General features: G+C 35.8%; 57 protein-coding genes and 1 other RNA gene (2 of these 58 only partly in view). 8 read left to right on the forward strand and 50 right to left on the reverse strand.

Annotated elements, in window-relative coordinates; translation table 11 throughout:
- A protein-coding gene (locus NCCP28_RS01690; RefSeq protein WP_248559679.1) for a chemotaxis protein CheX crosses the window boundary here: on the forward strand, positions 1 to 40 show its 3' portion. It extends 413 nt beyond the left edge of the window; 40 of the gene's 453 nt are visible here — the last part of the coding sequence; its start codon lies beyond the left edge, outside the window; the stop codon is at positions 38 to 40.
- Between the two features lie 145 nt (positions 41 to 185).
- On the opposite strand, the gene NCCP28_RS01695 is transcribed toward NCCP28_RS01690, so the two are convergent.
- On the reverse strand, positions 186 to 338 hold the full coding sequence (locus NCCP28_RS01695; protein ID WP_248559680.1) for a hypothetical protein: 153 nt from the start codon (positions 336 to 338) through the stop codon (positions 186 to 188).
- A gap of 458 nt (positions 339 to 796) precedes the next feature.
- Between NCCP28_RS01695 and NCCP28_RS01700 the strand changes: the two genes are divergently transcribed.
- A complete protein-coding gene (locus NCCP28_RS01700) occupies positions 797 to 1,276 on the forward strand; it encodes a cytochrome c oxidase subunit II (protein ID WP_248559681.1) in 480 nt (159 codons plus the stop codon).
- Positions 1,273 to 2,910, forward strand: a complete 1,638-nt coding sequence (locus NCCP28_RS01705) for a b(o/a)3-type cytochrome-c oxidase subunit 1 (RefSeq protein ID WP_248559682.1) — start codon at positions 1,273 to 1,275, stop codon at positions 2,908 to 2,910. Before NCCP28_RS01700 ends, NCCP28_RS01705 begins: the two co-directional genes overlap by 4 nt.
- A gap of 79 nt (positions 2,911 to 2,989) precedes the next feature.
- Here NCCP28_RS01705 and NCCP28_RS01710 read toward each other — a convergent pair whose 3' ends face one another.
- The 17 genes from NCCP28_RS01710 to NCCP28_RS01790 form a co-directional block, all read right to left on the reverse strand.
- On the reverse strand, positions 2,990 to 4,507 hold the full coding sequence (locus NCCP28_RS01710) for a carboxypeptidase M32 (protein ID WP_248559683.1): 1,518 nt from the start codon (positions 4,505 to 4,507) through the stop codon (positions 2,990 to 2,992).
- Positions 4,508 to 4,708: 201 nt separating this feature from the next.
- Positions 4,709 to 6,628 carry an ATP-dependent DNA helicase gene (locus NCCP28_RS01715; protein WP_248559684.1) on the reverse strand — a complete coding sequence of 640 codons (1,920 nt, stop codon included), beginning with the start codon at positions 6,626 to 6,628 and terminating at the stop codon, positions 4,709 to 4,711.
- A gap of 234 nt (positions 6,629 to 6,862) precedes the next feature.
- Positions 6,863 to 7,030 (reverse strand): hypothetical protein, encoded by a 168-nt coding sequence (locus NCCP28_RS01720; RefSeq protein WP_248559685.1) that lies wholly within the window; start codon positions 7,028 to 7,030, stop codon positions 6,863 to 6,865.
- 162 nt (positions 7,031 to 7,192) lie between these two features.
- The gene (locus NCCP28_RS01725; protein ID WP_248559686.1) at positions 7,193 to 7,648 is read right to left on the reverse strand and encodes a CBS domain-containing protein; all 456 of its coding nucleotides are present in this window, start codon (positions 7,646 to 7,648) and stop codon (positions 7,193 to 7,195) included.
- Between the two features lie 751 nt (positions 7,649 to 8,399).
- Entirely contained in the window at positions 8,400 to 9,353 is a 954-nt protein-coding gene (locus NCCP28_RS01730) for a DUF4367 domain-containing protein (protein WP_248559687.1), read from the reverse strand.
- Complete coding sequence (locus NCCP28_RS01735) at positions 9,328 to 9,864, reverse strand: RNA polymerase sigma factor (protein WP_248559688.1); 537 nt, start codon at positions 9,862 to 9,864, stop codon at positions 9,328 to 9,330. Before NCCP28_RS01735 ends, NCCP28_RS01730 begins: the two co-directional genes overlap by 26 nt.
- A 508-nt stretch (positions 9,865 to 10,372) precedes the next feature.
- Entirely contained in the window at positions 10,373 to 10,885 is a 513-nt protein-coding gene (locus NCCP28_RS01740) for a hypothetical protein (RefSeq protein WP_248559689.1), read from the reverse strand.
- A gap of 280 nt (positions 10,886 to 11,165) precedes the next feature.
- Positions 11,166 to 11,822: a DUF3885 domain-containing protein gene (locus NCCP28_RS01745; RefSeq protein WP_248559690.1), complete on the reverse strand. Its 657-nt coding sequence runs from the start codon at positions 11,820 to 11,822 to the stop codon at positions 11,166 to 11,168.
- Between the two features lie 128 nt (positions 11,823 to 11,950).
- Positions 11,951 to 12,283, reverse strand: coding sequence for a site-specific integrase (locus NCCP28_RS01750; protein WP_248559691.1), 333 nt, complete (start codon positions 12,281 to 12,283; stop codon positions 11,951 to 11,953).
- Between the two features lie 111 nt (positions 12,284 to 12,394).
- Entirely contained in the window at positions 12,395 to 13,534 is a 1,140-nt protein-coding gene (locus NCCP28_RS01755) for a THUMP domain-containing class I SAM-dependent RNA methyltransferase (protein WP_248559692.1), read from the reverse strand.
- 239 nt (positions 13,535 to 13,773) lie between these two features.
- Positions 13,774 to 14,148: RNase P RNA component class B (gene rnpB, locus NCCP28_RS01760), an RNA gene on the reverse strand.
- A gap of 74 nt (positions 14,149 to 14,222) precedes the next feature.
- A complete protein-coding gene (gene gpsB, locus NCCP28_RS01765) occupies positions 14,223 to 14,525 on the reverse strand; it encodes a cell division regulator GpsB (RefSeq protein WP_248559693.1) in 303 nt (100 codons plus the stop codon).
- 73 nt (positions 14,526 to 14,598) lie between these two features.
- Positions 14,599 to 15,156, reverse strand: a complete 558-nt coding sequence (locus NCCP28_RS01770) for an SLOG family protein (protein ID WP_248560264.1) — start codon at positions 15,154 to 15,156, stop codon at positions 14,599 to 14,601.
- Between the two features lie 339 nt (positions 15,157 to 15,495).
- Entirely contained in the window at positions 15,496 to 15,855 is a 360-nt protein-coding gene (locus tag NCCP28_RS01775; RefSeq protein WP_248559694.1) for a CotD family spore coat protein, read from the reverse strand.
- A gap of 324 nt (positions 15,856 to 16,179) precedes the next feature.
- A complete protein-coding gene (locus NCCP28_RS01780; RefSeq protein WP_248559695.1) occupies positions 16,180 to 17,448 on the reverse strand; it encodes a ribonuclease H-like domain-containing protein in 1,269 nt (422 codons plus the stop codon).
- Positions 17,449 to 17,456: 8 nt separating this feature from the next.
- Complete coding sequence (locus tag NCCP28_RS01785; RefSeq protein ID WP_248559696.1) at positions 17,457 to 19,733, reverse strand: DEAD/DEAH box helicase; 2,277 nt, start codon at positions 19,731 to 19,733, stop codon at positions 17,457 to 17,459.
- Positions 19,734 to 19,814: 81 nt separating this feature from the next.
- On the reverse strand, positions 19,815 to 20,612 hold the full coding sequence (locus tag NCCP28_RS01790) for an alpha/beta fold hydrolase (protein WP_248559697.1): 798 nt from the start codon (positions 20,610 to 20,612) through the stop codon (positions 19,815 to 19,817).
- Positions 20,613 to 20,869: 257 nt separating this feature from the next.
- Here NCCP28_RS01790 and NCCP28_RS01795 point away from each other — a divergent pair, with 257 nt between their 5' ends.
- A complete protein-coding gene (locus NCCP28_RS01795; RefSeq protein ID WP_248559698.1) occupies positions 20,870 to 21,349 on the forward strand; it encodes an Hsp20/alpha crystallin family protein in 480 nt (159 codons plus the stop codon).
- 130 nt (positions 21,350 to 21,479) lie between these two features.
- A complete protein-coding gene (locus NCCP28_RS01800) occupies positions 21,480 to 21,632 on the forward strand; it encodes a YpzG family protein (RefSeq protein WP_248559699.1) in 153 nt (50 codons plus the stop codon).
- A 51-nt stretch (positions 21,633 to 21,683) separates the two neighbouring features.
- Here NCCP28_RS01800 and NCCP28_RS01805 read toward each other — a convergent pair whose 3' ends face one another.
- The 4 genes from NCCP28_RS01805 to NCCP28_RS01820 all read right to left on the reverse strand — a co-directional run bounded on the left by NCCP28_RS01805 (position 21,684) and on the right by NCCP28_RS01820 (position 24,332).
- Positions 21,684 to 22,208 (reverse strand): YppG family protein, encoded by a 525-nt coding sequence (locus NCCP28_RS01805; protein WP_248559700.1) that lies wholly within the window; start codon positions 22,206 to 22,208, stop codon positions 21,684 to 21,686.
- Positions 22,209 to 22,502: 294 nt separating this feature from the next.
- Positions 22,503 to 22,877, reverse strand: a complete 375-nt coding sequence (locus tag NCCP28_RS01810; RefSeq protein WP_248559701.1) for a YppE family protein — start codon at positions 22,875 to 22,877, stop codon at positions 22,503 to 22,505.
- A 76-nt stretch (positions 22,878 to 22,953) separates the two neighbouring features.
- Positions 22,954 to 23,214: a hypothetical protein gene (locus NCCP28_RS01815; RefSeq protein WP_248559702.1), complete on the reverse strand. Its 261-nt coding sequence runs from the start codon at positions 23,212 to 23,214 to the stop codon at positions 22,954 to 22,956.
- Between the two features lie 116 nt (positions 23,215 to 23,330).
- On the reverse strand, positions 23,331 to 24,332 hold the full coding sequence (locus NCCP28_RS01820) for a DUF2515 family protein (RefSeq protein WP_248559703.1): 1,002 nt from the start codon (positions 24,330 to 24,332) through the stop codon (positions 23,331 to 23,333).
- 94 nt (positions 24,333 to 24,426) lie between these two features.
- On the opposite strand from NCCP28_RS01820, the gene recU reads away from it, so the two are divergent.
- Positions 24,427 to 25,023, forward strand: coding sequence for a Holliday junction resolvase RecU (gene recU / locus NCCP28_RS01825; RefSeq protein ID WP_248559704.1), 597 nt, complete (start codon positions 24,427 to 24,429; stop codon positions 25,021 to 25,023).
- A 45-nt stretch (positions 25,024 to 25,068) separates the two neighbouring features.
- Entirely contained in the window at positions 25,069 to 27,978 is a 2,910-nt protein-coding gene (locus tag NCCP28_RS01830; RefSeq protein ID WP_248559705.1) for a PBP1A family penicillin-binding protein, read from the forward strand.
- Positions 27,979 to 28,093: 115 nt separating this feature from the next.
- Here NCCP28_RS01830 and NCCP28_RS01835 read toward each other — a convergent pair whose 3' ends face one another.
- The 17 genes from NCCP28_RS01835 to NCCP28_RS01915 all read right to left on the reverse strand — a co-directional run bounded on the left by NCCP28_RS01835 (position 28,094) and on the right by NCCP28_RS01915 (position 45,643).
- Positions 28,094 to 28,615: a YpoC family protein gene (locus NCCP28_RS01835; protein ID WP_248559706.1), complete on the reverse strand. Its 522-nt coding sequence runs from the start codon at positions 28,613 to 28,615 to the stop codon at positions 28,094 to 28,096.
- A complete protein-coding gene (nth, locus tag NCCP28_RS01840) occupies positions 28,615 to 29,271 on the reverse strand; it encodes an endonuclease III (RefSeq protein ID WP_248559707.1) in 657 nt (218 codons plus the stop codon). The genes NCCP28_RS01835 and nth overlap by 1 nt, the downstream gene beginning before the upstream one ends.
- 191 nt (positions 29,272 to 29,462) lie before the next feature.
- A complete protein-coding gene (locus NCCP28_RS01845; RefSeq protein WP_248559708.1) occupies positions 29,463 to 30,176 on the reverse strand; it encodes a DnaD domain-containing protein in 714 nt (237 codons plus the stop codon).
- Between the two features lie 334 nt (positions 30,177 to 30,510).
- Positions 30,511 to 31,803 (reverse strand): asparagine--tRNA ligase, encoded by a 1,293-nt coding sequence (asnS, locus tag NCCP28_RS01850; RefSeq protein ID WP_248560265.1) that lies wholly within the window; start codon positions 31,801 to 31,803, stop codon positions 30,511 to 30,513.
- A 288-nt stretch (positions 31,804 to 32,091) separates the two neighbouring features.
- Positions 32,092 to 33,285 carry a pyridoxal phosphate-dependent aminotransferase gene (locus NCCP28_RS01855; RefSeq protein ID WP_282579513.1) on the reverse strand — a complete coding sequence of 398 codons (1,194 nt, stop codon included), beginning with the start codon at positions 33,283 to 33,285 and terminating at the stop codon, positions 32,092 to 32,094.
- 29 nt (positions 33,286 to 33,314) lie between these two features.
- A complete protein-coding gene (locus tag NCCP28_RS01860) occupies positions 33,315 to 33,788 on the reverse strand; it encodes a cell wall elongation regulator TseB-like domain-containing protein (protein WP_248559709.1) in 474 nt (157 codons plus the stop codon).
- Positions 33,789 to 34,067: 279 nt separating this feature from the next.
- Positions 34,068 to 36,854, reverse strand: a complete 2,787-nt coding sequence (gene dinG / locus NCCP28_RS01865) for an ATP-dependent DNA helicase DinG (protein ID WP_248559710.1) — start codon at positions 36,852 to 36,854, stop codon at positions 34,068 to 34,070.
- 479 nt (positions 36,855 to 37,333) lie between these two features.
- Positions 37,334 to 37,717: an aspartate 1-decarboxylase gene (gene panD, locus NCCP28_RS01870; RefSeq protein WP_248559711.1), complete on the reverse strand. Its 384-nt coding sequence runs from the start codon at positions 37,715 to 37,717 to the stop codon at positions 37,334 to 37,336.
- A gap of 154 nt (positions 37,718 to 37,871) precedes the next feature.
- A complete protein-coding gene (gene panC / locus NCCP28_RS01875; RefSeq protein WP_248559712.1) occupies positions 37,872 to 38,735 on the reverse strand; it encodes a pantoate--beta-alanine ligase in 864 nt (287 codons plus the stop codon).
- Positions 38,732 to 39,568 (reverse strand): 3-methyl-2-oxobutanoate hydroxymethyltransferase, encoded by an 837-nt coding sequence (gene panB / locus NCCP28_RS01880; RefSeq protein WP_248559713.1) that lies wholly within the window; start codon positions 39,566 to 39,568, stop codon positions 38,732 to 38,734. Before panB ends, panC begins: the two co-directional genes overlap by 4 nt.
- Positions 39,569 to 39,985: 417 nt before the next feature.
- Positions 39,986 to 40,969, reverse strand: coding sequence for a biotin--[acetyl-CoA-carboxylase] ligase (locus NCCP28_RS01885; RefSeq protein ID WP_248559714.1), 984 nt, complete (start codon positions 40,967 to 40,969; stop codon positions 39,986 to 39,988).
- Positions 40,954 to 42,156 (reverse strand): CCA tRNA nucleotidyltransferase, encoded by a 1,203-nt coding sequence (locus NCCP28_RS01890; RefSeq protein WP_248559715.1) that lies wholly within the window; start codon positions 42,154 to 42,156, stop codon positions 40,954 to 40,956. The genes NCCP28_RS01885 and NCCP28_RS01890 overlap by 16 nt, the downstream gene beginning before the upstream one ends.
- Position 42,157: 1 nt before the next feature.
- Entirely contained in the window at positions 42,158 to 43,294 is a 1,137-nt protein-coding gene (bshA, locus tag NCCP28_RS01895; protein WP_248559716.1) for an N-acetyl-alpha-D-glucosaminyl L-malate synthase BshA, read from the reverse strand.
- Entirely contained in the window at positions 43,291 to 44,025 is a 735-nt protein-coding gene (gene bshB1 / locus NCCP28_RS01900; RefSeq protein WP_248559717.1) for a bacillithiol biosynthesis deacetylase BshB1, read from the reverse strand. Before bshB1 ends, bshA begins: the two co-directional genes overlap by 4 nt.
- On the reverse strand, positions 43,991 to 44,416 hold the full coding sequence (gene mgsA / locus NCCP28_RS01905; RefSeq protein WP_248559718.1) for a methylglyoxal synthase: 426 nt from the start codon (positions 44,414 to 44,416) through the stop codon (positions 43,991 to 43,993). Before mgsA ends, bshB1 begins: the two co-directional genes overlap by 35 nt.
- A gap of 12 nt (positions 44,417 to 44,428) precedes the next feature.
- Positions 44,429 to 45,229: a 4-hydroxy-tetrahydrodipicolinate reductase gene (gene dapB / locus NCCP28_RS01910; protein WP_248559719.1), complete on the reverse strand. Its 801-nt coding sequence runs from the start codon at positions 45,227 to 45,229 to the stop codon at positions 44,429 to 44,431.
- Between the two features lie 84 nt (positions 45,230 to 45,313).
- Positions 45,314 to 45,643 carry a nucleotide pyrophosphohydrolase gene (locus tag NCCP28_RS01915; RefSeq protein WP_248559720.1) on the reverse strand — a complete coding sequence of 110 codons (330 nt, stop codon included), beginning with the start codon at positions 45,641 to 45,643 and terminating at the stop codon, positions 45,314 to 45,316.
- A 491-nt stretch (positions 45,644 to 46,134) separates the two neighbouring features.
- On the opposite strand from NCCP28_RS01915, the gene NCCP28_RS01920 reads away from it, so the two are divergent.
- Positions 46,135 to 47,013, forward strand: a complete 879-nt coding sequence (locus NCCP28_RS01920) for a YitT family protein (RefSeq protein WP_101176773.1) — start codon at positions 46,135 to 46,137, stop codon at positions 47,011 to 47,013.
- Between the two features lie 55 nt (positions 47,014 to 47,068).
- Here NCCP28_RS01920 and NCCP28_RS01925 read toward each other — a convergent pair whose 3' ends face one another.
- The 11 genes from NCCP28_RS01925 to aroB all read right to left on the reverse strand — a co-directional run.
- On the reverse strand, positions 47,069 to 48,283 hold the full coding sequence (locus NCCP28_RS01925) for an MFS transporter (protein WP_248559721.1): 1,215 nt from the start codon (positions 48,281 to 48,283) through the stop codon (positions 47,069 to 47,071).
- Positions 48,284 to 48,459: 176 nt separating this feature from the next.
- A complete protein-coding gene (locus NCCP28_RS01930) occupies positions 48,460 to 49,134 on the reverse strand; it encodes a zinc metallopeptidase (protein ID WP_248559722.1) in 675 nt (224 codons plus the stop codon).
- 210 nt (positions 49,135 to 49,344) lie between these two features.
- Positions 49,345 to 50,163 carry a sporulation protein YpjB gene (gene ypjB, locus NCCP28_RS01935; RefSeq protein WP_248559723.1) on the reverse strand — a complete coding sequence of 273 codons (819 nt, stop codon included), beginning with the start codon at positions 50,161 to 50,163 and terminating at the stop codon, positions 49,345 to 49,347.
- Positions 50,164 to 50,236: 73 nt separating this feature from the next.
- Positions 50,237 to 50,830, reverse strand: coding sequence for a lipoprotein heptaprenylglyceryl N-acetyltransferase LhaT (lhaT, locus tag NCCP28_RS01940; protein WP_248559724.1), 594 nt, complete (start codon positions 50,828 to 50,830; stop codon positions 50,237 to 50,239).
- A 194-nt stretch (positions 50,831 to 51,024) separates the two neighbouring features.
- Entirely contained in the window at positions 51,025 to 51,573 is a 549-nt protein-coding gene (locus tag NCCP28_RS01945; RefSeq protein ID WP_248559725.1) for a ReoY family proteolytic degradation factor, read from the reverse strand.
- 113 nt (positions 51,574 to 51,686) lie between these two features.
- Positions 51,687 to 52,952, reverse strand: coding sequence for a tetratricopeptide repeat protein (locus NCCP28_RS01950; protein ID WP_248559726.1), 1,266 nt, complete (start codon positions 52,950 to 52,952; stop codon positions 51,687 to 51,689).
- Positions 52,953 to 53,564: 612 nt separating this feature from the next.
- A complete protein-coding gene (gene aroA, locus NCCP28_RS01955) occupies positions 53,565 to 54,848 on the reverse strand; it encodes a 3-phosphoshikimate 1-carboxyvinyltransferase (protein ID WP_248559727.1) in 1,284 nt (427 codons plus the stop codon).
- A 23-nt stretch (positions 54,849 to 54,871) separates the two neighbouring features.
- On the reverse strand, positions 54,872 to 55,978 hold the full coding sequence (locus NCCP28_RS01960) for a prephenate dehydrogenase (RefSeq protein ID WP_248560267.1): 1,107 nt from the start codon (positions 55,976 to 55,978) through the stop codon (positions 54,872 to 54,874).
- A gap of 28 nt (positions 55,979 to 56,006) precedes the next feature.
- The gene (gene hisC, locus NCCP28_RS01965; protein ID WP_248560268.1) at positions 56,007 to 57,110 is read right to left on the reverse strand and encodes a histidinol-phosphate transaminase; all 1,104 of its coding nucleotides are present in this window, start codon (positions 57,108 to 57,110) and stop codon (positions 56,007 to 56,009) included.
- Positions 57,111 to 57,175: 65 nt separating this feature from the next.
- Positions 57,176 to 57,541: a chorismate mutase gene (gene aroH, locus NCCP28_RS01970; RefSeq protein ID WP_248559728.1), complete on the reverse strand. Its 366-nt coding sequence runs from the start codon at positions 57,539 to 57,541 to the stop codon at positions 57,176 to 57,178.
- Positions 57,542 to 57,671, reverse strand: partial view of a 3-dehydroquinate synthase gene (gene aroB / locus NCCP28_RS01975; protein ID WP_248559729.1) — the 3' end only. 950 nt of this gene lie beyond the right edge of the window; 130 of the gene's 1,080 nt are visible here — the last part of the coding sequence; its start codon lies beyond the right edge, outside the window; its stop codon occupies positions 57,542 to 57,544.

Below are 57,671 nucleotides of genomic sequence, written 5' to 3' on the forward strand. Positions count from 1 at the left end.
GCTTGGAACTTTAAACATTATTTTAATGATAGAAGGATAGTTCCTTATTACTATATTATATGTATCCTAATATAGGTTGAACAAAACGCTTGTTTTTTTCAGCTATAAACAATCTACGTTTTAGCATCATATTACCATGATTAAAATGTATAGCAACTAAATACAAGCGTTTCAACCATCTCCATCTATAGAGTATCATCTTGCTCCATTTTATCTTTTTGCATACTTTGATAGTGAACTTCAATTTTCAACTTCTTTTCTACCTTTTTTCCGCAGTTTAAGCAGGTAGTTTCTTCATTATAAAGTATTCGGCAGTATTCACAATAAAATTTCTCCATGCTTTCACATCCACTATTTATTCGGCATATAGTAGTATATTTATTAATCAAATTTTTTGTGATAAATTTAAATATACATTTTATGTTTTTCTCCATTTTTACTTATGAAAAAAAGCAGCGTTCTATGACAAAATTATGAATTTTTTCTATTTAACTAGCAAATTTTCACCTAGTCTGTTAAAAGTAAATCAAACCATTTTGGAAACAATTTCTTTGGCTTACCCGCAAATACTCATTCATTTCAGGAAAGTTTTCTGGCAGAGTCAATTAGCATTATCAATAGTCCTAGATTCGAGGTGTTATCCAGTTGCAGAAAAAGAAAAGATATATACTTCCTTCCTCTTCCCTTTTTGGTACATTTAGTTTACTTATTTTGCTTATTGGCACCATCATATTCTTATGGAGCCTTATTTATGATATTTTTTTACAGCGTCTTTAATCTGTAGGAGGAAAAAGATTTGAAAGTACATAAATTAGAAAAGATTATTTTAATAATTGGAGGAGCAACTTTACTCCTGTTTCTTTTTGTTTTATTTTTGCAGAATTTCAAATTCAGCCACCAGCATGGATCAGCCATGGAAACAGTGGATTCAAAAAAGCTCGATGAAACAGTACCATTTAATAAACCAGGCTTAAAAAAAGTATCTGGGAAGGAGTGGGATTATGAATTAGTAATTGTGGCATCTGTATTTCAATACTCCCCTTCAGAAGTTGAAATCCCCGTTGGAGCAAAAGTCAAAATAATTGCTACATCTAAAGATGTGATTCATGGCTTGGAAGTGGTTGAAACAAATGTTAATTTAATGCTCGAACCAGGCCTTGTGACAGAAAAAATTGCAACATTTCGCAAAAAAGGGGAATACCTTGTTCTTTGCAATGAGTATTGTGGAAATGGCCATCATTATATGAGTGGAATATTAAAGGTGGTTGACGCATGAAAATAATTGAACAGCAAGAAGGAAAATTAATAAAAGTTCATCTATTTATCGCTTTTTTAGCGCTTGCGATTGGCGGTTTTGCCGGACTATTGCAGGTTCTGGTGAAAACGGGGAAAGTAGTGCTTCCCTTTAATATCAGCTATTATCAAGTATTAACCGTACACGGTGTGCTTTTAGCACTGGTTTTTACCACTTTTTTTATTTTTGGGTTTATGTTTGCAGCTGTTTCAAAAACGGCTGGCACTTTCTCTACAAAAATGCTGCTATTGGCTTGGACAGGCTTTTTCTTGATGCTTGCAGGCACTATTATGGCCGCATGGATGATATTAATGAATAAAGCAACTGTTTTATATACCTTTTATGCCCCCTTACAAGCCCATGCTATCTTTTATATTGGGTTGGCGCTTTTTTTTATCGGGACATGGCTGGAAGGACTGGCAATCATTCTTCACTACACAAGATGGAAAAAAACGCATAAAAATATGCTTAGTCCTCTCTTAACCTTTATGGCAGTTGTTAATTCTACTATGTGGATAATTGCTTCTTTTGGTGTTGCAGGAAGCATCATTTTTCAGCTGATTCCTTGGTCACTTGGGTGGCATTCTACTGTAAATGTAGCAATCAGCCGCACGCTATTCTGGTACTTTGGCCATCCCCTTGTTTATTTTTGGCTGCTTTCAGCTTATATGGCTTGGTATGTTGTCATTCCCAAAGTAATCGGCTGGAAGCTTTATTCTGATTCCTTGGCTCGTTTGGCCTTTTTATTATTTTTAATTTTTTCTATTCCAGTAGGATTTCATCACCAACTAATGGAACCTGGAATAAGCCATAATTGGAAATTTTTTCAGGTTATTTTAACTTTTGTTGTGATTATTCCTTCATTAATGACTGCTTTTTCTATGTTTGCCACCTTTGAATCATTCGCCCGAAGCAAAAAAGCTGCTGGATTATTGGGCTGGTTTAAGCAGCTTCCATGGGGAGATGCCAGATTTGTTGTTCCTTTTATAGGAATGCTTGCTTTTATTCCTGGTGGTGCTGGCGGCATTATTAATGCATCCAGCCAAATGAATGCAGTGGTCCATAATACTACTTGGATAACAGGACATTTTCATCTGACCATCTCAACAACTGTTACCTTAACTTTTTTTGGAGTATCCTATTGGCTAATTGGCCATCTGACTGGCCGCACCTTAACAAAAAAAATAAATCGCCTTGCCATTATTCAAGGTATATTATGGGCCATTGGCATGACTATTATGTCGGGAAGCATGCATATTGCAGGACTTTTAGGTGCACCTAGAAGAACTGCATTTACAGACTACGGCGGGGCAGCGCAAGCAAAAAAATGGATAGGATATCAACTGGCACAAGCTGTTGGTGGCAGCATCCTGTTTATTAGTATACTGCTTGTTCTCTTTATCGTTATTTATTTAGCATTTTTCTCCCCAAAAGGTGTACAGGAATTTCCTATTGCAGAAATGGGTAGGAGTTCAGAAAAGCCCCTTCTTCTTTTAGAAAATTGGCTTCTGTGGATCGGCATCACTCTTTTTGTCATTATTATTGCCTATGCCATTCCTTTATACTCAATGATTCAGCATGCACCACCTGGCAGCAGCGGCTATCAACTCTGGTGAAAAAAACATGCTTAAAAACAGAAAAAGATGTGAGCCATTTGCTTTGTTTCATTCAAATGGTTCACATCCTTTTTATAGCTTATAATTTATATACATCATAGTACTTATCATATAAGTATTCAATTAAATAATCAGGATTTAATCCTTCTCCCGTCACATCTTTTAAAATTTCCAGCGGTTTTTTCATTTTTCCATATTGATGAATTTTTTCATTCAGCCAATTTTTAATCGGAAGCAGTTCTCCTTTTTCTAATAATTCATCAAATTGTGGGATATCTTTTAATAACGCTTGTTTTATTTGTGCTGCATACATATAGCCTAAAGCATAGGATGGGAAATAGCCAAAGCTTCCACCTGCCCAGTGTACATCTTGCAGTACTCCTTCCCCATTATTTTTGGGAGTGACTCCTAAATAAGATTGATACTTTTCATTCCAGAGCTTTGGCAAGTCTTTTACTTCGATTTCATCGTTAAATAAAGCCTTTTCCAATTCATAGCGAATAATAATATGAAGAGGATATGTTAATTCATCTGCTTCAATACGAATTAACGATGGTTTTGATTCATTAATGGCCCGGTAAAAATCTTCTGTAGAAATAGAATCAAATTGACCGTTGCTGTATGATTTTAAGCGCTCAAAATTTTGTTTCCAAAAAGCATTATGACGCCCTACAAAATTTTCATAAAATAAAGATTGGGATTCATGGATACCCATGGAAGTTCCGTCTGCCAATGGCGTTCCATTTAAGCTTTCGGAAATATTCTGTTCATATAAGGCATGGCCAACTTCATGAATGGTTCCAAAAACTGCAACTCGAAAATCAGACTCATCATATTTTGTGGTAATTCTTACATCGCCTGTATTGATGCCTGTGGCAAAAGGATGAACGGTTGTGTCTAATCGTCCCGCATCAAAATCATAGCCAATTTGATTTAATATTTCCATGCTAAAAGCATACTGTTTTTCTTTTGGAAAATGCTCATATAAAAAAGCTGTTTCCGGATGAGTATTTGCTTGTGAAATTTTTTGCACTAATGGGACAATTTTTTCTCTTAATTCTGAAAATACAGTATCCAATATCTCGACTGTAATACCTGGTTCATACATATCTAAGAGTGTATTATATTTATTTCCTTCATAGCCCCAATAATCGATAAATTTTTTCGTAAACTCAACTAATTTTTCTAAATATGGCTCGAATAAAGAAAAGTCAGCCTTGTCTTTCGCTTCTTCCCATACACTTTCTGCCTTGGATTGAAGCATCACATATTCTTTGTATTCATCTGCAGGAATTTTTTTATTGCGGTCATACTCTTTTTTTACTTCTTCGATAAGTTTAATTGTTGTTGACGACAAATTCTTTTGGGCTTCTGGTCCGGATAATTCTTTTATGTATTGTTCCATTTCTTTAGATGTGGAGAGATTAAATACTTCAGAAGACAATACACCGATTACTTCCGTTCGTTGATTGATGCCTTTTTTGGGTGCGCCAGTTCGCAAATCCCAATAAATTAATGCCAAGGCTTCCTTATAAGCGCTTATTTTCTTTACATATGCCAAAAACTCATTTTCATTAGCTGCAATTGCATTTTCCACTTATACCAGCCTCCTTTTTATCAGAAAGGCTATAGCATCTGCAAATATTTATAACTATAGCCTTGTCTTTAAAACTATCTTACCATATTTATGTAAATATTTTATTTATGCTATAAGCAAATTTTTTTGCCCAATAAAAAAACTGCCTGAATGAAGAATCTATTCTAGGCAGTTTTTCCTCTTTTTTCCTAATCTAATTAGCTACCGATTAATCGGCTGTACTGGCAAGGCTTCTACAACAGCAGTTTTCACCATTTCTTCTGTACTTTCATCCATTAAAAGATGCACAATCCCACTATCTGTGCTGGTACGAATCAAACGGCCAATTCCTTGTCTAAGGCGTAATATCATATATGGCATATCCACTTCCAAAAATGGATTTTCGCTATTTTCTCTTTTGGATTTATACACTGGATCGTTCGGTGGAAATGGTAAAGAAAAGATAAACACATTTTCTAAAGATCTTCCTGGAACATCTAAGCCTTCCCATAAATTAACTGCACATAAAACTGCTTCTTCTTCATTTTGAAATTTCGATACAAGACCGCTAATTTCTCCTTCTCCCTCGAAATATATAGGGAAAGAAAAGCCAGTCGGCAAGTTTTCTTTAAATTTCTGCAAATCTTCTTTATTGTTAAACAATACAAGGGATCTGCCATTTGCTTTTTTTATATTTTCATAACAATAGCTTTGTTTCTGCAAGTCATCCTCTGTAGCGAAAGAAGATGCATACACTTTCATATTTTCTTCATAATCAAATGGTGACTCGACAGAAAAAGATAGATAGTCACTTGCACCTAAACTATTTGCCATATAATCAAAAGATTTATTTTCAGACAAAGTAGCAGAAGAAAATACAATTGGCTTATTCTGGCTGAAAACATCCTCTTTCATAATATCCTTCACAAGTCTTGGCATAATGACTAATGTACGTTCCCCATTATGCTCTTCAAACCAAGTGATGCCATTCATCTCTTTTAAAAATAATCCTAAAGAATGGGAAATCTGCTCTAAATATTCTTCTACTACTTTTAATTCATATTCATTAATGACATACATTTCACTTTCAAACACAAGTTCTTCTTCTAAATCAGAAATTAAATTGGCAAGTCTTTTTCCTTCTCGCATTACCTTGTCCGTTTTGGTAATCTCTTGTTTATCTGAGCCGCTAGCCTGAGAAGATGCAGCTGTTAATTCAGTAAAAAATTGTTCGTTTTGATAAATGGTATCTTCCATTATATTTAATGTTTTTTCACGCACATCATTCGCCATTAATCTTGTTAATAGCTTTTCTAAGTTTTGTTCTGTTAAACGATATGTCAGTGCCTTTTGCGCAGCATATTCAAGCAGATGTCCTTCATCAAAAATAATGCAGGAGCTTTCAGGCAATAAAGGCAGCTGTCCTTCTCTTTTGCGTGACTCTTTTGTCCAGATATGCTCCATATAAAAGTCATGAGAACAGATAATTAAATCTTTTGCGCTTCTGTAATAGTCGCGATGCAATGTTTGTCCACATCGATGCCTTTTATCGCATGTAAAGCAGTCTTGCAAGGAATCCCAAGCCACTTCATTCCAATCATCGTCAGCAAGTTCTGGATAGTCTTTACGGTCACCATATGGAGCAAAGGATTGCAAAGAGCCTGAACCATGAACAAAATCTGGAAGGTTATCATAAATGGTATTAAATGTATCTTCTAAAGTAACCTGCTTATCCAATTTATTTAAGCAAAGATATTGATTGCGGGATTTTGCTAAACGAACATCTACATTTAAATTCAGCACTTCCTCTAGTTTTGCGATATCTCCCTCTTTTTTAACCAACTGCTCAATCAACGTTTCATCGCTGCATGCAATGATTGCCGGCTTATTCATATAGCGGGCATAACAAATGGCATATAATAAGTACACAAATGTTTTTCCTGTCCCTACACCAGCTTCAGCAAAAATCGTCTTTTTTTCTTTAAATGCTTTTTCTAATTGAAAAGCCATAAAGATTTGTTCATCTCTCTCCTCATACCCTGCCTCTGGGAGAATGTCATAAAATACATCACCGATCCATTCTCCAAGCTTTTCATAAAAAGATTCTGTTTTTGAAACATCAAATGGCATGCTGTTTTGCATGTTACCCCTCCAAAAATAAAATAGCCTCTCATATGTTAATAAGAGAGAACTTGTTTACTAATCGTATCTATTTTTTTATTGCTATCTACTAAAAAAGCATATCTTATATATAATAGTAAAGTTTCTTCAAACAATCAAGAAAAAAGAAGGCGCCCAAATAATCCATTATGTTGGCCACCCTCTTTATTGGTATTTTGCCGTCATGAGCATCTCCTATTTCTAGTGCTTTCTTTTTTAGTAGCCATTGTCTTTGGATAGTGAATAAGACATTGCTTGATGTACCGATTGCTGAGCTTCTAAGAGTTCAGCAAGAACTTCTGATTCTACTTGTTCATTTTTCACAATATCCATTGATTGGTTTATTGCATCTATAATTTTATGGTAGTTTATTGTATTATCCATCTTTATTCCTCCCTAAAAACATCACATATAGATACAATATATACAAAAAACAAAAAATTATACGCTAAGAAAATGATTTTAGCCCATCCTAATTTTATGCTAATATTTTTACCCACTATAAATGATCGATATCTCTTTAGGAAAATGACACTTTTTTGAAATTTATAGCAATTCTTTAAAAATGGTTCGAATAACATCTCCTCGGCTAATAATGCCTGCTAATACCCCATTTTTTTCAACAGGCAGCTTTTTTATTTGTTTTTTTCCTAAAATGGCTGCTATATTTTCTATTTCTTCATTCCAGCCAACCTTTTGAACCGTTTTTTTGGCAATGTCCATGACATTTAAATTTAAAATATTATTTACTCTTTCTTCAAACTTATAGTCATCCCCTTGAATAACAGTGACAAAATGGAACCAGTCTACAACAACATCCTTATGTTTGCCGATAAATCGCATGATATCTCCATCGCTTATATAGCCTACCACTTCATTTCGATCATTTACCACAGGAAGGCCACTAATATTATAGTCGATAAATTTATTAATAACTGCGCGTACACTGTCCTGCTTTTTTACTTTAATGACATTTATTTTCATCAGTTCATGTGCTTGCATATTCATCCCCCTATCATTCAGCTAACGAAATCCCACTTTAAAATTAAATGATGGCTATAATTATTTTTAATTGAACAGCGCAATTATTTCAGTTTATGTTGCAAATCCTTTTTATGTCAATTATACTACTTGGACTAACAAACCTTTCTTATAAATGTGGCAATATTATAAAAAAACTGTCTGGCAAGACTTCAGCATATGATGGACAATCAAACAGGAAGAATATATTTTATTTAGCAAATGCCTTTCATATGACCATACAGCATCTTTTTATGCAACAACAAATAGAGCTGATCAAAGCGGACTTGCTTTCAATCATCCCTATTTAAAAGAAGTGTTATTTCACCAATAATTTATATTATCTGATGCTTTTTTGCTGAAGTCTCCTTCCAAATTATTTTTCTTAGTTCCCCCCTCAAAATCAATTTAGATAATTGCTAATTGTTTACAAGAAACAGCTGAGTTTTGATTACATGAAGTTGAATAACTCAATAGACCGTAGATAAATATAATAAGATACAGCCACAATATAGGAGAGGCTTACATAATGCTTTTAAACTCAATCCAGAATATAGAGAAGCGGAAGAAGTGACCTCTTATACTCCCCCTTAAACTCCTTGGTATATGCTTTGATTGACTCGTTTTATAAGTTGAAATTAACATTGACACCAAAAAGACTTGGAGAATTTCCAAGCCTTTTAAGTTTAGTATTCAATTAAACCATTTTGTTAAGAAGATATTACTTCCCTTACTATTCAACCATCGATAACAGTATTTTTTCCATTTCTTCTTTTGATAAGATGTCTGCAATGATTGTAATTTCATATCCTTCTTCTGGAATAGCTATTCTCATTCCTTGGACATTGCTGCCATCATCATATGCGAACTCAAATTTAAATCCCTTTAACGTATACGAGTTGATATGTTCAAACTTCCATGGCTCTAATTCCCCCTCTTTATTTTGTCCTATTTTCTGAGTAGTAGTTCTAAAACCCTCACCATTTGTACCTCCTCGATATTGAAATTCAACAATGGGATCTTTGCCTATATTCATTTCCTTTGTACGTGCTTCTTCTGACTCCAATTCATATCCTTCTGGTAGATATGAAGGTCGATTAATTGGATAACTTACCATCTTTTGAGCCTCTTCCAAGGTATGTGTTGTCAATGCTGTTATTCTCTTTTCATACTTTTGTCCTTCCTTTTGAATCTCTTCGATTCTTTTTTCCTCTTCAACAGTAGGGTTTAACCTATTTTCTGCAGCCATTTCATCTAGAATTTCAGTTTGTTCTTTGATTAACCGTTTGTAATCAGCAAATTCTTGTTTTGTAAGCTGCTCTTTGGCTAATTCAAAATGTCGCTCAATTTCTGATAAATTCTCTCCCTCATCAGGAAATGTTTCAAGAAGTTTTTCCTTTGAACCAAAAATTTGACTAATGAACGTATTGGTAGCCTCTGTTATATAAGTACCGCCTAATGTCCAAATAACCCCAACTATTAATAATGAAGCTACTGAACCAATTATCCATTGAGGATACCTTTTCTTTTCTTTCAACTTAACTTGCATCTTATTAAATTCCAAATTTTCAATATCAGAAAAAATACGACCTTTCAACTCTTGCTTTTGTTTTTTCTTCCATATAAAATGAGTATCCAAATCCCTTAAGGAACTGTCAAAATCAGCATCTGCGTTCCGCCTTTTCATTCCAATTACCCTCCTTTATTAATTGTTTTTTCAAAGCGGGAATTGCTCTAAAGAGCGTCGACTTGACTTTACTCTCAGACCAATCTAATATCTTTGCTGTATCCTCTATAGAAAAGCCTTTGATTTTTCTTAAAACTATTACCTTTCTGTATGTATCTTTGATTTCTTCTAATGCCTTATAAAGTTCATAAGATTCCTCTTTTATTTGAAAAACTTCTTCAGGCAGGGGAACATGGTCTTTTTGCAAAAGAAAAACTTCTTTAAAAAACTTTGCAGGTTTACGCTTCCTTAAAAAATCTACTGTCAGATTGTGAGCGATGCTAAAGAGCCATGTTTTTTCACTGGAATGATGTTTAAATAAATCATAGTATAAATACGCCTTTACAAAAGTATCATGTGTTAAATCTTCCGCTTGCTGATAATCCTTTACCATGATTAAAATAAAACTTAATACAGACTTACTATGTTGGTCATACCAATCTGCAATTTCTTCCTTCCTATGTTCTAACAAATATCATCCCTCCTTTCTTGAATATCCAATACTTAGACGTATGAGTCAGATAAAAGTTGTGATTATTGTATCAAAATTTATTAAAACATCTATTCCGTTTCTTAAAGCGGATACTATTGCCTTTTTCATATGCAGTTAGATAATCGATAAACTGCATATAAACAAAAGAAGGTAAGCTTTGAATTAAGGCTTACCTTGATTAACTAACATCTTTTTTTATTTAGATTTGTTTCGCTTAATCAGCGGGGAAGAGAAAAGGGGGCTTCGTCTCGAACAATTATCAAATGCTTGTGTGCTGATGAGTGTGATCTTTGTATCACAAAAACTACTGAAATGACTCTATACATTAAGCTTACATAATGCCCTCAAATTTAAGCCTATGTTGAGAAGAAGAGGAAGGGGTTTAGAGACTATCATAAAACGTCAATATAAGCCTTTATGAACATTATTATAGGTGCAGGCTTATTGATAACTTGAGGAATTGAGCAAAACATATAATCTTGTAAATTCATCTGCGGAACAAGGTTTGAAAAATTCTCTGTAACAAACTGTAATTCTTCTGAAAATCGCTATCTGGATTTTCATGAAGAACCCAAGGAATATGAGCATCAAAATTCATCTGCAAAACAGGGATTGGAAAATCCTCTGTAACAAACTCTAATTCTTCTGAAAAGCATACATCAAAATCCTTAATAATCTGAAAGTTGTTCGTTTCATCCCAGTCACACATTGTGCATAACTTTCCTTCTAATACTCTGCCCACCAAATGATATTGTCCTATATATTGCCACTTCCCGTCTTCCGTTGCAGGAAAATCAGAAGAGTGTGCAGGCATAGACGGATTAATTCCTAGTTCTCTAAAAAACGTTGCAACAGATATATCCAAATGCTTGATAGCCTCAACAAAATTATTGCAGTATAGGCAATCACATACATCAATAACGTCTTTATCGTAAAACTCTTTTGTCTTCTCCCTATCAACCTCTAACAACCAATTTCCTATCTTAACTTGTTTCAGCATTAAAATACCTCCTTCTTTTGAAATCTCCTTAAACTAATCTATTCTTAACTAGTTTAGCAATTCCCTCTTTAACTTATCTCCCCCATTAATTTAAGTGAATACTTTTACACTCAATTTGGCTTTACACTCAATCTGCAAGAAATGAAATGGACTGTTTCCTCTTCATAAAGTGAAACTTCAATCAGTGGGGGTTTTACTGCCCGTTATTGCCGAACAATATCAGAGTCTTATTAATAAGGTTCTAATGGATTAAGCATACTCCATTAGAACCTGCATCCTCCTAACCCTTGCTCATCCCTTTTTTATCAACTTCTTCTACCCAATCTTTGTATTTCTCATAAAATGGACGTATTCGTTTGGCTTCACGTGCTATGTCTTCGCACCCTCGATCGTCATAGATAAAGAAAATAATGTCTTTTGTGATGTTTACAAAGAAAACATCGGGATAATCGATAGAGTATCCTCCGAACTTTGGTTTCAATGGAAAATCTTCATTACTAGCTGCTTTTAGTAATTCATTCACTCTTACATCTTTCCTTTTACATAATAAGGAAAATTGTTGCATCTCGTATTCGTCTGCATCATCCAATTCGAACGGATAAGGATAAGTTTTCACCTGAATTCTATTTAAATGACTTTTGTCCTTTAGGAAGGACTTATATACCTTAATTTTTCTTGTTAACTTCTCTTTTGTTTTGTGCTTATACACATTTGTTACAAGGAACAAGTCGTCATTTTGTTCAAACATTTCATTAAAAAGTACAGAGGTTTGCTTATAGACAAGTCGGAAACGTTCAAGGTTGAGGTCATCATTTTCTTTAAGTTGATAGATTTCTCCACCAAGAGAAAAGTGGATACCTATGTCCCATTGATAATAAATGCTTGGAACTAATTCAAGAGTTGAAAATCTTTCCTTAAGATAATCCTCTATGTTCATTTACTCATCCTCGCTTTCATTTTCCACTAACCTGCCCATGTTAGTTAAATGCATTCCCTTACAACAAAAATAGCTTATATGAAAAAAGGAGAGCTTCAATTAAGAGCCCTCCTTACCAATATGACCGTTTAATCCTTTATATCTTCCTTAACTGTATACACACGCAAAGCATTATGGTAATTTCCACCAATTATCTCCTCTTCCACCAAATAATTAAAAAAGACCTTAATGGAGCTTAATTTATTATTTAATGTGGAAGGCTTATTCCCTTCGTCTTTACAAGCAAACGTATATCCCTTTACAACACTTGGTCTAACATCTGCTATGTTAGAGATATTCTGCAAGGTGCAGTAGACCAAAAACAAACCTAAATTTTGGCGGTACATTTTACTGATATAACTGGATAAATTTTTGTATTGTCTTTCTTCAATAAATTCTTGAATGGCAAATTTTAATTGCATGGATAATCATCCTTTCCAATTTTTCAACTGGAAAGGCTAATCTGGTTAACTAAAAAATACTCCAGGTAAAAAGTTCCCGCACTATTTTACACCCTTCAATCCCTTAGTACATCAGCTTTCTCTCGGCTTCCTTTTGCCCCAATACTGATAATAGTCGGTTTTGATGAAGCCGTTGAACAGTTTGCGTTTTTTGGTTGCTTTTTTGCCGAAATGCGTTTCAAATTCTTCATCGCTTGTCAGCATGTAGATGGACCATGTATCAAGGGATGCAAATGCTTCCCCCATCTCCCGGTACATTTTTTGGACAGATGGCTTGTCCCCAAGGCGTTCTCCGTATGGCGGGTTGCCGACAATTACCCCATAGTCTTTTGTTGTGGTAAAGTCGCGGACTTGCATCTGCTTAAAGGAAATAAGATCCGATAATCCTGCTTCAAAGGCATTTTCTTCAGCAATTTTGACCATTCTATGATCAATATCGGATGCAACAATATCTAAAGGTTGATCATAATTTGCTTTATCTTCTGCTTCATTGCGCACTTCGTCCCAGACACTTTCCGGCATCCAGTCCCATTTTTCTGAAATAAATTCTCTGTTAAATCCTGGTGCAATATTTTGGCCAATTAAGGATGCTTCTATTGCAATTGTTCCAGATCCGCAAAAAGGATCAACAAATGTGCGATCAGGCGTCCAGTTTGTTAACAGCACAAGGGATGCTGCCAATGTTTCTTTAATTGGCGCTTCTCCTTGGCCAACACGATAGCCGCGGCGGTGCAACCCATGCCCCGATGTATCAATCGTTAATGTTACAATATCTTTTAAAATGGAAACTTCTATCTTAAATAAAGCGCCATTCTCTTCTAGCCAGCCCGTTTTTTTATAATAAGTGCTTAATCTGTTTACAATGGCTTTTTTGACGATCGCTTGGCAATCGGAGACACTAAAAAGCTTAGACTTCACCGATTTTCCCGATACAGGAAATTCTGCATTTACCGGCAGATAATCCTCCCACTGTAATGCTTTTGTTTTTTCAAACAATTCATCAAATGTTGTTGCTTTAAATTCAGCAACTTTAATTTTTATCCGGTCCGCTGTACGCAGCCACATATTGCTTCGTGCTATTGCAAGCTCATCGCCCGAAAAAAGCACTTTCCCATTATCCACTGTACATTCATAACCTAAATCTTTTACTTCTTTTGCAACAATTGCTTCAAGACCCATAGCTGCCGTTGCGATTAAATTAAATTTTTTCATATTTTCACCTTTTTTTCCTTTAGTCCATTTTTCTATTATGTATCATTATTGCCTATTAATTATTGCCTAAACTTGATTTATTTCCATTAAATAAAAAGGATGACCCTTATGAAAACCATGTCTGACATTCCTAACAATAGAAAATAAATAAGCGCTTCTCTATTTGTATATGAAGTCAGACCCTTTTCAAAAGGTGTCACCCTATACTGTAAACTTTAATCATCAATATAAACGCTTTTGTAAGCCATGTTCTGTTCCTTTGTACTCAAGCGACGTTCGTCTCGTACCAAAGGCGGCAATCATCTATCTACAGAATAGTATTCTGTCCTTCTCTTCCGTTCATTTCCTCAGAGAAAGTTCCCCTACCATAATTTGGGTTTCTCGCTCGTGGGGTTTACCTCGTTCCACCCTTTTTATTTCTAAAAAGGCTCCGTCACTGTGGCACTTTCAAGGTATTCATGCCATATCCTAAAGACTTAGGCATTTTCCCTGCCGTCAGCAAATAACTTTGCTGCCCTAGCTTATTTTTTGGCTAGGCACGAACACTACAAGCATCTCAGCTTGTGCGAGCATGGACTTTCCTCTACAAAACAAGTTTTGCAGCGATTACCTCTGGCGTTTGTATTGACTACATTTGCTATTATATTATTTTCCTTCTATAATAGCAATGGAAAATTAAAGAAAGTCATCAATCATATAATTTGCTGCCAAAAACATGTTTCTCCAAATTCGATAAACGCTTTAATATATCAAAATTTGTTGTTCCCGCTGTACTTGGTGCAGGCTGCCTTTTAGAAGTATCCTCCACTTGTTTTTTCAAGCGCAAGTTTTCTTGCTGCAATTCTTCAATTTCCTGATGCAATGTTTCATAGTCTTTAATAATTAAATCTAAAAATTGATCCACTTCTTCGGGTTTATATCCTCTCATGGCTGTTTTAAATTCTTTTTCCAAAATATCTTTAGCCGTTAATTTCATTTTATCTGCTAGCATCGTCCGCTCACCTCAAGAAATACCATTATAAAATTTATTTTTTCAAAATTTAGTGCATTTGTCAATTTTTCACTTAAAAGGAGTCATTAAATTGTTCTTCTTCCACAATAGATTGCAAATCGGAAAAATTAATCTGTCTCATTTCATATTCATTTTTTTCTTTATACAGTTTTGCAAGATTGTATAAATATTTGGGGCTTCCTTCTTTCTCGTCATCATAAAACAATAATAGCATATCGCTTTTTTGCAGGAGAAAAATATTTTTTGCCTTTAGCTGTTCTGGACTTTCATAAGGTTTTTTTGATACAGAATCAATAAAGTCTGCCTGCATTAAAACTTCTTCATACCATTCTTTGTTTGCTTCTTTCCAGCCTTGTTCCTGATCTATAAAAGGAGTAAAAATCCCTACTTTTAAAAACGGAAACTTTTCTAGCTGCAACTCATACACTACTTCTGCAGCCCATAGCTCTGTACCAAGCTGACCGCTTATCAATATCCATTCTACGCCTTCTTCTGCCATTGTTTCTATTTGCTTGCGAATTGCTTCTTTTATATAAGAAACAGCTTTTTCATCTTTTTTAAAAATGCCTATTTCATATGGTTTGTAACCTGAAACAACAGCAATTTTCATCTTTACCATAAACTCCTTTACAAACCTGCTATGTAATCTTTATTTTCTCGTTGGGGATATTAATAAAGCTTACTCTCCCCTTAATAGAAATTGTATTACATTCCTTTTTCAACATGCCTTTTTTCTTTTATTCCTAAAAAACACAGTTTATAAAAAACCGTCCTTTTTATTATCTTTTACCTTATCTTGTATTATAAGCATTTATAAAAAAAAGAGAAACTAGTTTGGCTTTTTTTATATGATATTTCTCCTATTTATATATTTTTTATGGGATCTACATGCATATAAACAGAAAAAGACCTATTTAATAGGCCCTTTTCCATCATATAATTTCATTCATTAACGTTTTCTGAATGGAAATGCTCCTGGCATAGTTCCCATGTTTCCAGCTGTTCCTGGGAACATTTGGCCTGTTGCAGTAAACGGCATACCACCTGTTTGAGGCAGCGTTGGCGCTGGCCCTTGAACAGGGTATGGCGTTGGCGCTGGCCCCATATTCGCTTGTGTGTTTGTTACTACATTTTCAACAGATTGAGTTTGCGGGAAATAATGTTGATGCTCATAATTAACATGATTTACCGTTGTTGTATGAGTTGGATGAATATGGGGAACAATGTTATTAGAAAAAGTATGATTCACACAACATTTTGTTGGATGTACTACCGGTGGACAAACATTTGGTTTATGACAATGATGCATATAGAAAATCTCCTCTCAAATAATTAATTTATCTTACATTAATAACCTATGAAAAAAGAGATAATCTTGTACTAATACAAATACCTATTTATGTTATTTCTCTTTAATTATTGAAGTCAACTTCCTTACATGGCATAAAAACTGCTCTTAAATGTGGTAAAAAGTACAACAGTTAGACAAACTACTACAAAAAACAAAAACATGACAAACTTATACAAAAAAAACGCACCTCTTCTTCTTATTTTTAGACAACTTTCTCGTTTTCTATCTATTTATTATTTTACTCACAATAAAAAAAACAAACAACTAAGAATTAGCAGGAAATTAATGCCTTCCTTCCTGCATTTCTAGTTGTTTTGTTTTTCTTTGGAGACGTTCTGATCTTTTTAGCAGTTCTGCTGATTGCTTTCCGGCAAAACCATGGCTTTTGTATAGCGCCATCGCTTTATTTGTCATCTGCATTGCCCTTAAATAGTTTTTGTGTTTATGTTCGGCAACTTTCGCTAACTCTATATACGTTTCGGCCACCATTTTTATATTGGTTTTGTCTGTATAATGATCGATAATATATTGCCATAGAAAAATTGCTGACTGAAGTTTTTTCGCCTTTTTCTCCTGTGCGGCAAGAATAAATTTAGCCTGCAATACTTCTTCCTCATTGGTTTCATCCATATATTCCAATGTTTTTTTTGCAGCATTGCTTTCTCCTAATGAAGAATACCATCTGCCGACTTCTAATATTTCTTTTGCTGACATGCCTTTATCTTTTTTTAATAATTGATAGCTTAAATGAGTATATAGCGTAATAAGCGACAAAATATCGATTTCATTATGTTTTAATATCCCAAGCATGCCTTCTGGATTTTTTCTTTCGACAAAATCAAAATAAATCATCGGCGCTAAAAAACCTGGGATATCATCTTTTCTGACTACCCCTAGCACTTCTTTTTCCACAATGGATAATTTTGTTCGTTCTAGGCGATGTTTCCACATTCTTCTCGCTGCGTGATATAAATCAAAATGACCAAATTCCGGCAGCTTTGGAACATGTTCTTTCACAAACATATGCCTTGTTTTCACTTGGGGCCAATCAAATGCTTTGCCGTTATAAGTGACAAGTGTTGTATAGTCGACATTTTCTAAAAAGCTTTTAAATAAAGGAACTTCCCCAGCTGGATATGGTAAAATATGCTGTTTCAGCACTACTTCCTCCCCAACAATCTGTGCATAGCCCAATATAAAAATAGTATTTCCAGCTCCGCCGCCAAGACCAGTGGTTTCTGTATCAAAGAAAAAAAGATCGGTCCCTTTATGCCCTTTTGCTGATAACGGATGGATAAAAGGAGATTGGTTCCATTCATGGACTGCCTGACAAAATTCATAAAAATAGTAGTTTCCATGTTTAAACGATAAAGGATACTTTACTTCTCTAATCAAACAATACTCATTATCTGCCCAATATGGATAAACATTTTCCTTCTCCCACACATCTAAAAAAGGAATTTCTTTTGTTTGTGTTTTTATTTCCACTGGTTTTGCTGCTTCTTTTTTGATATGCCCTTTTAGCCGATTTAATTTGTTTTTTATACTCATTGCATCCCCTATTTTTGCTTTAGATTTACAAATGAAAGAATATTTAATACATCTTTTTTATAATGGTCGTTTGTGCTTTCCATGCCAATGCACGACGGGCAGCCATGGGCGCACGTGCAATTTAAAATCATTTTTTTCGCTTCAGTCATGACTGTATCCATTTGCTGATACAGTTTTTCCGCTAAACCAATTCCGCCAGGATAGCGGTCATAAAAGAAAATCGTCGCCTTTTCATTATGAACAGCCTTCACTTGTGGCACAACATGAATATCACTTGGGTCTGCCATGACAAGCAATGGTGCGATGTGTTTTAAGGCGTGTGCCGCGCCAATTAGTCCCAGTTCCATTTTTTCGCTTTTTGCATCAAACCCATTAGCAGTAAAGGATATCCAGCAAGCATTTGTATGAAGTTCTTCTTCTGGAAGAGTAATTGGTCCAGAGCCAATGTTTTCATGTGTTTCAAACTTAATTTTCTTAAAGATGGTGCTCATTGCTGTGATGCTGACATCGCCATATCCTATTTCCAGCTGCTCTTCTTCTTTTTTCTTATCTACTTCTAAGACTTTTAAAGAAACGGCAAGATTAGCATCGGTATAATAATCGACATCCACTTCTCTTACAAATGCTTTTTTTTCTTCCCAGTCTAGCTTCTCTACTTGATACTGTACTCCTTGATGAAGATAAATAGCTTCTTCATGAAGCAAAGTCATAGCAGAAAAGCGGTCACTTTCTCCAATCACTCGCGTATTCCCTGTATTCGTAATGTCAATAATGACTACATTTTCCTGAGAAGCTGAACGCAAACTAATATTATGGGCTGGGAAAGAATCATTCATCCAATACCATTTATCCCCGTTTTCAAACAGCACTCTTTCTTCTGCTAAATATTCCAGCACCTCTTCTATTTCACAACTTCCAAACTTTTCGCCTCGTTTAAAAGGAAGTTCGTAGACAGCACATTTCATATGGTCAATTAAAATAATTAAGTTATCTGGATTAATGCGTGCCGTTTCTGGATTCCGATTAAAAAAATAATCCGGGTTCTGAATCAAATATTGATCCAATGGACTGGAGCTTGCGACCATTATCACAAGAGATTCATCATGCCTTCTGCCAGCCCGTCCAGCCTGCTGCCAAGAGCTTGCGATTGTACCTGGATATCCTGTCATTACGCATACTTGCAGCTGTCCAATATCCACTCCAAGCTCTAATGCATTGGTGCTGACAACTCCATAGATGCTGCCTTCCCTTAAGCCTTTTTCAATTTCCCTTCTTTCTGTTGGAAGATAGCCGCCTCTATATCCTCTAATGGCTTTAGTGCCCAATTGATACTTTACTAATTCTTGCAGATAAGTCAGCAAAATTTCTACTCTTACCCGGCTTTTTGCAAAAATAATGGTTTGAATCTTATTTTTTAAAAGTTCTCCTGCAATTTTTTTTGCCTCAAGTGTTGCACTTTTGCGTATATTTAACGGAACATTGACAATTGGCGGATTATAAAAAACAAAATGTTTTCTGCCGCTCGGAGCACCGTTGTTATCAATTAATTCCATCTTTTCTTCAGTTAAATTTCCCGCAAGTTCTAAAGGATTAGCTATCGTTGCCGACGTACAAATAAAGATGGGATTGCTGCCGTAAAAAGCACAAATTCTTTTTAAGCGGCGGATAACATTGGCAACATGACTGCCAAACACTCCTCTATAGATATGAAGTTCATCAATCACCACATATTTTAAATTTTCAAATAAGCTAACCCATTTCGTATGATGAGGCAAAATAGCAGAATGAAGCATATCTGGATTTGTTATCACAATATGTCCGGCTTTTCTCACCTTTTGGCGAATAGAAGCAGGTGTATCTCCATCATATGTATAGCTGTTAATCGAAAGTTCTGCACTTTCAATCAGTTCATTCAGTTCACTTTTTTGATCTTGGGCAAGGGCTTTAGTCGGAAACATATAAAGAGCTCTCGCTTGACTATTTTCTGCAATGGATTGAATAACGGGCAAATTATAACAAAGTGTTTTTCCTGAAGCAGTTGGAGTTACTGCCACAATGCTGCGATTTTTCCGCACTTGTTCGTATGCTGATTTCTGGTGTGTGTATAATTGTGAGACGCCGCGCTTTTCTAATGCTGCCTTTATTTTTGGAGATAAATCGCTAGGAAGTGGCGTCACCTTCGCTTCTTTTGCCTCCAGTGTATGCCAATAAGCAATCTGATCTTTATACTCTTCGCTATATTTAAAGTCATGAATAATCTGTTGGAGATTTTTGCGTACTTTCATTTTTTCACCTCTATTTTATTCTATTCTAGCGAATAAACGTTCTTGTATAAAGAGGTTTTAGTATTTCTATCAATGGAAAAATCATCTATTTTCATCCGCACCATCTTGCTTTACAAAATTCACAAGAAGCTTTGAAAGTGCTGTAGGATCCTCTATCATACTCATATGTCCTGTTTCCAATAATTCTGCCGTGATATGTTTTCCGCTTGCAGATGCGACACGATCAAGGGGCACTACTTTATCTTTTGTTCCTTTGACAAGCAGAACTGGAACTGGTGAATTTGCGATAATATGATTGCGATCTATTCTTTTTCGCATGGCAGATAATGTTTCCATTGCCGCAATTGCGTCCGTTTTGTATCCAATCTCTTTTGCTTTTTCCACTTCTTCCTTTTTTGTACGAATCGAATCGTCTGAGAATAGATTTGGTATTAGCCCATCAACAAATTCAGCCATTCCTACATCTTGGATTTTTTTAATGGCTGTTAGTCTTCCTTCTTTTCCTTGTTCTGTATCAGGATATGCAGTGGAATGGATAAGCCCAAAGCCAGCTAATGCTTCAGGAAATAATTCCGCAAATGCCAATGTTACATATCCTCCTAATGAATGGCCAAACATATACACATCGGCTAGTTCCTTTTTATCTAGAAAACATTGGATGTCTTTCGCTAAATCTTCTATCAAAAATGATTCGCCATTGTAACTTGTTTTTCCGTGCCCTCTTAGTTCTATTGCGACCACATGGAAATTTGTTAATAACGGCATAACGTTTTCCCAATATTCAGCATTTCCGCAAAATCCATGAATAAGGATAATTGTTTTTCCTTTTCCTGCTTCTTGATAGGCAACTTCTTTTCCACTTATTATCATTGTCTTCATATGAATACCCCCTTATAAATTTTACGATAACATAACTCCATCTTTCTATAGTAAGTCATTTTGGTTAAAACAAAAACCTTTTTACACTTGTAGCAATCAGAAGATACAAAACAAACCGAAAAATCAATAGAGTATGCAAATAAAATATAGTATCTCTTACTAAAAAAACAATTGCTTTAAAAAGAAGATAGGCACAAAATATTTCTTTTTGGCATAAATATGATGTTAGAAAGTATTTGCAAAAAGGAGTGTCAACATTGTCAGGAAATTTCCCTATTGATCCAAACAAAAAAGAAAAAAACGAACCATTTGGTGGATTTATCAAGAGCATGAATGGTTTTCTTCAAGAAAAGCCAATCAAAAATTTTCTGCAAAGCATGGACGAATTCTTCAGTAATCCTTTTCCAAACAGCGCCTTTCCTTTGACCGTTAAAGAAACGGCGACAGCCAACCTTATCATAGCAGAGCTTCCTGGAATCAATAGAGAACAAATACAAATTAATGTATACGATCACCATCTAACAATCAGCGTCAATTATCAAGAAATCATTACAGAAGAAAACACGCAGCAAAATTTCTTTCGTTCCAGTCAAACCTATAAAAGAAACAGCAGAACCGTTGCTCTTCCATATCCAATCGATGAAAAAAAGGTAAAAGCATCTTATCAAAATGGATTGCTTACTGTAACTGTCCCGAAGCAAAAAGGCAAAAAAATAATGATAGAAGAATCTAAATAGTTTTTTTGAACTCCTTACTTTAGAAAAGCAGAGCATGTATAAAAAAAAAAATTCTGCAAATGCTATTAGTGGTGCTTCAATTGAGGAGCATCGCTAGTTTTTTTATAAAACCTATTCCCGAGGTGATTAGATGAGCTACAAAGATCAATTGGATTCTCATTCTTCGCTTTTTCACCATAATTGGACAAGACCAAAACGGGCAAAGTCTCAAGTCAATGGCCATACCGAAATGTCTAAAACCAATCTTATTCTAAGAAGAGATGCAAAAGCGCACCGCTGGTAAGGGAAAAAGAAACTAGAAAAGGCACCCTTAATCTTTAGGGTGCCTTTTAGTTTACACTTTAAATATTCCCCCTACTCCTTTTACAAGCCCTGTCATCTGATTCATTGCATTCATCATCATCCCCGCCGTATCCATCATTTTATTAAAATCAAGTGATCCATCCTGTGATTTGAAGGAATTCATAAAGTTTTTCATTCCTCCTTGTTTCTGAGGAATAAACGACTGTTTCGGATATGGATTCATATAGTTTTGCGGTTGTTGTTGGGTGGCAGCACTTGAATAAGAATCATCGTAATACTGCAGCGGGTTTTGAAATACTTCATGAGATTTCGGATAATTATTTTGCGGATGAAAATATGGCTGTTCGTAATTATTAAAATTTGCATGTGAGTAAGGGGCATTGCCGTAATGGCTTTGATGCATACTTTGTTCAAATCCGCCATTCCATTGTGGTTGATTTATATATGGATTGTACATTCTCGTTTCCTTCTGAATATACTGTTGTGGCATTCTACTTATGTGTGATGGAGCAGCAGCAGGATTTCGCGCATAAAAAATGGGGCGTGTTGGGTTCATTTTACTGTTTCCTCCTCCAATAGTAATTCCCGTCATATCCTATGAAGCAAATGCCCAGCACGTGCATGGTCTGATAAAAAAGAACCTACATAAAGTTCTATTAAGTTTGACTGTTGATTGCGTTCTTTCTCCAAAAAATAAGCGCCGATCCCCCAGAGCCAAATTCTATCTTGCTTTTCAACATAGGGACCTTATGCCTTCCAGCAGAGTATAAAATACATCCAGCATAAAAAGAAAAAACTATCGATTTGGATGGATAGTTTTGTTAGTTTTATTTTATTTGATAAAAGAACATCATTTTTTTTCTATACTTGACAATTGGCTTAATAGCACTTCTAAAATATACTGCACAGATTTTATAGCATCCATAAATCTTTTTTTACTTGTATCCGGATAAAAGGCACTGACTGAAATGATTTCTAAGTGATCAGAAGCCGACTGAATTTGGGCCGCATGAAGATATTCTGGTTTATTTGCCACTACCCAATTTATAGCAGTCACTTTCCAGTCTTCATTTATTTTTTTTACCTTATTTGCAAAAGGAACTACTACTTCATAAAAGTCTTCCCCTTTTCCGGAAGCTTTTACTTTTATAAAAGTGTCCATCAAATATCCGGTTGACTCTAGCAGCATTTTTGTATTTTCTTTTAATTGATTAATCAAAGTCACTTTCCCATCCACTACTTCCTATTCACTTTTGATGCAATTTATTCTAATTGTCATGGACATAATATTAGGGGATTATTTAACTTAATTCAAGTTTAAATGTTGCCATTCTTCTTATTTTCTCTGGACTTTTGGCTATAGTATGTGTGGTTTCTTTTTTTAACTTTTGTTCAAAAACAGAAAATGCAGCTTCTAACAGTTCTAAATGGTCAAGATGATCTTCTAACTCTTTTTTTTGATTGGAATGAACACCTAAAAGCAAACTATCCAATTCTTCTAAATCATCATAAATAGTTTCAAGCATCTTCAACAATTCTGCTTTATTGTATTCTTCTTTCATCTCTACCCCTCCTGTTTCTTTTGCTAGTTACTAATTCGAGGTTTCCTTTATAGCTCCTGCCAACCTGACAAAACTAGAAGGGATTCGTCAAAGAAAGAACTGATTCTTAAATTCTCTCAGCTATTTTCGACATATTTATTTTTCACCACTTTATTTTCTAGTCTAATCAATGTATGCAACTGCTCTTGTTTATCCCGATACCACGTTGTCAGAGTTTGCGGCTTTTGCTTTCTAGCCAATGTTTTTTGCCAGGCTTTCTTTTTCTTCCTCATCTCTGTCCAGTCCACCATTTCTTTTTTTTCATGCTTTACTACCGGATAAGCTAAACGCAAAATGGGCGTATCTCTTTTATGCTGGGGATAAATAATGCATTCATAATCTCTCCTTGAACCAGTATGCGTTCTTGAGATACTAAATTGATAAAAACTTTCATATAAATCTGGATGAAACAATATATTCGCCAGTTCCTTCCCAAACTCGATCCGCTTATCAAGGGAAGTAAAGTCAGTTACACAGCCACCATAAAGATTCCCTTTTAAAGTAGGAAATAGCACCGAACTAAAATGAAAAAAATCTTGCAATAAATATGCTGGACTATGGAATACTTCTCTTTTATAATAAGGATTTTTAATAATAGGCTGCTCGATTAAGTTTTGTTCATTAATAATAAGACTTGTCATTAATCTTGTTTGGTTTCGTTTTCTCCAAAAAAGATTCCATTCTTTTTCCATAAAAGAAGAAACAGAAAAGTATTTTAATAAGTGAAACAAAGGCCTGTTGTATTTCGTCGAATAATCATAGAGCAATAATTGGGGGAATGCATCTTGAAAAATTAGCCAATTTGCTTCTTCATAGGTGAAAAATAATTTCTCTCTTTTTTCTGCAGCTAGTATTTTAGAAAACCAGCTTCCTTGTAAATCGCACATATTCCACCCAGCATTTCGCGACACTTGGCTGGCAAGATATGCCCACTGAATTTCTTTATTTGCGGTATAATACTGGAGATAACCTTCAGTTCTTGATATATTATCTAAGTTATATTTTTTTGTTAGGGAATAAATCTTTTGAACCAGCCTCTCTTCGTTTGGCGGCAGAAAATAATTAAATAGACCTACCATATAAGCCCCCTCTTTTATCAAGCAATATGATATTATTGTTTGTTGTTAGAGTTAACTTATACTCTTTCCTATGGTAGTTTAATGAGGTGAAAAAATGAATTACCCAAACGGAAAAAAGTACAATCCGACAGCCAGCATAAAAACGCCAGTTAAAAAAATCAGCTATTCCAATAGAGGCATGACTTTGGAAGAAGACATCAATGCAACAAATCAGTATTACTTGGAATGTGGAAAAGCGGTTATACATAAAAAGCCAACACCTGTTCAAATTGTTCAAGTGGATTATCCCAAAAGAAGTGCTGCTGTTATTAAAGAAGCGTATTTTAAACAAGCTTCTACAACAGATTATAATGGTGTATACCGGGGAAAATATGTTGATTTTGAAGCAAAAGAAACAAAATCACTACAATCTTTTCCATTAAGTAATTTTCATGAGCACCAAATTAAACATATGCATCTAGTAGCAAAACAAAAGGGCATCTGTTTTGTACTCATTCGATTTTCTTCGACAGATGAGATTTTTTTATTGCAAGCTGAGCAATTGTTTATATTTTGGGACAGAATGAAAAATGGTGGCAGAAAATCAATTACAAAAAAGGAGCTTTTAGCTTGTAGTCACATAATAAAACTTGGTTTTCAGCCGAGAATTGACTATATTAAAGTAATAGATTGGCTTTATCATTTTGATTAAATGCCCCTTTGATTGTTTTTATTGAAGAAAGGTAGGAAAAAAACAATGGCAGATATGTATGAAACGCGAGAGGAGCGCCGCAAAAGACTCCAAGAAGCGAAAAATAAAAATAAAGGACCTAAAGATAAAAAAGAACAGCAAAACAAAACGAAAAAAAGCGGTAAACAAATTGCAAAACGCATTTTCTTAGCCGTGATTGCCTTGGCAATTGTTGGAATGATCGGTGGTGCCATTACCTTTGCTGTAATGATCCAAGATGCTCCAAAACTGGATGCTGCAACGTTAAAAGATTCAATCTCTTCTACTTTTTATGATTCAGAAGGAGAAGAAATTGCAAAAGTTGGCGCTGTAAACCGAGATTATGTCAATTATGAAGATATTCCTGAATTAGTAAAAGACGCCTTTATTGCAACAGAAGATGCCAGATTCTTTAAGCATCATGGGATTGATCCAATCCGTTTAGGCGGAGCAGTTGTTGCGAACGTTAAACATGGTTTTGGTGCTGAGGGGGCAAGTACGATTACACAGCAGGTTGTGAAAAACTTTTTCTTTAATCAACCGCAAAAAACCCTTTCCCGTAAGGCACAAGAAGCATGGCTTGCCATTCAATTAGAACGCAAGTATTCAAAAGAAGAAATTTTTGAAATGTATGTAAATAAAATTTTCATGTCAGAAAATATGAGTGGTGTAAAAACAGCTGCAAATACTTATTTCGGCAAAAACCTTGATGAATTAACATTGCCGGAAGCAGCACTGCTTGCAGGAATGCCACAAGCTCCAAATGCCTATAATCCTTTTAATAATCCTGATCGTGCCGATAAACGAAAAAATGTCGTTTTATCTTTAATGCACCAGCATGGATATATAACAAAAGCAAAGATGGAAGAAGCACAAAAAGTATCTGTTGAAAGCTTAGTTTTGAGCAAAGATAAACGAAAAAGCACTAATCTTCCATATGATTCCTATATTAAAGAAGCAATTGCAGAAATTGAAGAAAAATATCCAGACATTAATGTCTATACAGATGGACTTTCTATCCAAACAACATTAAATAAAAAAGCACAAAATTATGTAGATAAAATTATGTATGAAAATGAAATTGTTCCATTCCCTGATGAAAAATTCCAAGCAGGAATTACCTTGCTTGATACAAAAACGGGAGGAATTTTAGCAATCGGTGGCGACCGCGATCCCGATGTCAAATTTGGATTCAACTATGCAACAGAGCAAAAAAGACAGCCAGGATCCACCATTAAGCCAATCCTTGACTATGGACCTGCCATTGAATACTTAAAATGGGGCACATACCATACATTAGTGGATAAAGCTACAACTTACTCAGATGGTACGCCAATTGGCAACTGGGATAATCAGTATATGGGGTCATTATCGATGCGTGAGGCATTGGCGCGATCTCGTAATATTCCAGCCTTAGAAGCCTTTAAAGAGGTTGGTGCGGACAAGGCACAAGAATTTGCAGCAAATATAGGTGTCGAACTAAAAGAAGTCTATGAATCAGCTTCTATTGGGGGAATAAGCCCAGGTATTTCTTCTCTTGAATTAGCAGGGGCATATAGTGCATTTGGGAATGATGGAATATATAATACGCCACATGCAGTCAAATCGTTTACCTTAAAAGACGGCACAAAGATAAACATGGAACCAGAACCTAAAGCTGCCATGCAAGACTATACTGCATTTTTAATTACAGATATGTTAAAAGATGTAGTAAGCTCCTCGTATGGAACAGGATCTTATGCAAATGTTTACGGACTGCCAATTGCTGGTAAAACAGGAACAACCAACTATACTGATCAAGAATTGAGCGATTATAATATACCTACAAGCAAAGCTGTTCCAGATGCTTGGTTTGCTGGATATACGACCAACTTTACAATGGCCGTATGGACAGGGTACGAAAGCAGAAAGAATTATATTGAGCCAGGCATGGATCAGAAAATTGCTCAAAAAATATTTGCCACTGTTATGGGATATATTTCTGAAGATGTGGAAACCGAAGACTTTAAGCAGCCAGATAGTGTAGAGACAGTCAAAATTGAAAAAGGAACTTACCCTGCCCGATTAGCCAGCTCCTATACACCTAGCAGTCAAATTCTTACCGAATATGCGGTCAAAGGCAATATCCTTAATCAAGTATCTCAGAAATATGATAAACCTGATGCACCCTCTGGCGTAAATGCATCCTATGATAAAGATAACGATGCAATTACATTATCTTGGAAATACGGCAGCAAAAAAGGAGTTAAATTCCAAGTAAATGTTAGCGTCGATGGCGGGGGTTCAAAGCAGTTAACCCAAACATCTGATAAAAGTCTAAAAATTGCCAAACCAACACCAGGAAGCAGTTATACGTTTACTGTCATCGCTGTTAAAGACAGTCAATCAAGTGCTGCTGCTTCAGCAAGTGTGACAATTCCAAAACAAGAAGTGGAAGAAGAAGAACAGCCAGATGAAGATGAAACTATCGATGATAATGAAGATAAGCAGGATAATGAGGATACAGAAACAGATGATTCCCAAGATCAAGGTACAGATCAAGGAAATACAGACAATAACAATAATGGGAATAACTCTGGCAATAGCGGCAATAATTCCGACAACAGCGGCAATAATTCCGACAACAGCGGCAATAATTCCGGCAATAGCGGCAATAATTCCGGCAACAGCGGCAATAATTCCGGCAACAGCGGCAATAATTCCGGCAACAGCGGCAATAATTCCGGCAACAGCGGCAATAATTCCGGCAACAGCGGCAATAATTCCGGCAACAGCGGCAATAACTCTAATAATACCAATAGTAATAATAGCAATAATGCAAACGAAGAAGATGGAAATGAGAACCCAACAAGTGACTCAGATTCTTCAAATAGTACGACAAACCAAAATAATGGCAATACTACCAATCAGTCAAACAGCAATACAGATAACAACTAACAAAAGAGGACAAAGTCGTTTTGCGACTTTGTCCTCTTTTTCATTTTAATTTACGCTGTCATCAGAACCCTACTTTTATTTGTTATGCTAATGGATTTCTTTATTTTACTATAAGCTATCCTTTATTTTTTATTAAATAAATGGCAAATTGCTTTTCTAATTCTTTAAACAACTCTTCTAATTGTTTAAAAGAATGATAGCCTGTTACTCTTGAAAGAATAAAATATAATCTTTCCTCAACATTTATTGGCATTATTTTAATATTGCGGCTGATTAATCCCTCTTTAAACGTGACAGGCAAGTCATTCAGCCAATATAAACATTCCAAAAAACAACAAATACCATGTGCCATTCCTTTATATATTTGCTCTTTTTTTTGGGCAGCTATATATTGTGCAATTTCTACTTTCAATAATTTCCACTGATCAATAAGTATTGATACAGATGATTTAATATGCTCTTTTTTCCATGGTATAAAACCATTCAGCCCCTTTGTATATGCTCCTTCGTGAATAAAAGGCAAGTTAGCTTGGAAAGATTCTATTAAACGCATATCATCTAAATTGAATTCAGTCAAATGAGTTAATTGGGGAATTTGCAAATCGGCAGGAAGATGTATACAATAGCTTTTTTCCATTAGCCGACACCTAATTTTTTTATTCGCTTTTTGCCTTCCCGGCACAGGGATAATAAAGGACAAATCTCACATTGTGGATTTTGTGCTTTACAATGATAGCGTCCAAAAAAAATCATGCGATGATGCGTTTGCGACCATTCTTCCTTCGGTATTTTTTTCATTAGTGTTTTTTCGACTTCTAATACAGAATCTTTCCAGCGGCAAAAGCCCAATCTTTTGCTTACCCGCTCTACATGCGTATCAACGGCAATCGCCGGAATATCATAAGCAACAGATACAACCACGTTAGCCGTTTTTCGCCCAACCCCTGGAAGATTAATTAATTCATCTCGGTCAGCAGGTATTTCCCCATTATACTCATCTAACACCATTCGGCATAATTTTTGAATATTTTTTGCTTTATTTCGGTATAATCCAATGGAACGGATATCCTGCTGCAATTCTTCAAGAGGCACACGTAAATAATCTTCGGGAGTTTTATACTTTTGGAATAAATTTTTTGTTACTTTATTTACAAGCGCATCTGTACATTGTGCAGACAACGCTACTGCAATCACTAGTTCAAATGGATTTGCATGGACTAGTTCACAATGGGCATCAGGAAACATTTCTGCCATTGTATCCAAACAATACCTTATTTCATCTTTTTTCAACATATTTACCTCACCACGTTTTTCCCCTATTCACAGGTTCTTTTTATTTATCGCGCATTATCCGGCTTTTTCTCCAACTTAAACACAGACTGTTAAGTGTCCGGTGGCAACATCTCTGTGAGCTATATCCTATCTTGTATCAACTAGCAATCCGTAGAAGATAAAAAAATTACCCACTAATTGAAACTTTCGCTTTATTGGTCCAGCCAATTATAAAAAGGAACAGATTTCACCGTACTTTCTACAGAAGATTCCGCTCCTTTTCCTATTGTATATTGTTGATTTTGCCTAAACTTTTTCCCATGATTTTTTGCTTGTTGGATAGTTTGGATGCCGTTTTTTTTCCATTCAAAAAGAATTCGATCAATATAGCGAAAATTTATTTTCCCAGAAATCACAGCTTCTCTAAGAGCTGCTTTTATAATAGTTGGATTATGCTGATCATCATCCACCCACATTCCTAATGTTTCAATTTCAAAAGGAGACAGCGGTCTGCCAAACTCTGTTTCAAAACAAGAATATAGGTCTGTTTCTGTTTTTTCCGCTTCTTTTGCTTTTTCCTGCTTATTGATTAATAAATATAAATCTATTAATTTATTCCATAGTGGTTCTAAAGAATATTGTTCAAAACGTATGCCATTTTCATTATTTCCATCTATTATGGAAATAAACCCTCTTTTTATAAGTTGGCTTAACATTTCATGGCATTGTCTAGCATCCATGGTCATATAGCCAGCTAATTCTGCTGGAGTCGGAAATTCATTTCCCTTTTCTAAAAAAGAGTTAATATGCAAAAGCAATACTAATTCTTGTTCCGTCAGTTTAAGTGTTTTATAGTGTGTTAGAAGTGTTGTAGGAATGCTGATACTTCCCTCTTGCAACCATTTTAACATTATTGTTTTATTCATTTAGGACACCTCTAATTCAGTATATCATGACAAATCTCTCTTGTAATAATAAAAAAATGGAATTGCTGGCATGAACTTTTTCTGCGTGCAAAATAAATCTTATTCTCTTTTGTAAATCAGCTGCATTCCGGAAAAATAAACAAGGGAGAATGCCTTTGCTGCTTAAAAATAGAAGCAAAGGCATTCTTCCCTTTATTAGAAAGGCTTTATAAACTTGGCTGTTGATTTCCTCTTCAGACATTCGTTTTCCCCGCAAGAGTCATACGCCTTTCACTCTAATCAACACGCAGGTAGCTTTACTGCAACATTAGAAACAAAAAATAATCAAAAGTAATTAAGGATATAAACGGTTTAATAATCGTGGGAATGGAATACTTTCTCTAACATGCTCCACACCGCTGATCCATGCAACTGTTCGTTCTAATCCAAGTCCAAATCCGGAATGTGGCACAGAACCATATTTTCTTAATTCTAAATACCATTTATATGTTTCCGTATCCAATTGATGTTCTTCTACCCGTTTCTCTAAAAGATCCATATCGTGAATGCGTTCAGATCCACCGATAATCTCTCCATATCCTTCTGGAGCAATTAAGTCTGCACATAGCACAACATCTTCTCTATTTGGATCTGGCTGCATATAGAATGGTTTTAAAGTGGTTGGATAATGAGTAATGAATACAGGCTTATCATAGCTTTCTGCAATTGCTGTTTCATGAGGAGCTCCAAAATCATCTCCCCACGTAATATCATCAAATCCCTTTTCTTGCAAGAATTTTACTGCATCATCATAGCTGATTCTTGGGAATGGTGCTGTAATTTTTTCCAATTTAGAGGTATCTCTACCAAGTGTTTTCAACTCAAGAGCACAATTTTTTAATACAGACTGAACGATAAAGCTTACATATTCTTCTTGCACTACTAAATTATCTTCAAACTCCACAAATGCCATTTCTGGTTCTATCATCCAGAATTCAATTAAATGGCGGCGGGTTTTTGATTTTTCTGCACGAAAAGTTGGGCCAAATGAAAATACTTTTCCAAGCGCCATTGCAGCTGCTTCCATATATAGCTGGCCACTTTGGGAAAGATAGGCATCTTCATCAAAATATTTTGTCGCAAATAATTCCGTTGTGCCTTCTGGTGCACTTCCAGTTAAAATTGGGGGATCTACTTTTGTAAAACCATTTTCATTAAAGAATTCATATGTGGCGCGGATAATTTCATTGCGCACTTTCATTACAGCATGCTGGCGTTTGGAACGAAGCCACAAATGACGATTATCCATCAAAAATTCCGTTCCATGCTCTTTCGGTGTAATCGGATAGTCAACAGAACTATGGATTAATTGAACATCTTTCACCAATAGTTCATACCCAAAAGGAGAACGCTCATCTTTTTGTACAAGCCCTGTAACATATACGGATGATTCTTGGGTTAAAGATTTTGCTGTTTGAAACAATTCTTCGCCCACTTCACTTTTTACAACTACGCCTTGTACAAATCCAGTTCCATCACGAAGCTGCAAAAAGGCAATTTTACCGCTTGAGCGTTTATTGGCAATCCATGCACCTATTTTTACTTCTTTATCAACATTTTTCGGTAATTCAGCTATCGTTGATTTAATCACAATAAATTCCTCCAAAAACAAAGATCTAAATATGTAAAGAAAAGCAGCAACTGCTAATTTTTTTAAATGCTGAAAACATTCGATGCTAGCATAAAATTACTTTCCTATCAAAACATTATACCGAACTTACACGCCACAAGCAACATAGGAGGGTGTTCCAATAAATAGTTGAAACGCCCTCCTCGTCAAATGTCAGCACTTTGCAAACAATATATAAACACTCTAAACCTTCTTTAATTTCATTACTCAGTATATTCTTTTTAAAAAAGATACTTTACTGCAATATTATTTTGCCATTTTGTTTAGGACAAATTCGTGAATGCGCGCCACTGCTTTCTCCAGGTTTTCTAAAGAAGTCGCATATGATAAGCGTATATAGTCTTCTGTTCCAAATCCTGAACCAGGAACAACTGCAACCAGCGCTTCTTCCAACAGTGCAGAAACAAATTCATCTACACTAGCAAAACCTGTTAAAGCAGCAGCCTTTTTCACATTAGGGAATAAATAAAAAGCCCCTTTTGGTTTTAAGCAAACGACTCCAGGAATTTCATTTAGCTTTTGGTGAATAATATTAAGACGTTCTTCAAATGCTTTATTCATTTCTGCCACAGTATCTTGTGGACCTTTATATGCTTCAATCGCACCGTATTGCGCCGTTGTTGTTGGATTGGACGTACTGTGGCTTGCCAGATTCGTCATCGCCGTTATAATTTGTTTATTGCCGGCTGCATATCCAATTCTCCAGCCTGTCATTGAATGAGATTTACTGACACCATTAATAATAATAGTCGCTTCCTTAAGCTCAGGAGACAATGTCGCAATGGATACATGCACTGCATCTCCATATACCAGCTTTTCATAAATTTCATCTGAAATAATCAGAATATTATTCGCCAAACAAATCTCGCCAATTGCTTTTAATTCTTCTTCTGTATAAAGCATTCCAGTAGGATTGCTTGGGGAATTAATAATAACGGCTTTTGTTTTTTCTGTTATTGCATTTTTTAATTGTTCTGGCGTTATTTTAAACTCATTTTCTTCTAATCCATCTACAAACACCGGCACACCGTCTGCAAGTTTTACTTGTTCTGGATAGCTGACCCAATAAGGTGTTGGTATAATGACTTCATCGCCTTCATCCAATATTACTTGAAACAATGTAAAAAGCCCATGTTTTGCTCCATTTGTCACAATGATTTCAGAAGCTTCATAATGCAAACCTTGATCTTTTTCTAATTTTTCGCTAATCGTTTGTTTTAGCAACGGCAGTCCTGCAGCAGGCGTATATTTTGTATGTCCTTCATTCATGCTTTTCACAGCAGCATCAATAATGTTTTGCGGTGTATTAAAATCAGGCTCCCCTGCTCCTAAACCAATAACATCATAGCCGCTGTCTTTTAACGATTTTGCTTTTGCAGTGATCGCTAAAGTAGTAGACGGTGTTAATGCATTCACTCTTTGTGCTAACGTAATATTCATGATCTTCTCCTCCAACTAAAGACACTAATTTAGATATTTTCTATATTTAAAAGGATTTCACCTGTTTCAAAATCCAAATAATAATAATTTATTAAATCATCTTCTGAATGAGTATATATTTCCCACGCTGGAATTCCCTGAACCATGCCTAATCGAACAGTATTAATGGAGCTTGGGGATCTGTTGTCCAATAAAGCATTTATTGCATCTTTTTTAGATATTCCATCTTGTTTCTTTTTAACTGTTATACTGTTGTTTTTTTCATTTATCCAGACAATTACATTTTCCTTTTTGCTGTTTTTTCCCTCTACTATATAATAAGCGTCTGTCCCATGGAATAATGTAAAGTTATCGATACTTTTTACATCTGCTTTTTCTTCAGCAATTTCTATTGCTTTTTCTTTGGCAGTTTTTACTGGCTTTACAGCATCCAAATATAGATTTGCTGCAAATCCTAAAATAATCAAACATGCTAAACTTATAATCCATATCCATTTTTTCATTTGTCATCACTTCTTCATATTCATTCTATTAGCATTTTTGTTAAATAGTGGATTATCATCTATTTCCTTTTTTATTTCATCTAACTCTGTTTTTAGGAATACGCTGTGGTTCCACTTTCAACCTTTCATTCTCTTCCTCCTTGAAATTAAATTAACTATCAGGAAATACATTCAATTATTCTCATCAGTTATTATAACAGCAAGTATCAAGAGAAAGGAACACTTTTCCCTATTAAAAAATTCTAAACTATTTAATTTTTCTAAATTAACTTTTTGGCTCTAAAGCCATTTTTTTATAATCGCAATCATTTCATTCAATTTTTTGGTCTCCACTGAAACAGCAGGAATAGAGCGCAAAAATGTCTCTCCATAAGTGGTTGTTAATATTCTGCGATCAAACACAACAATAAACCCTTTATCTTCTTCTGTACGAATTAACCGTCCAAACCCCTGTTTAAAACGCAATACTGCTTCCGGCAGGCTATTTTCTGTAAAAGGATTGCCCCCATTTTTTTTGATTTCTTCATTTTTTGCTTCTGTTAAAGGTTCATCTGGAGAAGAAAATGGCAACCGAACAATTACTAGGCAGGATAAATCTTCCCCTGGTATATCAATGCCTTCCCAAAAGCTGTTTGTTCCAAGCAAAATTGCCTTTTCATAGCGTTGAAAATTTCGTGTCAGCCTCATTCTGCTTCCATTTGTGATGCCTTGTGCCAAAATAGCAAAGTCCTCTAAACAGCCGCTTTCTTTAATTAAATCATGGGTTCTTCGCAGCATATCATACGCTGTAAATAAAATAAGCATTCGGCCTGTTGTAGCTTCTGCTATTTGAATAATTTGTTCTGTTATGGCAGCAATATATTCTTCTAAAGGAACAGTATTGATTTCAGGTATATCATTGGGCACTAATAATTTTACTTGTTTTTCATATGGAAAAGGAGAATTAATTTGTTCTGCCTTATAGTTTTTTTTAGTCAATCCGAGTGAACGTATATAATAATCAAAAGAATCATTTACCGTAAGAGTTGCAGAGGTAAATACAATGCTGTTTTTTTGAGCAAAAAACTCCTTTTGCAAGATTTCTCCTACAGAATAAGGCTGTGCAAATAATACGGCATTATTAGGAAAAGTTCTTATATCTGCTTCAAGCCAGGATATATGCTTCTCCTCTCGTAAAAAAACGACTCTGAGCGCCATCAAATAGTCGTGCCATTCCTTTTGAATCTCAGCAAGTCTTTCTGTCACCAAAACTTGTTTGGTTGTCAGTATTTCTTTTGATTGTTTTAGCCTATTTATTTTTGCTGTGATTGCGTCAATGGCATCTTTAAATAAAAACACTAGCCGCTCTGCAGAATTGCGGGCATTGTTCCATTCTTTTGTATCCTCTCTTTTAATGCGGAAAGAGTTGTTAGTGTAAGCCGTTTTTTTGGACGTTTTTTTTGTATAGCGCATCAATATTCGAAAAAAGCTGTCTAGCTCTATTTGGAGATCGCCGACAAGCTGATTGAATAGGGGGTCTTTTTGTCCTTTTCCCTCTTTATCCATAAATAATTCCATCTTATAATATAACTGTTTTTGCTCAAATGTACCTACTTGCTGTATGCTTAATTTCACCCCAACATAGCTGAATTTATGGCCAAAATGTTTCGTTGCCACTTTTTCGAAATGATGTCCTTCATCAATAACAGCATATTGATAAGCTGGAAGTGATTTTTGCAAAGCTGTGCTGTCTTTTAGCAATAAAGCATGATTGGTAATAATTAAATGTGCTTTTTGTGCAAGCAATCTTGTTCTGCGATAAAAATCCTTGGGAGCCCACGCCTTCGAAATAGCTAAAGAAAAATTGCCGTCATTTTTAATTTTATTCCAATAGGCAACTCCCCCACTGGATAAATTCAACTCATCCTTATCTCCTGTAGAAGTTTCCGTCAACCAGATTAGAATTTGCATTTTTGTTAAAATAGTATCATAGTTATCTTCTTTTTCTTGAAGCGAGATTTCAAACTTGTCTAGACTAATATAATGGCTGCGTCCCTTTAAGATCGTATAAGAAACAGAAAAAGGAAGAGTACCTTTAAGCAAAGGCAGTTCCTTATTGATTAGCTGCTCCTGCAATTGAGTTGTATAGGTGCTAATGACAATTTGTTTTTTATTTTGAACGGCAAAATAGGCTGCTGGAAGTAAATAAGCTAAACTTTTTCCTATCCCGGTGCCAGCTTCGATCAAACAATGGTCATTATCGCAAAATGCTTCATAGATGGTTTCCATCATCTTAAATTGGCCTTGTCTTTTGCGAAAAAAAGGAAGAGTTCCCTCCATTCGCTTTTCTATTTCTTTTATAGAAAAGGTTTGTGAATCTATTCGTTTTTCTTTATTGTCCTTCTCCTCATTTTTGCTTACTTTTAGGGCCAATCCACGGTAAATCTCTAAATGATCCGGTATGTATTCCACTTTTTTTTGCTTTTTATCCATTATATCTTCCAAAAGCAAATCGACATCGCTTTTTAAAGAGCTGCTTAATTTATGCAGCTGTTTATTTGTTTGCAGCGGCAAACTCTCTAATTTGTGCAAGAGAATAAGCAGAAGTTCTGCTGTGACATATGCATCACTGTCTGCCTGATGAGGCCTTGAATGCACTATTCCCTCTTGGAGGGCTAAGTCTGTTAATTTGTAGCTATCTGCAGTCGGAAACAGCACTCTGGCCAATTCAACCGTATCAAGCACTGGTCCATAAAATGGTTTATAAAAAGCTTGCTCTAGCTCCTCCGATAAAAATGATAAATCAAATAATACATTATGTGCCACAAAATAAGCATCTTTTAATAGCTCTTGCACTTTTTCCGCAATTTCTTCAAATAATGGTGCATCTTTCACCATCTCGTCGTTAATTCCTGTTAATTCTTCTATAAATGGAGATATTGGTTGCATAGGATTTATTAAAGAAGAATATTCTTCCACTATTTTTCCATTCCTTACTACAACTGCAGCAAATTGAATAATCCTATCCCCTTTTTTCGGAGAATTACCGTTTGTTTCCAAATCAATCACGACATATTTATTCTCCATTTTACCCACCTCTAACTTTCAGTCAATCAAACGGTATCATAAAATTGAAAAAAGGAAAAGAGTTTTACCTATTATACGAACAGAGCCGTTATATAGGAATACATTCATATTATTTTATGTTGGTTTGCCTTAGGTTTCATTCATTATTGAAAAAAATGATACCTGCCTGTTTCCTTTATACTATTTTTATATTATTTCCATTTTCTCCTACTATTATCGAAAAATGCATCTTGCTCATTAAAAAGGCCCAGCCTTTTAAAGGCTAGGCTCACACTGTCGACAAACACTTGTGCTTTTTGTTGTTCTCCTTACTCGGACAACTCTGCTCCTCCTAAGGCTTCAGACTGTGACAAGGCTGCCGTTTTCGACAGCCTGAAAAGTTAGCAAATTGAACTTTGTCTGCACTCTTAATCTTAACCTTCTAATGGCTGTACTTAAGAGGTGTTCTCCAAAAGATTAAACAGACCGACCTTTACCGATTACATAATCGTTGCTGCAGGTTCATAATTTAAAAGTGTCCGTATTTGATTATTTTCATCCATGATTGCTACTTTTGGCTGATGGTTTGCCGCTTCTTCATTCAAAACAAGTGCATAAGAAATAATAATGACAATATCCCCTTTTTGAACCAGTCTTGCAGCTGCCCCATTTAAACAAATAGTGCCTGATCCTCTTTCGCCAGGAATAATATATGTTTCCAATCTCGCTCCATTATTATTATTGACAATCTGCACTTTTTCATTTGCAGCCATGCCAACTGCATCAAGAAGATCCCCATCTATGGTAATGCTTCCTACATAATTTAAGTTTGCTTCCGTTACTGTTGCCCGATGGATTTTTCCATTCATCATCGTTCGAAACATAAATGATCCCTCCAACTTATTGCTGTTTATAGAATAAAACTTCAATCAGTGGATCTACACTGATTGTCAGGGGCTTTTACAGACTAATTCGCCACCTAGATTTCTCCTTGTCTCTTATAAAGAATCTTACTGCCCATTAATGCTCGATACATTTTTATAAATCAAAAATGATATTATCGATTAATCTTGCTTGGCTAAATTGAACAGCAAGGGCCACAATAAGCCTTCCAGATAAATGCGTCGGCTGCTCTAAGTGAGGATAAGTTAATACCTCTAAATAATCCACTTTGCCTGATGATTCTTGTTCTATATCGGCTACTAGCTTGTTGCGAAGTTGATTTATATCTGTTTTCCCCTTAATCAACTCTTCTCTTGCTTTAGCAAGGGAACGATAAAGAATGCCGGCTTCCATTCTTTCTTGTTCGCTTAAGCGAACATTTCGTGAGCTTTTAGCTAAACCATCTTCCTCTCGAACTGTTGGAACAGAAACAAGTTGGAGCGGAAAATGAAAATCATTTATTAATCCATCTACAACAGCTACTTGCTGTGCATCTTTTTGCCCAAAATATACTTGGTTCGGCTGCACTAAATGGAAAAGTTTTGTCAGAACGGTTGCAACGCCGTCAAAGTGGCCTGGTCGAGATTTTCCGCATAGGATATCTGTTCTTTTTTGCACATTCACTGTAACCGATAATTCTTTTGGATACATTTCTTCTGCCGACGGATGAAAAATATAATCTACATTCTCTTCTACAGCTACTTGTTTATCATGTTTAAAGTCCCTTGGATAAGAATCTAAATCTTCACTAGGGCCAAATTGCAGGGGGTTTACGAAAATACTTAACACAACAATATCGTTATTTTCTCGCGCTTCCTTTAACAATGCCCGATGCCCTTCATGGAGGTATCCCATTGTAGGCACAAAACCAATTGTTTTCTGGTTATTTTTTAGCTTTGTCGTAAGTTGCTGCAATTCTATTGTTGTAGTAATAACTTTTGTCTCTGTCAGTACGTTCATTGTTTTCCTCCATACAAGCTTTTTAGTTCTTCTTCTTTCATCGTAAAGCTATGTGATATTTCAGGAAACTCACTCTTTTTTACTTCTTGTACATATTGTTCAATTGCTTGTTTAATAGATTCATTTGTATTGGTATACTGTTTAACAAATTTTGCTACTCTATCTACCCCATATGTGATTAAATCGTGGTATACAAGCACTTGTCCATCTGTATGAATGCCTGCACCTATTCCAATTGTCGGAATTTGCAAACTTTTGCTTACTTCTTCTGCCAGCTGCATCGGCACACATTCCAAAACGATTGCAAAAGCGCCTGCTTGTTCACATTTTTTTGCATTTTCTATTAGTTCTAATGCTTCCTTATGGTTTTTGCCTTGCACTTTATAGCCCCCTAAAACACCTACAGATTGGGGGGTTAATCCTAAATGAGCCATAACTGGAATGCCTGCATTCGTAAGAAGCTTAATTTTTTCTATCACATCATTAGCCCCTTCGATTTTTACAGCATGAGCGCCTGTTTCTTGGATCAATTTGCATGCATTCAATAAAGTATCCCGATCAGATAAATGATAGCTTATAAAAGGCATATCGATAACAATAAATGTATCCTGTGCTCCCCGTTTTACAGCTTTTCCATGATGGATCATATCATCCATTGTAACAGGAACAGTAGAATCATATCCCAGCACTACCATTCCCAATGAATCTCCAACAAGAATCATATCCACACCTGATGCCTCCCCATGTTTGGCGGAAGGATAATCATATGCTGTTATCATTGTTATTTTTTCTGCTTTTTCCTTCATTTTAAGAAAATCAGTAATTGACTTCATATTTTCCTCCTTGTTTTGGAAGAGGGGAATTCTAAACATAATAAAAAATCCTTCTATCAACAAAATAGAAGGATGCAGGCTGTCGACAAACGTTCCCTTTCTTCATTGCTCCCTTGTTCAGATGCTCCTTACCAAACTACGGCAGTTCCGCTCCTCCCAATGCTTCACCTATCAAAAGCAAAAAGCTTTCGATAACTTCAAAAGTCAGCAAAATGAACTTTGTCCTCACTCTGAAACCTTCTATTAACAAATAGAAGGATAATACGCTGATTTCATTTGTTTCATCCCTCTGTCCTTGTCCTATTATCTGGATCTAGGCAGATATAAATAAATAAGTGTATAAAGGTGCAGTTCACTCTGATACCGCCCGACAAAAGAATTATAACAAATCCAAATCATTTCTACTATAAGTATTTATCATGATGTAACAGAAATATCTGCCGAATAAATCATATGTGTGGTTCCTTGTTCATCTTCTACTAATAAAACCCCATCATCTGTGATGCCCAATGCTTTCCCCACTATCTTTCCCGTTAATGTGCTCGCAGTGATCTTGGTGCCTATCGTCAATGCATAACTTTCCCATAATAATTTAATAGGATAAAATCCGTTTTCTAAATAAATCGTATATAACTTTTCCATTTTGAGAAGAATCGCCTGAATAATAACTGCTCGATTCCAAGTTTCCTTGTTTTCTATAAAAAGAGAGGTAGCAGTATTTTGAAGTTCTTCTGGATAGTCTTCTATTTGCTGATTCACATTGATGCCAATGCCGACAATAAGAGAATGGATGCGATCGCTGTCAGCTTGAAGTTCTGTTAAAATGCCGGTTACTTTTTTGCCGTTTATCAGCACATCGTTAGGCCACTTGATTTGCGCCTGTATACCTGTAACTTCCTCTATTCCTTGCACAACTGCAACAGCTGTGAGCAGCGTTAATTGAGGCGCCTGCATAATAGGAATATTAGGCCTTAATAAAACGCTCATCCAAATTCCTTTATATTTAGGAGAATGCCAAGAACGATCCATTCTCCCTCTTCCGCCAATTTGCTCTTCTGCAAGAACAATTGTCCCTTCTTCGGCCCCTTCATAGGCTAATTTTTGGGCAATTTTTTGGGTGGAATCTACTGTTTCTTCATAATGAATATTTCTTCCTAAAAACTTTGTTTTTAATCCAAACCGAATTTCATCTGGAATAATGCTCTTTGGACTATTCGTAATTCGATAGCCCTTTTTGCGAACAGCTTCCAAAGTAAATCCGTCTTTGCGCATTTCCTCTATATGTTTCCAAATAGCTGTTCTAGAGCACCCTAACCTATCGGCAAGCTCTTGGCCTGATATATATTCATCTGGCTTATCAGTAAACACTTCCAGCAGTTTCTTTCTTAAATCAGATGACATGACTCTAGCCACTCCTTTATTGCTTGCTTATCGTTTTTCACCTTTTGTTCTAATACCGCGTATTCTACTGCCTCTATGGCTTCTTTTATCCATGCTCCAGGAGGTTTGCTGCTCCAGTTCAATAAATCTTTTCCATGAATGGCAAGCTCTGCTTTTTCTTGTATCGGCAGCTGCTCAAATGCTTTTTTTATGTAATCTGCTTCTTTTATCAATTTCCCTTCCCAAATTAGCATGGAAAGTTTTTCTGCACTACAAGCAATCTCCAAGGTTATTTTGTATAAATCTACGCATGTCCAATTATTTTTTTGTTTTCCAAGCATAGCTGCAATTATTTTTTGAACTTTTTTGATTTTTTTTACCGGCAGTTTCCATTGGCGCAAAAATACGTCGATTTCCTTATTTGCTGTAATATCCATCTTCCAAAGCAATAACGTCCACATTTCATCAATAGTTAGATAATCTATCTCCATTTTGGAAACTTGCAAAATCACTTGTTTTTTTTCTTTCAGCATTGGCAAATATTCATGCAAATTTGTTTCCCCGATTAGCTGCAAGGATTTTCTGCTGTATTTGCCACTTAACAGCTTTTCAAATTCTTGTGTGATTCTTTCTATTGCTATTTTTGCTAATAATGGCCGATTTTGCCTAATAGAAGCATATGTTTTTTCTTCTAATGAAAAACCTAATGTGCTGACAAACCGAATGGCGCGCATCATGCGAAGTGCGTCTTCTTTAAAACGTTCATCTGCATTTCCAACAGTTTCTATTTGTTGTTGCTTTAATGCCTCCCTGCCAGAAAAATAATCAATAATATTTCCTTGTTTATCCATTGCCATTGCATTCATGGTAAAATCTCGCCTTTGCAAATCTTCCCGAAGCTCTCTAATAAACGCCACTTCACTTGGACGCCTAAAATCCACGTAAGATGACTCCGTCCGAAATGTTGTTATTTCGTATGATTTGCCACCTGCTATTACCATAACGGTTCCATGCTGTATGCCAATATCAATTGTCTGGCCAAATATTCCTTTAATTTCTTCTGGTGTCGCAGATGTTGCAATATCGATATCATTGATTTTTTTGCCAAGCAAATAATCCCGAACAGAACCGCCGACAAAATATGCTTCAAATCCAGCCTGTTCTATTCTTTTTAAAATAGGTGCAGCTTCTTGAAAAACTGCTGGCATATTATTCACCTTCTTTTAGAAGACGCTCATATATTTGTTCATATTGATTAACGATTAATTCCGCACGAAAATTCTCCGTAACCCGCCGCATGGACCGCAAAGCAAATTCAGCTTGAAGCTTGGGATCGGATAACAGCAAAGCACCTTTTTCGCCAACTTCTTGTATATTACCCAATTCACAGATAAAACCCGTTTTTCCATCGACGATCACTTCGGGAATTCCCCCAATATTGGTGCCGATACACGGCACACCGCAAGCCATGGCTTCTAATGCAACTAAACCAAAACTTTCCTTCTCTGATAAAAGAAGCATTAAATCGCTGATAGAATATAGTTCTTCCAAGTTTTCTTGTTTTCCTAAAAATAATACTTTATTTTTCATTTGCAATTCGTCAACCAGCTTGGTGACATTTCTCATTTCTGGACCATCGCCTACAAGCAAAAGTTTTGCCGGAACCTTTTTGGCCAAATGGTGAAATGCCTTTACTACGTCTGGCACTCTTTTCACACTGCGGAAATTAGACACATGGATCACTACTTTTTCGTCCTGTTTAATCCCATATTCTTTTCTAAGATGAGTAGAATCTACTTTATGATATATTCTCTCATCAATAAAGTTATACAGCACCTCAATTTGCTTGTCTGCCTGAATGACGTCATATGTCTGCATGCGCAATGATTCAGAAACAGCAGTAACGGCATCCGATTTTTCAATGCCAAAACGAATGCTGTCTGTTAAAGATGAATCATATCCTAAAACAGTAATATCTGTTCCATGCAAGGTAGTGACAATCTTCACATCACGGCCACTCATTTGTTTTGCCAAAATGGCACATACTGCATGAGGAATTGCATAATGAACATGAAGAAGATCCAACTCTTCTCGTTTTATTACTTCTGCCATTTTGCTGCTTAACGCAATATCATAAGGAGGATATTGGAAAACAGAATATTGGCTGACTTCTACTTGATGATAATAAATATTATGGTACATTTTATTTAGGCGAAATGGCAGACTAGAGGAAATAAAATGTATTTCATGCCCTTTTTCTGCAAGCATTTTCCCTAATTCAGTTGCAACAACGCCTGATCCTCCTACTGTCGGATAGCAGGTAATTCCTATTTTTAATTTTTTCATTCTATTTCACCTAATAAATCATGATGTATTAATAATGGCTTTTTCTTCATAAATCCTTCAGCATAGCTTGTTCCAACTTCTTGCCCAAACATTTTTTCTCTTGCTTCAATTGTTTCAATATAACCATTAACAAGTGGGGTCTCCACCGTTTCTTTTGTTTTGACAAATTGGCTCCGATAACAATTTAATGCCTGTTTTTTTATTTCCATCCATTTAGATGTATCAATAACAAAATCTGGTTTATGAAAGCCATTTATCATATAATAATAGCTGTTTTGCACTTTATGTGCTGCTGAATCTCCAGCTTTAAAGTTTTTGATGCCTGCTGAAAAGATGGCTTCATCGACTAGTTTTCCACAATTCCCATGATCTGGATGACGATCTATATAAAATGGGGAAAAAATGATTTTCGGTTTATAGTATCGAATAACTTCTACAATTTTTTTTATAAATGATTCTTGTAGATACAGTCCTCTATCTGGGAGGCCAATTGTCATTCTTTCTGTTATTCCTAACACATCCCCAGCTTTTTCCGCCTCTGATTTACGATTTTCCACCGTACCGTTTGAAGATAGTTCACTATTTGTCAAATCACATATTACGATGCGTTTGCCTTCATAGGCATATTTGGCAATGCTAGCGCCCATGCCGATTTCAACATCATCTGCATGGGCTCCAAATGCCAATATATCAATATTATTTTTTTTCGGCAAAATCTTCTGTTTTTCCATGTACAACATTTCTCCAGTCTATATCTCCTTGCTCTAACCCTCGAATTAACACTTCTCCTGTTCCCATATTGGTTGCAAGAGGCACAGAATATACATCACATAAACGAATAAGTGCCGTTACATCTGGCTCATGAGGCTGTGCAGTCAGCGGATCGCGAAAGAAAAAAATCATATCCATCTCATTGTTGGCAATTTTTGCGCCGATTTCCTGATCGCCGCCAAGGGGTCCAGAACAAAACCTATGGACTGCTAATCCTGTTGCTTCTTGAATTTTCTGTCCAGTTGTTCCTGTTGCAAATAGTGCATGTTTTGCAAAAATCATTTTATAGGCTGTTACAAATCGGATCATATCATCTTTTTTCTTATCGTGAGCAATTAAAGCAATATTCATTTCTTCACACCCCTACTCCATGATATTTTCTAAACCGTAAACTAATACATTCACCTTTAGGACTTCTTCTACTGCAAGCCTTACGCCAGACATAAAAGACACTCGATTATAAGAATCGTGTCTAATCGTTAAAGATTCTCCTTCTGCTCCAAATAGCACTTGCTGATGGGCAATCAAACCTGGCAAACGAGTAGAATGTATGCGCATTCCATCAAAATCTGCTCCTCTTGCACCTGAAATCGTTTCTTTTTCATCTGGGTGTCCTTGTTTTTTTGCTTGTCTTACTTCTGCCATTAATTCGGCTGTTTTGATGGCTGTTCCACTTGGCGCATCCAATTTTTGATCATGATGCATTTCCATTATTTCAACATCCTGATAGTATTTTGCAGCAATTTGGGAGAACTTCATCATCAATACAGCACCTAAAGCAAAATTAGGAGCAATAATGCATCCACGATCCATTTCTTCACATAATCTTTCTAGTTCTTGCAAATTCTCTTTTGTAAATCCAGTTGTTCCTACAACAGGTCTCACGCCATAGCTAAGGGCTGTTTTAGCATGATAATAGCCAAATTCAGGCGTTGTCAAATCAATAAGAACATCTGGTTTTTCTGTTTGAAAGCATTTTTCAATATCTGTATAGATTGGCACATCATACCCTGCAAAGCCGTCTAAATCACTTAATTTTTTTCCCTCATGCTTATGATCTAAAACCCCGACTAAGTCAAAATGCTCCGTTCGGCCTGTTAAATAAACTGCCTCTTTTCCCATTCTTCCTCTAGCCCCTGCAATAACAATCTTTACTTTATTCAATTTCATGCGCTCCTTTATGCTATATATATGTATGTTTTTATCTGAAAAGTTTTAGCTCTGCTTTCCTCTGGTGCTGCTAAATGTTTACTCTTCTTTTTTTGTCCAGCGATCTTTGTCTCTTGTATTGAATTTATGCATCACTCGATCATGCGCTTCTTCTAAATCAATATTTAAAGAATTGGCAAGGCACGTTAAAACAAACAGCATATCACCAAGCTCATCCTTAATCTCTTTTTCTCCCTCTGATGCTTTTTTTGGCTTTTCTCCATAATGATGATTAATTTCTCTTGCCAGTTCCCCTAATTCTTCTGTTAAACGTGCCAGCATAGCCAAAGGACTAAAATAGCCTTCTTTAAATTGGCCAATATATTGATCTACTTCTGTTTGAATTTCTTTCAGCGTTTTATCCGTCAATCCTTCCACCCCAAACCAAATCATATTCTTCTACATGTTAGCTAATCTAAAAGGTTTTTACAAACATTTTAGCCAGTTTTATTCTGATATTTTCATAATTTTTTTCGAGTTCATATTCTAATAAAGTGAAACTTCAATCAGTAAGGGTTTTCCACGTCCCCCACTGATTGTTAGTGGAACCAGTCAAGCTTTTATCGACAAGTTTCTATCCACCTAGATTTCTCGTTTTTCTTACCACCCCTTAGGTAGGGAGCAAAAGCCCGTTAATGCATGATAAAATACTGGTTTTTTATTACTTGTCATTTCTTCCATATTCCCAGGATATTTACCTTGACATTGCTATCGACTTGTTATTTGGATATAATGAATGAACATTCACTGCATAAAGTGAACCTTCTATTCAGAAGAGATCATCTTCCCTATTTCTTAGGAAATAAATAGTTTGCAATAACTTTTAATTGGCCAATACATAGAAAGAAGGCGATTGTTACATGTTTAAAGGAATAAAACTTAAAAATATTTTATTTATCCTTCTTGGTTCCGCAATTTTCTCTTTTGGAATTATCCATTTTAATATGCAGAATAATTTATCAGAAGGTGGTTTTACCGGATTAACCTTATTGCTGTATTTTAAATTTAATTGGGATCCATCCTATACCAATCTGCTTTTAAATATACCGTTATTTTTTATCGGCTGGAAACTGCTTGGAAAAAATGTTTTCATTTATACCATTATTGGAACAGTCAGCGTCTCCTTCTTTTTCTGGCTATTCCAGCTTCCCCAAATCCAGCTGCACATTCCATTAAAAGAAGATTTAACTCTTGCTGCTTTGTTTGCTGGAACTTTTATTGGAATTGGCCTTGGCATTATTTTCCGCTTTGGAGGCACAACTGGCGGAGTCGATATTATTGCAAGGCTTGTTTTTAAATTCTATGGCTGGAGTATGGGAAAAACGATGTTTTTATTTGATGCATGTGTTATTACCCTATCCTTGATTTTTTACCTTTCCTATCGGGAAGCAATGTATACCCTTGTTGCTGTGTTTGTTGGAACAAGAGTTATTGATTTTATGCAAGAAGGAGCATATGCTGCCAGAGGCGCTATGATTATTTCTGATTTTAATGAACAAATTGCAGATAAAATTATGAGCGAAATGGATCGAGGGGTCACTGTTCTAAAAGGCCATGGCTCTTTTACTAAAAAGGAAAGAGAAGTATTGTATTGTGTAGTGGCTAAAACCGAAATTGTCCGATTAAAAAGCGTAATAACTTCGGTTGATCCCCATGCTTTCGTTTCTGTTAGTGTGGTTCATGATGTGATTGGCGAAGGCTTTACATTAGATGAGTACAAGCGGCCAATTGAGCATTGATTCTTCCATTAAAAAGCAAGAGAATAAACCTTTCCTGTTTATTCTCTTGCTTTTTTTACTGTATATGCATATTTTTCACTTCTTTATCTGTTGGCAGCAAATAAGTTAATATTCCTAAAACAGGAAGAACACTACATAATAACATCACAGTCTGAAGACTATATAAATCGCCAATCACCCCAAAAATAACAGCACCTAATGCTCCCATTCCAAATGCTAAACCAACAATTAGCCCTGACACTAGTCCAATCATCCCTGGAAGCAGCTCTTGTGCATATACGACCGTAACACTAAAGCTGGATTGCAGAATAAAGCCTATAACAGCGAGCAATGGCGCAATCAATGCAGGAGGGATATGGGGCAACAGCAAAGTAAAAGGCACAGATCCAAGCATAGAAAAAACAAGAATCATCCTTTTTCCAAAACGATCTGCAAGAGGCCCCCCAAAAAATGTTCCAAAAACGCCAGCAAGCATAAAGATAAATACATAAAGCTGGGCCGATTTAATGGACAGTTGGAATTTCTCCATCATGTAAAAGTGAAAAAAATTCGTGATTCCCGCTCCATACCAAGAACGGGCAAAAACCAAAAAGATTAGTAAGCATATGGAAAAAACAATTCTTTTCGAAATGCGAAGCTCCCGTTTTATTTGTTGTTTTTGTTTAGAAATCGTGTGTTTCAGCTCTTCTTTATACCAGAAAGATACGGTGAAAAGCACCATTACACCTAAAGCAGCAAGAACAGTAAACCAAATCGTGCCAAATTGGCCTGTATAAAGAAAAATAAAAGCAGTAAACAGCGGCGCCATTGATTGGCCTGCATTGCCGCCAACTTGATAAATAGATTGTGCCAATCCCCGCTTCTGTCCTGCAGCCATGTAAGCAACACGTGATCCCTCTGGATGAAAAATGGCTGAACCAAATCCAATAAATAGGACAGATAATAGCACAAAATAAAAATTAGAAGCAAAAGCAAGCCCCATCATGCCAAGCAAACTGGAAACAAGTGCAATCGGCAATAAAAAAGGCGCCGGTTTTTTATCTGCCATCATACCAAAAAAAGGCTGCATAAGAGACGATGTAATATTCAGCGTAAAAGCAATCCAGCCGACTTGGGTGTAATTTAATTGCATCGTCTTTTCCAAAACAGGAAATAATGCCGGAACGACAGATTGCATACAGTCATTAATAAAATGACCTAAACTAATAGCAAATAAAATCCGATAAACGGTTAATGATTGTTTTTGCGTCAAATGCTCTGCTGTTTGCAAAAAACCCCTTCTTTCCCCCATAAAAATAATGTATGTAAAAATTTCGATTAGTGAAATATCAATATTTATTATACAGCCAAGTTTCAGATAATAGTAGAAAAAAACAAAAAAATCCATCATACTGCAAATGGATTTTTTGTTTAAAGATATGTTGTTATTTATATGTTTCTTTAGATTTAATCGTCTCTTTGCATGCCTGTATAAATTAAAATAAGACGAATCAATTCCAAAACGGCTACAGCTGCTGCAGCAACATATGTCAATGCTGCTGCATTTAATACTTTTTTTGTTTCTCTTTCTTCGTCATTGCGGATAATGCCGAGTGAAACAACTTGATCCATCGCTCGATTAGATGCATTGAATTCAACCGGCAATGTGACAAACTGGAATAATACAGCAGCTGCCATAAAAAGAATCCCTAAAAGCAATAAATTCGATAGTCCAGCCAACATGCCGATTAGGATAAGTATCCAAGAAAAGTTGCTGCCAATATTGGCAACTGGAACTAATGCATGGCGAAAACGCAAAAAAGAATAATCTTGCTGATCTTGAATCGCATGGCCAACTTCATGTGCAGCAATAGCAGCTGCTGCAACAGAATGCCCATGATAGTTGTCGCTAGAAAGGCGCACAACTTTTGTTCGGGGATCGTAATGATCAGACAAAACGCCTCTTGTTTCTTCAACCGTAACATTGTATAGTCCATTTTCATCTAAAATTTTTCTTGCTACTTCTCGGCCTGAAAGATGAGAAGTGGAAGCTACCTTAGAATATTTTTTATATGCACTTTTAACCCTCATCTGCGCCCAAAGAGGTACTAAAAGGATGATAATAAAGTATAGTATATACATGCTTTTCCCCCTAATTATTCTAGTAGTATTATTTTTATTGTAAGCAAGAGGTAAGCATAATGTCAAATTTAAATATTTAAATTTGTTTTCTAAGACGAAGGCGATATAATATTTTGCACCGATCCTTATACAGATAATTTCGCCTAATAAAATTAAAGCTTCAATTAGGCTTTTGCAGGCTCTTCCATACCATTCGTTAAATACCGATGCTTATAGTTTATGGCTGGATTTTCTTTTTCTCTTTTGTTCTCCTTTTTCTCCTATATATTTTCTCACCGCAACATAAGATAATGTCAAAATAATAATGCTGCCTGTGGAAATAATTACCCACCAAAGAGAAGGATCTGCTTCATCTTCGTACACTTGATTAAATACATCTTCCAGTTCGGACTGAAGAGTTGCAATCTCTTCTTGCTGCCCTCCATTAGAAAACACTTGCAGACGGTATGTCCCAATAAATTCTACTAATGCATTTAATTTTTGAAACTGTTCTGTTCCTACATCTAATTTTAAACTAGGATAAATAATTTGATATAAAGACAGAAATGAATCCATTTTTTCTTCATAAACTCGCTTATTTCCTGCAGCCAATGCTTGTTCCATTTCTCCATATGTAGCCATGACCGGCTCTTCCATTTGTGTCCATAAAGGCTGTTTCCCTGAAGAAATTGCATCAACTGCAAGACGGAATTTTGTAACCGTATTAACACGTTCATTGCTGTTAAGGGACGCGTTAGAAATGGCTTCAACAGCTTCATCATGCGCTCCAGTCACAATTCTTAATTCATCCATAGTAAAAGTTTTTTGTTTAATAGAAACCACACTAAATTGATTGGAGAAATAATCAAGAATTTTTTTAGCATCCTCATATCTTTCTGACTTTACAAGCTGCAGTGCTTCATCACTCAGCGTATCAAGTTCATCTATAGGAGCATTTCGTTTTACATCTGCATTTGCTGCTGAAATAGTAAGAGAAATTGGTGCAAGCAAGCATAATAGTAACGTTAATACAACCAATTTAGCCTTCATTTTTTGTCCCTCCCCACTCTACTATTAAAAATGTATGTGGGATTGGACAAGGTTAGAATAAAAAATTATCTGCTTAAGACAAGTTCCATTTCAGGAATGGCTGTTTTTGCGTTAAATAATAGACAACGGCAACACTTATTACACTTAGCCAAAAAGTAAAATAGCCAATCTCCGGTATATATTGATCTAGCACTTGATATCTTGGCATCATCAAAAAAACATAATCAATGACATCATTATGAAATGTCCATATACCCGCAAGCAAAAGATGCCTCACTTTTATGCGGTAAAAAGGGGTATATAATAAGCCTTGAATTGCCATGGCACCGTGTGAAACAATAAGCATTACAGCAGCCATTTCCATAATTCCCGTTTTAGCATAAACGAGAATATTCATCACCACAGCCCAAATTCCATATTTAAACAGTGTAATAACCGCTAACGCCTCAAATAATGGCCAATTTCTTTTCAGCAAAAATGCAAATAGGACCATAACAAAAAACAGACTTGCCGTTGGACTATCTGGCACAAAAGCTAAAAAAACAGCAGGAGTTTCAGCCAACTGAAACCTATACCAATAGTAGCCATAAATGGTTCCTACTACATTTACAACGAGCAATAATAATAAAAAGGAGCGGTTTGCCAATAGATAATAAAGCCATTTCATCCCTATGTACTTCCTTTCCAAATCCATATTGCTCCATTTTATCATAAGAACTTCTAGCAGTACATAAGCGCTTAAAACAAGCACATTCTCTCATTTGTTTTTCTTTTTATTCATTTTCTCCATAACAAAAAAAGCAGCAAAAAGGACTTGGCAAACCAACCCTCTTGTTGGCCGCACCTTTTTGCCGCTGCTATTTATTCTGCATTTTGCAAATACTTCAACCTATTGGTCAACTCCTGAAAAGATTGCTGATCGCCCTTATCAAGAGCCTCATCAATTAATTCAAGCAATTTTTCCTTTTGGAATTTTTCAATGCTTGCTACAAGAAATTGCTCTGCAATCATTTTATCTTTTTCGCTTATTTCTAATTTTTTCGGCATAAATGGATTTTCCACCAGCACGGCTGCATATTGATGAGCCTGATTAGAAGCATAAAAATTTAATTGAATATAAATATCTTCATCCCTGTTTAAGCGAATATCATGAAAAGATTTTTCTGCATCGGTTGTCATTACATTTTCTTTATAAAAACGAAATGGAACTTCATCAACACAATGTGTCGACATGATTAACCCTCTTGGACATCTTTCTGCATTATCTACAAAATGAACCTTTTCCATTAATTGATCGTGGCTCATTAAGTAATTTAAAATCCAAACACATTCCCTTCTCTTCAATTGATAATGATTCAAAAACCAACGAATGAAGTCTTTTTTCTCATTGACAGATACAGGGGTTTTCATCTGTTTAGTTCCCTCCTCTGCATTGCAACTAAATTTTTTTGTCTTTAAGTTTATACCCTGCCATTCATCACTCTTTTCCCCCATGCTCATGCACTCCAAAATTAAAGCTTTTGTTAAAATGGCTCCTCTGTTAATTGATCGATCATTTCCATATACTCGACATTGCTCGGATCAGTTAACAACAGCTTATTAAAAATTTCGGCAGCTTCCTTTCTTTTTCCTTCTTCTAAAAGAAAATATCCAAAGTCGTATAAAAAATCTGGAAGATCTTTATAAAAAGTATATGCTGTATTATATTTGTTTAATGCCTCTGAATATTTCTCCAACCCTTGGAGCGCTTTGGCAGCGTCCCAATAAAGCTGAGGTTCTTCAATTTGTTGAACATCCATCATATCAATCAGCTCCATGCAGTCGCTAAATCGGTCCCGGGATAAAAACAGCTTATTTAATAGAATTACAGCTTCTGTAAATTCAGGATCAATCGCCAACCCTTCACGAAAATACTTTTCTGCATTTTCTTCATCGCCCAACTTAAGTGCCAGCTTCCCGCCATATACATATAAATCTTTATTAAACTCATCCTGCTTTATGCCTTCTACCACTGTTTCATACGCTTCTTTTAACATCTCTTCTTGTTCATATGCTTTTGCCAGATATAAGTATAAAGAATGGAAAGAAGGATCTAATGCTTTTACTTCTTCCAAGTGTTTAATGGCACTTGAAGTCATTCCAGCTTGCAGGGAAGTTAATCCTAAATTAAACAATGTGTTAATTTCCACTTTTTCAGCCAACGCTTTTTTATAATAATCGACGGCTTCTTCAAAACCACCACCTGCACTTAAACAATCAGCAATTCTCCCATTAACATTCACGCCACCCACTAAAGTTTGATAAGGGAGAACCAGTTTATAGGCATTAATCGCATCATACAGTCTTCCTTGTTCTGCATACAATTCTCCAAGAGCAAAATCGATAATCGCTTCATTGGGCAGAATCGTCTTTGCTTGAAGCAACTTTTGTTCACTTACTTCAAACAATCCATCCATTTGATATAAGTCGGCTAATAATAGCAATGCTTGAGGATAGCTTGGATCTTGTTCGTTTATTCTCTCAAGCACAACAATCGCCTCTTCTTCATTGCCAAGTTCCATTTCTGCTTCAGCTACTAGCACCAATAATTCTCCCTCTTCTGGATATGCTTCTAACAACCGCTGAAACAAAATTTTTGCTTCTTCCAAAAAACCTAATTGGAAAAGCTCTTCTCCTAATACAAATCTTTCCTCATTGCTGCCGCTTTTCACTATATCATTATAATATTGCAACGCCTTATCTTGTTGTCCATCTTCTAATAATGCAATAATTTCTTGTACTCTTTCCATGTATATTCCTCTCTAGTCTCTATCTATTTCGAAAAATAAAAGACTTTTGCTTCAATATATTCACTATTGTAAATGATAAAAAATACCTTTACTTGCTTCGAATATAGCTTTCTTAACAAAAAAGCAAATTATACTCTATCACTATGATAAAGAAACAAATCATTTTCTTCAATATTTATGATTGAAGAACTTATTTAACATAGAGAACATTCGCCTCTTCTGTCTGTTCTCTCTTACTGCTTTGCCTGTTTTCTCTCTTATCATACATTCCTCATTGGCAAGTCTGCATTTTTTATTTTAAAAAAACACAGAAATAAGAATACAAATTTTTGTTCCCCATTCCTCGCAGGCAGATTTTTCGTTCACTTTTTATAGATGAATGGATGTTTTCACTCTATTTTCAGCCATCCCCTAGCATCACCACCCATTTTCTTTAAGACAAGCTATGATTTTATTTCAGAAATTATTCCTTTTTTTGTTAATGAATATAATGGCGAGTAAATATTGGATTGATTCCAGCTTCCCTATTATTCATTATATCGTTTCATTTTGAACAAAATAAAACTCAGCCCTCCATTAGGACCGAGTTTTATTTTCATATTAATTTACGCATTAATTTTGCGTTAAGCTTGTTAAATGTTCAAAAAAAGTTGGATATGATACAGAAATCGCTTCTGCATTTTCTAATGTTAATTCTCCTTCACAAATAAGGGAAGCAACAGCCAACATCATGCCAATTCGATGATCTCCGTGACTATTTACCATATTGCCGGAAAGAGGTGTTCCCCCTTTGATAATCATTCCATCATCTGTTGCGACAATATCAGCACCTAGCTTTTGCAATTCTTGTACAACTGTATCAATGCGATTTGTTTCTTTCACCTTTAACTCGTGGGCATCTTTAATAATCGTTGTCCCACTTGCTTGGGTTGCCAAAAGAGCAATGATTGGGATTTCATCAATTAACTTTGGAATAATGTCCCCTTCAATAACCGTCCCTGTCAACTTGCTTGTCCTTACAGTAATATCACCAACTGGTTCAAATACTTCTGATTCATTTTGACTAATTTCGACTGATGCTCCCATATTTTTCAAAACATCCATTATGCCAGTGCGAGTTGGATTTAAACCGACATTTTTCAGCATAACACGGCTATTCGGTACAATACTTGCTGCAACTAAAAAGAAGGCTGCTGATGAAATATCTCCTGGAACATGAATATCTGCAGCTGTTAAAGCTTGTCCGCCCTCAACATGTATTGCCTTATCTTGCACATCAATTTCGCCGCCGAATCGTTTAATCATTCTTTCTGTATGATCCCTTGTTGCCAATGGTTCAATAACAGTTGTTTTTCCATTTGCTTGCAGTGCAGCAAAAATAATGGCAGATTTTACTTGGGCGCTTGCCACAGGAAGTTCATATGTTATAGGCTGCAAACAGCCGCCACGGATTGAGAGAGGTGTAAACTCCCCATTATTTCTGCCATCAATTTTTGCTCCCATCTTACGCAATGGGCCAACAACTCTTGTCATCGGTCTTTTTCCAATAGAATGGTCTCCAACTAATGTAGCATGAAATTCTCTTCCAGCAAGAATTCCCGACAGCAGCCGAATAGTTGTCCCTGAATTGCCAACATCCAAAACCTCTTTTGGCTCTATTAATCCATTTAATCCATTTCCTTCAATAATCACTTTATCCTCTTGTACATCGATATGAACGCCTAGTTTTTGAAAACAAGAGATGGTACTTAAACAATCATCGCCCATTAAAAAATTAGTAACCGTTGTTCTGCCATTTGCAATCGCGCCAAACATAACAGAACGGTGAGAAATAGATTTGTCGCCCGGGACCAATATCTCCCCTTGTAAACTCGCTGGAGTCTCTATTAATTTCATCCGTTCATCCACCTTTTCTGCCATCATTTTTCAATCGTTGTATCATAATTCGAATAGTCTGCAATACACTTTTGCGCCCGCATTCTATCCTCATCTGTCTGAAAGCTAATGACTAATACTCCATTAATATCCTCTCTTGTTTCAATAATGCGGATATTCGTTATACTAATCACTTCTTTCGCTAAATAACCTGTTATTTCCGAAATAACCCCTGGATAGTCGGGAACATCTACATACAAATCATAAAAGGCGGGAATTGCTCCTTTTTGGTTTTTAGGAAGATCATCCCGAAATTTTTTCGCATCCTCAAAATAAGTGAACAGCCCTTCGGCATTTTCCTCATCTATCAATGAAATAACCAGATTCATTTCATCTTGCCAATCCTTTAAAAGTTTCAGCAGCACTTCTTTATTATGCAGTAAAATATCACGCCACATTGCTGGACTGCTCGATGCTATTCTTGTAATATCTCTAAATCCACCAGCTGCAAGTCTTGTAACAAGCTCATTTGTTTTGCTTGTCTGGTCTGCCTGATGCACCAGAGATGCTGCCACAATATGTGGCATATGACTAATGACACCTGTCAGCAAGTCATGTTCACTTGGGGTAATTACTAAAAACTTAGCTTTTGTCCCGCCTAGCCAGTCCATTAAACATTTTACCTTCTCTTCATCTGTAAAATCGTCTGGCGTAATTAAATAAAAGGCATTTTCAAACAGCAAAGATTTTGCAGCAGCAACCCCACTTTTATGGGAGCCAGCCATCGGATGTCCCCCAATAAAAGTGATGCCCTTTTGCGAAAGCATTTCTGCTTTCTCCATAATTTTCCCTTTTGTGCTTCCAACATCTGTAATAATTACGCCCTTTTTTAAAGGCAGCTCTATAAACATTTCCATTATTATTTCCGTTTCCTTTACAGGTGTCGAAATAATAATCAAATCAGCATTTAGAGCCCCTTCCATAATGGATTCGGCTTTTTCATCAATTACCCCTAGCATTTTGCCAAGTTTTACATTTTGATTTGATACATCATAACCAATGATGCTGCAATTAGGATGTTTGGCTTTAATGCCTAATGCCAAAGATCCTCCAATTAGTCCCAACCCTATTATAAAGACGCGGCCATTCACTTTATTCACCGCCACTTCTTTTGTAAAATTATAATTTAGCTGCCTTCTCTTCTAAAAACTGAGACATCACTTGCAATAATCCTTCATTTTGTTCTTTTGAACCAACTGTTATTCGAACAGATGTCGGGAAGTTTAGTGGTACACCAGAACGCACAATATAGCCTCGCTCTAAAAAGTACTGGAATACTTCATTGCCATCTATTTTAAAATCGATTAAGATGAAGTTTGTTTGAGATGGGTAGTAATCCAAACCGTGCTCTTTACAGAATGCATAGAATAATTCCAGCCCTTCTCTGTTTTTTGTTTTGCAGCTTTCTACGAACTCTTGATCTTCTAAAGCTGTTAATGCAGCAATTTGCCCAAGGGTATTCACATTAAAAGGCTCTCTAATTGGCTCTAATGTTTTAATTAATGTTTCATTCGCAACCCCATAGCCAACTCGAAAACTTGCTAAACCATAAATTTTAGAGAATGTTCTTAACACAATTAAATTCTCAAAGGCACTTACTAAATCAAGAGCATCATAATAATCTTCTGCTATAACATATTCATAATATGCTTCATCTAAAACGACTAAAACATCTTTTGGAACATCTTTCAAAAAGCCCACTAATTTTTCTTCTGTAATATATGTACCTGTTGGATTATTAGGTGAACATAACCATACAACACTTGTAGACTCGTCAATCGCCAAAAGCATGGCATCCAAATCATGAAGGCCATCGGCCGTTAATGGAACTTCCCTTACCTCCGCTCCATCTACAATCGCATTATGTTTGTATTGTCCAAATGTATGTGTTGCCATTACTGTATTTAAACCTGGTTTTAAAAGCGCACGAGAAATCATTAAAATAATTTCATCTGATCCATTTCCAAGTACCAATTGTTCTTTAGACACTTGCAGAAATTCAGCTAATTTCAAGCGCAATTTCGTTGCATATCCATCTGGATATAAAGCAAACGAACCATCAACCTTTTTCAGTTCCTCTGCTACTTTCAAGGAACTTCCAAATGGATTTTCGTTTGAAGCAAGTTTAACAATATTTTCTAAATTGAATTGTCTTTTTACTTCATCAATATTTTTTCCAGGTTGATAAGGAGTTAAATCCAAAAGTTGGCTTTTCCATTTCATCATTGTTCACCTCAAATTGTTAATAGCTTTTATGTTTATCCCATTTTTTTAAAGAAGTAAGCTTATTAGGCTTCTTTTAGATCTGGCCTTAAAGCAATAGCATTTTCTAAATAAATATGCTTAATGTCTTTTTGGGCAACTTGTGTGTTGACATGAAACATAATCCGTATGCACTTTTCTAGCGAAAAAGGAACATCCATTTCTTTCATGCACATAACAGGAACATACGTCCACCCCTCTTGCAAACGTATCACTTTTGCAGGGAACGCAGCAGTTATATCATCTGTCACTGATACAAAAACCGATGCAACATCATCCGCCTGAATATCATTTGCCAGTATCATGGCTTTTACAAGGCGCTCTGTTGCGTTCATAATTTTTGTTTCTTCATTGTGCTCAACAGTTATTGCCCCCCGCACTCCTCTTATCATTTACATTCTCTCCTTAAACAATTGTAATTCTTCTTTTATCTCTGCTTCCGCTATTTTTACTACTTTCGGCTGGCCGATTTTTTGCAGCAATACAAAATGGATATCCCCATTAAATGATTTTTTATCTTGC

Source organism: Niallia sp. NCCP-28 (genome assembly GCF_023168165.1).
Taxonomy (GTDB): Bacteria; Bacillota; Bacilli; order Bacillales; family Cytobacillaceae; genus Niallia.

Excerpts from the sequence above, each read along its gene's own strand:
- NCCP28_RS01755 (WP_248559692.1), bottom strand. The coding sequence starts at position 13,534 with ATGAAAAAATTTAATTTAATCGCAACGGCAGCTATGGGTCTTGAAGCA.
- NCCP28_RS01950 (WP_248559726.1), bottom strand. The coding sequence starts at position 52,952 with ATGGAAAGAGTACAAGAAATTATTGCATTATTAGAAGATGGACAACAA.
- panC (WP_248559712.1), bottom strand. The coding sequence starts at position 38,735 with ATGAACGTACTGACAGAGACAAAAGTTATTACTACAACAATAGAATTG.
- NCCP28_RS01745 (WP_248559690.1), bottom strand. The coding sequence starts at position 11,822 with ATGAACATAGAGGATTATCTTAAGGAAAGATTTTCAACTCTTGAATTA.
- NCCP28_RS01830 (WP_248559705.1), top strand. The coding sequence starts at position 25,069 with ATGGCAGATATGTATGAAACGCGAGAGGAGCGCCGCAAAAGACTCCAA.
- NCCP28_RS01785 (WP_248559696.1), bottom strand. The coding sequence starts at position 19,733 with ATGAAAGTACGCAAAAATCTCCAACAGATTATTCATGACTTTAAATAT.
- aroA (WP_248559727.1), bottom strand. The coding sequence starts at position 54,848 with ATGAAATTAATAGAGACTCCAGCGAGTTTACAAGGGGAGATATTGGTC.
- hisC (WP_248560268.1), bottom strand. The coding sequence starts at position 57,110 with ATGAAATGGAAAAGCCAACTTTTGGATTTAACTCCTTATCAACCTGGA.
- NCCP28_RS01860 (WP_248559709.1), bottom strand. The coding sequence starts at position 33,788 with ATGAAAAAATGGATATGGATTATAAGTTTAGCATGTTTGATTATTTTA.
- NCCP28_RS01720 (WP_248559685.1), bottom strand. The coding sequence starts at position 7,030 with ATGGATAATACAATAAACTACCATAAAATTATAGATGCAATAAACCAA.
- NCCP28_RS01775 (WP_248559694.1), bottom strand. The coding sequence starts at position 15,855 with ATGCATCATTGTCATAAACCAAATGTTTGTCCACCGGTAGTACATCCA.
- NCCP28_RS01815 (WP_248559702.1), bottom strand. The coding sequence starts at position 23,214 with ATGAAAGAAGAATACAATAAAGCAGAATTGTTGAAGATGCTTGAAACT.
- NCCP28_RS01855 (WP_282579513.1), bottom strand. The coding sequence starts at position 33,285 with ATGAATATTACGTTAGCACAAAGAGTGAATGCATTAACACCGTCTACT.
- NCCP28_RS01930 (WP_248559722.1), bottom strand. The coding sequence starts at position 49,134 with ATGTATATACTATACTTTATTATCATCCTTTTAGTACCTCTTTGGGCG.
- NCCP28_RS01695 (WP_248559680.1), bottom strand. The coding sequence starts at position 338 with ATGGAGAAATTTTATTGTGAATACTGCCGAATACTTTATAATGAAGAA.
- NCCP28_RS01885 (WP_248559714.1), bottom strand. The coding sequence starts at position 40,969 with ATGTCATCTGATTTAAGAAAGAAACTGCTGGAAGTGTTTACTGATAAG.
- bshA (WP_248559716.1), bottom strand. The coding sequence starts at position 43,294 with ATGAAAAAATTAAAAATAGGAATTACCTGCTATCCGACAGTAGGAGGA.
- gpsB (WP_248559693.1), bottom strand. The coding sequence starts at position 14,525 with ATGCTAGCAGATAAAATGAAATTAACGGCTAAAGATATTTTGGAAAAA.
- NCCP28_RS01780 (WP_248559695.1), bottom strand. The coding sequence starts at position 17,448 with ATGAGTATAAAAAACAAATTAAATCGGCTAAAAGGGCATATCAAAAAA.
- NCCP28_RS01835 (WP_248559706.1), bottom strand. The coding sequence starts at position 28,615 with ATGGAAAAAAGCTATTGTATACATCTTCCTGCCGATTTGCAAATTCCC.
- NCCP28_RS01770 (WP_248560264.1), bottom strand. The coding sequence starts at position 15,156 with ATGAAAATTGCTGTTGTTTCAGGTTACAAACCATATGAAATAGGCATT.
- ypjB (WP_248559723.1), bottom strand. The coding sequence starts at position 50,163 with ATGAAGGCTAAATTGGTTGTATTAACGTTACTATTATGCTTGCTTGCA.
- NCCP28_RS01805 (WP_248559700.1), bottom strand. The coding sequence starts at position 22,208 with ATGAACCCAACACGCCCCATTTTTTATGCGCGAAATCCTGCTGCTGCT.
- lhaT (WP_248559724.1), bottom strand. The coding sequence starts at position 50,830 with ATGAAATGGCTTTATTATCTATTGGCAAACCGCTCCTTTTTATTATTA.
- NCCP28_RS01920 (WP_101176773.1), top strand. The coding sequence starts at position 46,135 with ATGTTTAAAGGAATAAAACTTAAAAATATTTTATTTATCCTTCTTGGT.
- NCCP28_RS01725 (WP_248559686.1), bottom strand. The coding sequence starts at position 7,648 with ATGCAAGCACATGAACTGATGAAAATAAATGTCATTAAAGTAAAAAAG.
- panD (WP_248559711.1), bottom strand. The coding sequence starts at position 37,717 with ATGTTTCGAACGATGATGAATGGAAAAATCCATCGGGCAACAGTAACG.
- NCCP28_RS01705 (WP_248559682.1), top strand. The coding sequence starts at position 1,273 with ATGAAAATAATTGAACAGCAAGAAGGAAAATTAATAAAAGTTCATCTA.
- panB (WP_248559713.1), bottom strand. The coding sequence starts at position 39,568 with ATGAAGTCAATTACTGATTTTCTTAAAATGAAGGAAAAAGCAGAAAAA.
- aroH (WP_248559728.1), bottom strand. The coding sequence starts at position 57,541 with ATGATAAGAGGAGTGCGGGGGGCAATAACTGTTGAGCACAATGAAGAA.
- NCCP28_RS01890 (WP_248559715.1), bottom strand. The coding sequence starts at position 42,156 with ATGCCAGCAGTTTTTCAAGAAGCTGCACCTATTTTAAAAAGAATAGAA.
- NCCP28_RS01715 (WP_248559684.1), bottom strand. The coding sequence starts at position 6,628 with ATGCAAAACAGCATGCCATTTGATGTTTCAAAAACAGAATCTTTTTAT.
- NCCP28_RS01750 (WP_248559691.1), bottom strand. The coding sequence starts at position 12,283 with ATGCAATTAAAATTTGCCATTCAAGAATTTATTGAAGAAAGACAATAC.
- NCCP28_RS01800 (WP_248559699.1), top strand. The coding sequence starts at position 21,480 with ATGAGCTACAAAGATCAATTGGATTCTCATTCTTCGCTTTTTCACCAT.
- dinG (WP_248559710.1), bottom strand. The coding sequence starts at position 36,854 with ATGGAGAATAAATATGTCGTGATTGATTTGGAAACAAACGGTAATTCT.
- bshB1 (WP_248559717.1), bottom strand. The coding sequence starts at position 44,025 with ATGGAAAAACAGAAGATTTTGCCGAAAAAAAATAATATTGATATATTG.
- recU (WP_248559704.1), top strand. The coding sequence starts at position 24,427 with ATGAATTACCCAAACGGAAAAAAGTACAATCCGACAGCCAGCATAAAA.
- mgsA (WP_248559718.1), bottom strand. The coding sequence starts at position 44,416 with ATGAATATTGCTTTAATTGCTCACGATAAGAAAAAAGATGATATGATC.
- NCCP28_RS01820 (WP_248559703.1), bottom strand. The coding sequence starts at position 24,332 with ATGGTAGGTCTATTTAATTATTTTCTGCCGCCAAACGAAGAGAGGCTG.
- NCCP28_RS01730 (WP_248559687.1), bottom strand. The coding sequence starts at position 9,353 with ATGAAAAGGCGGAACGCAGATGCTGATTTTGACAGTTCCTTAAGGGAT.
- NCCP28_RS01740 (WP_248559689.1), bottom strand. The coding sequence starts at position 10,885 with ATGCTGAAACAAGTTAAGATAGGAAATTGGTTGTTAGAGGTTGATAGG.
- nth (WP_248559707.1), bottom strand. The coding sequence starts at position 29,271 with ATGTTGAAAAAAGATGAAATAAGGTATTGTTTGGATACAATGGCAGAA.
- NCCP28_RS01790 (WP_248559697.1), bottom strand. The coding sequence starts at position 20,612 with ATGAAGACAATGATAATAAGTGGAAAAGAAGTTGCCTATCAAGAAGCA.
- NCCP28_RS01845 (WP_248559708.1), bottom strand. The coding sequence starts at position 30,176 with ATGAATAAAACAATAATGTTAAAATGGTTGCAAGAGGGAAGTATCAGC.
- NCCP28_RS01945 (WP_248559725.1), bottom strand. The coding sequence starts at position 51,573 with ATGAAAACCCCTGTATCTGTCAATGAGAAAAAAGACTTCATTCGTTGG.